This window comes from Mucilaginibacter psychrotolerans (assembly GCF_004519315.1).
In the GTDB taxonomy this organism is placed as follows: Bacteria; Bacteroidota; Bacteroidia; order Sphingobacteriales; family Sphingobacteriaceae; genus Mucilaginibacter; species Mucilaginibacter psychrotolerans.
Genome location: NZ_SOZE01000023.1, coordinates 57,015 through 97,939, shown reverse-complemented (window position 1 = coordinate 97,939; position 40,925 = coordinate 57,015). Strand labels below are relative to the sequence as shown.

At 45.6% G+C, this 40,925-nt stretch carries 46 protein-coding genes (1 of these 46 only partly in view); 22 read left to right on the top strand and 24 right to left on the bottom strand.

The features are described 5' to 3' along the window. Window positions 1-210: 210 nt before the first annotated feature. From E2R66_RS19925 to E2R66_RS19910, 4 genes are all read right to left on the bottom strand, one after another. Window positions 211-642, bottom strand: coding sequence for an SRPBCC family protein (locus tag E2R66_RS19925; protein ID WP_240049356.1), 432 nt, complete (start codon window positions 640-642; stop codon window positions 211-213). 94 nt (window positions 643-736) lie between these two features. After that, a complete protein-coding gene (locus E2R66_RS19920) occupies window positions 737-1,576 on the bottom strand; it encodes a sulfurtransferase (RefSeq protein ID WP_133233673.1) in 840 nt (279 codons plus the stop codon). A 163-nt stretch (window positions 1,577-1,739) separates the two neighbouring features. Continuing rightward, complete coding sequence (locus tag E2R66_RS19915; RefSeq protein WP_133233675.1) at window positions 1,740-2,213, bottom strand: ribonuclease H-like YkuK family protein; 474 nt, start codon at window positions 2,211-2,213, stop codon at window positions 1,740-1,742. 118 nt (window positions 2,214-2,331) lie between these two features. Beyond that, the gene (locus tag E2R66_RS19910; RefSeq protein ID WP_133233677.1) at window positions 2,332-2,691 is read right to left on the bottom strand and encodes a hypothetical protein; all 360 of its coding nucleotides are present in this window, start codon (window positions 2,689-2,691) and stop codon (window positions 2,332-2,334) included. Window positions 2,692-2,811: 120 nt separating this feature from the next. On the opposite strand from E2R66_RS19910, the gene E2R66_RS19905 reads away from it, so the two are divergent. From E2R66_RS19905 to E2R66_RS19895, 3 genes are all read left to right on the top strand, one after another. Next, window positions 2,812-5,553 carry a family 78 glycoside hydrolase catalytic domain gene (locus E2R66_RS19905; RefSeq protein ID WP_133233679.1) on the top strand — a complete coding sequence of 914 codons (2,742 nt, stop codon included), beginning with the start codon at window positions 2,812-2,814 and terminating at the stop codon, window positions 5,551-5,553. Window positions 5,554-5,956: 403 nt separating this feature from the next. Then, a complete protein-coding gene (locus tag E2R66_RS19900; RefSeq protein WP_133233681.1) occupies window positions 5,957-6,508 on the top strand; it encodes a cupin domain-containing protein in 552 nt (183 codons plus the stop codon). Between the two features lie 13 nt (window positions 6,509-6,521). Continuing rightward, on the top strand, window positions 6,522-7,358 hold the full coding sequence (locus E2R66_RS19895) for a helix-turn-helix domain-containing protein (RefSeq protein WP_133233683.1): 837 nt from the start codon (window positions 6,522-6,524) through the stop codon (window positions 7,356-7,358). 198 nt (window positions 7,359-7,556) lie between these two features. Here the strand turns inward: E2R66_RS19895 and E2R66_RS19890 are convergent, their stop codons facing one another. Then, window positions 7,557-8,249 (bottom strand): FISUMP domain-containing protein, encoded by a 693-nt coding sequence (locus E2R66_RS19890; RefSeq protein WP_133233685.1) that lies wholly within the window; start codon window positions 8,247-8,249, stop codon window positions 7,557-7,559. 344 nt (window positions 8,250-8,593) lie between these two features. On the opposite strand from E2R66_RS19890, the gene E2R66_RS19885 reads away from it, so the two are divergent. The 4 genes from E2R66_RS19885 to E2R66_RS19875 all read left to right on the top strand — a co-directional run bounded on the left by E2R66_RS19885 (window position 8,594) and on the right by E2R66_RS19875 (window position 10,110). Then, a complete protein-coding gene (locus E2R66_RS19885; protein WP_133233687.1) occupies window positions 8,594-8,929 on the top strand; it encodes a DUF4406 domain-containing protein in 336 nt (111 codons plus the stop codon). A gap of 145 nt (window positions 8,930-9,074) precedes the next feature. Next, window positions 9,075-9,227 carry a hypothetical protein gene (locus E2R66_RS28430; protein ID WP_158288457.1) on the top strand — a complete coding sequence of 51 codons (153 nt, stop codon included), beginning with the start codon at window positions 9,075-9,077 and terminating at the stop codon, window positions 9,225-9,227. A gap of 41 nt (window positions 9,228-9,268) precedes the next feature. Continuing rightward, entirely contained in the window at window positions 9,269-9,697 is a 429-nt protein-coding gene (locus tag E2R66_RS19880) for a hypothetical protein (protein WP_133233689.1), read from the top strand. A 2-nt stretch (window positions 9,698-9,699) separates the two neighbouring features. Continuing rightward, window positions 9,700-10,110: a hypothetical protein gene (locus E2R66_RS19875; RefSeq protein ID WP_133233691.1), complete on the top strand. Its 411-nt coding sequence runs from the start codon at window positions 9,700-9,702 to the stop codon at window positions 10,108-10,110. Between the two features lie 3 nt (window positions 10,111-10,113). Here E2R66_RS19875 and E2R66_RS19870 read toward each other — a convergent pair whose 3' ends face one another. After that, complete coding sequence (locus E2R66_RS19870) at window positions 10,114-10,896, bottom strand: hypothetical protein (RefSeq protein WP_133233693.1); 783 nt, start codon at window positions 10,894-10,896, stop codon at window positions 10,114-10,116. A gap of 39 nt (window positions 10,897-10,935) precedes the next feature. On the opposite strand from E2R66_RS19870, the gene E2R66_RS19865 reads away from it, so the two are divergent. Continuing rightward, the gene (locus E2R66_RS19865) at window positions 10,936-11,355 is read left to right on the top strand and encodes a hypothetical protein (protein ID WP_133233695.1); all 420 of its coding nucleotides are present in this window, start codon (window positions 10,936-10,938) and stop codon (window positions 11,353-11,355) included. A gap of 67 nt (window positions 11,356-11,422) precedes the next feature. Here E2R66_RS19865 and E2R66_RS19860 read toward each other — a convergent pair whose 3' ends face one another. The 5 genes from E2R66_RS19860 to E2R66_RS19840 all read right to left on the bottom strand — a co-directional run bounded on the left by E2R66_RS19860 (window position 11,423) and on the right by E2R66_RS19840 (window position 17,221). After that, entirely contained in the window at window positions 11,423-11,893 is a 471-nt protein-coding gene (locus tag E2R66_RS19860; RefSeq protein WP_133233697.1) for a hypothetical protein, read from the bottom strand. 299 nt (window positions 11,894-12,192) lie between these two features. Continuing rightward, window positions 12,193-12,663 carry a transposase gene (locus tag E2R66_RS19855; RefSeq protein ID WP_133233699.1) on the bottom strand — a complete coding sequence of 157 codons (471 nt, stop codon included), beginning with the start codon at window positions 12,661-12,663 and terminating at the stop codon, window positions 12,193-12,195. A 208-nt stretch (window positions 12,664-12,871) separates the two neighbouring features. Further along, the gene (locus E2R66_RS19850) at window positions 12,872-13,378 is read right to left on the bottom strand and encodes a hypothetical protein (RefSeq protein ID WP_133233701.1); all 507 of its coding nucleotides are present in this window, start codon (window positions 13,376-13,378) and stop codon (window positions 12,872-12,874) included. Between the two features lie 335 nt (window positions 13,379-13,713). After that, a complete protein-coding gene (locus E2R66_RS19845) occupies window positions 13,714-15,429 on the bottom strand; it encodes a S41 family peptidase (protein WP_133233703.1) in 1,716 nt (571 codons plus the stop codon). 979 nt (window positions 15,430-16,408) lie between these two features. Then, window positions 16,409-17,221 (bottom strand): lytic transglycosylase domain-containing protein, encoded by an 813-nt coding sequence (locus E2R66_RS19840; RefSeq protein WP_240049355.1) that lies wholly within the window; start codon window positions 17,219-17,221, stop codon window positions 16,409-16,411. A gap of 235 nt (window positions 17,222-17,456) precedes the next feature. On the opposite strand from E2R66_RS19840, the gene E2R66_RS19835 reads away from it, so the two are divergent. Both E2R66_RS19835 and E2R66_RS19830 read left to right on the top strand, forming a co-directional pair. Next, on the top strand, window positions 17,457-18,932 hold the full coding sequence (locus E2R66_RS19835; protein WP_133233705.1) for a pseudouridine synthase: 1,476 nt from the start codon (window positions 17,457-17,459) through the stop codon (window positions 18,930-18,932). Window positions 18,933-19,415: 483 nt separating this feature from the next. Continuing rightward, window positions 19,416-20,546: a lactonase family protein gene (locus E2R66_RS19830; RefSeq protein WP_204985962.1), complete on the top strand. Its 1,131-nt coding sequence runs from the start codon at window positions 19,416-19,418 to the stop codon at window positions 20,544-20,546. A gap of 106 nt (window positions 20,547-20,652) precedes the next feature. Here E2R66_RS19830 and E2R66_RS19825 read toward each other — a convergent pair whose 3' ends face one another. After that, window positions 20,653-21,159: a hypothetical protein gene (locus tag E2R66_RS19825; RefSeq protein ID WP_133233707.1), complete on the bottom strand. Its 507-nt coding sequence runs from the start codon at window positions 21,157-21,159 to the stop codon at window positions 20,653-20,655. Window positions 21,160-21,442: 283 nt separating this feature from the next. Here E2R66_RS19825 and E2R66_RS19820 point away from each other — a divergent pair, with 283 nt between their 5' ends. Then, window positions 21,443-21,664: a RidA family protein gene (locus E2R66_RS19820; protein WP_133233709.1), complete on the top strand. Its 222-nt coding sequence runs from the start codon at window positions 21,443-21,445 to the stop codon at window positions 21,662-21,664. Window positions 21,665-21,675: 11 nt separating this feature from the next. Next, window positions 21,676-22,197, top strand: coding sequence for a hypothetical protein (locus tag E2R66_RS19815; protein WP_133233711.1), 522 nt, complete (start codon window positions 21,676-21,678; stop codon window positions 22,195-22,197). Window positions 22,198-22,349: 152 nt separating this feature from the next. Here E2R66_RS19815 and bshA read toward each other — a convergent pair whose 3' ends face one another. From bshA to E2R66_RS19765, 10 genes are all read right to left on the bottom strand, one after another. Further along, window positions 22,350-23,492, bottom strand: a complete 1,143-nt coding sequence (gene bshA, locus E2R66_RS19810) for an N-acetyl-alpha-D-glucosaminyl L-malate synthase BshA (protein ID WP_133233713.1) — start codon at window positions 23,490-23,492, stop codon at window positions 22,350-22,352. A 325-nt stretch (window positions 23,493-23,817) separates the two neighbouring features. Beyond that, window positions 23,818-24,228 carry a hypothetical protein gene (locus E2R66_RS19805; RefSeq protein ID WP_133233715.1) on the bottom strand — a complete coding sequence of 137 codons (411 nt, stop codon included), beginning with the start codon at window positions 24,226-24,228 and terminating at the stop codon, window positions 23,818-23,820. Window positions 24,229-24,413: 185 nt separating this feature from the next. Then, the gene (locus tag E2R66_RS19800; RefSeq protein WP_133233717.1) at window positions 24,414-25,103 is read right to left on the bottom strand and encodes an SIMPL domain-containing protein; all 690 of its coding nucleotides are present in this window, start codon (window positions 25,101-25,103) and stop codon (window positions 24,414-24,416) included. 346 nt (window positions 25,104-25,449) lie between these two features. Further along, window positions 25,450-26,205, bottom strand: coding sequence for a DUF4846 domain-containing protein (locus E2R66_RS19795; RefSeq protein WP_133233719.1), 756 nt, complete (start codon window positions 26,203-26,205; stop codon window positions 25,450-25,452). Beyond that, window positions 26,202-26,939 (bottom strand): M23 family metallopeptidase, encoded by a 738-nt coding sequence (locus E2R66_RS19790; RefSeq protein ID WP_158288456.1) that lies wholly within the window; start codon window positions 26,937-26,939, stop codon window positions 26,202-26,204. Before E2R66_RS19790 ends, E2R66_RS19795 begins: the two co-directional genes overlap by 4 nt. 581 nt (window positions 26,940-27,520) lie before the next feature. Next, window positions 27,521-28,375: a UDP-2,3-diacylglucosamine diphosphatase gene (locus tag E2R66_RS19785; RefSeq protein ID WP_133233723.1), complete on the bottom strand. Its 855-nt coding sequence runs from the start codon at window positions 28,373-28,375 to the stop codon at window positions 27,521-27,523. A 357-nt stretch (window positions 28,376-28,732) separates the two neighbouring features. Then, window positions 28,733-29,254: a DinB family protein gene (locus E2R66_RS19780; protein ID WP_133233725.1), complete on the bottom strand. Its 522-nt coding sequence runs from the start codon at window positions 29,252-29,254 to the stop codon at window positions 28,733-28,735. A 3-nt stretch (window positions 29,255-29,257) separates the two neighbouring features. Then, entirely contained in the window at window positions 29,258-29,458 is a 201-nt protein-coding gene (locus E2R66_RS19775) for a type II toxin-antitoxin system HicA family toxin (RefSeq protein ID WP_133233727.1), read from the bottom strand. A 3-nt stretch (window positions 29,459-29,461) separates the two neighbouring features. Continuing rightward, window positions 29,462-29,689, bottom strand: a complete 228-nt coding sequence (locus tag E2R66_RS19770) for a type II toxin-antitoxin system HicB family antitoxin (protein ID WP_133233729.1) — start codon at window positions 29,687-29,689, stop codon at window positions 29,462-29,464. A 21-nt stretch (window positions 29,690-29,710) separates the two neighbouring features. Next, a complete protein-coding gene (locus E2R66_RS19765; protein WP_133233731.1) occupies window positions 29,711-30,406 on the bottom strand; it encodes a YjjG family noncanonical pyrimidine nucleotidase in 696 nt (231 codons plus the stop codon). 135 nt (window positions 30,407-30,541) lie between these two features. Here E2R66_RS19765 and E2R66_RS19760 point away from each other — a divergent pair, with 135 nt between their 5' ends. From E2R66_RS19760 to E2R66_RS19735, 6 genes are all read left to right on the top strand, one after another. Next, the gene (locus E2R66_RS19760) at window positions 30,542-32,059 is read left to right on the top strand and encodes a hypothetical protein (protein WP_133233733.1); all 1,518 of its coding nucleotides are present in this window, start codon (window positions 30,542-30,544) and stop codon (window positions 32,057-32,059) included. A 13-nt stretch (window positions 32,060-32,072) separates the two neighbouring features. Continuing rightward, window positions 32,073-32,441, top strand: coding sequence for a hypothetical protein (locus tag E2R66_RS19755; protein WP_133233735.1), 369 nt, complete (start codon window positions 32,073-32,075; stop codon window positions 32,439-32,441). A gap of 22 nt (window positions 32,442-32,463) precedes the next feature. Then, window positions 32,464-32,826 (top strand): hypothetical protein, encoded by a 363-nt coding sequence (locus tag E2R66_RS19750; protein ID WP_133233737.1) that lies wholly within the window; start codon window positions 32,464-32,466, stop codon window positions 32,824-32,826. 45 nt (window positions 32,827-32,871) lie between these two features. After that, the gene (locus E2R66_RS19745) at window positions 32,872-33,744 is read left to right on the top strand and encodes a DUF5829 family protein (protein WP_133233739.1); all 873 of its coding nucleotides are present in this window, start codon (window positions 32,872-32,874) and stop codon (window positions 33,742-33,744) included. Between the two features lie 30 nt (window positions 33,745-33,774). Continuing rightward, window positions 33,775-34,770, top strand: coding sequence for an acyltransferase family protein (locus E2R66_RS19740; protein WP_133233741.1), 996 nt, complete (start codon window positions 33,775-33,777; stop codon window positions 34,768-34,770). 196 nt (window positions 34,771-34,966) lie between these two features. Further along, the gene (locus E2R66_RS19735; protein ID WP_133233743.1) at window positions 34,967-35,860 is read left to right on the top strand and encodes a hypothetical protein; all 894 of its coding nucleotides are present in this window, start codon (window positions 34,967-34,969) and stop codon (window positions 35,858-35,860) included. 124 nt (window positions 35,861-35,984) lie between these two features. Here the strand turns inward: E2R66_RS19735 and E2R66_RS19730 are convergent, their stop codons facing one another. Continuing rightward, window positions 35,985-36,551: a hypothetical protein gene (locus tag E2R66_RS19730; RefSeq protein WP_133233745.1), complete on the bottom strand. Its 567-nt coding sequence runs from the start codon at window positions 36,549-36,551 to the stop codon at window positions 35,985-35,987. Window positions 36,552-36,633: 82 nt separating this feature from the next. Beyond that, complete coding sequence (gene upp / locus E2R66_RS19725; protein WP_133233747.1) at window positions 36,634-37,278, bottom strand: uracil phosphoribosyltransferase; 645 nt, start codon at window positions 37,276-37,278, stop codon at window positions 36,634-36,636. A 256-nt stretch (window positions 37,279-37,534) separates the two neighbouring features. On the opposite strand from upp, the gene uvrB reads away from it, so the two are divergent. The 4 genes from uvrB to E2R66_RS19705 form a co-directional block, all read left to right on the top strand. Then, entirely contained in the window at window positions 37,535-39,562 is a 2,028-nt protein-coding gene (gene uvrB, locus E2R66_RS19720; RefSeq protein ID WP_133233749.1) for an excinuclease ABC subunit UvrB, read from the top strand. 202 nt (window positions 39,563-39,764) lie between these two features. Beyond that, entirely contained in the window at window positions 39,765-40,025 is a 261-nt protein-coding gene (locus tag E2R66_RS19715) for a DUF4834 family protein (protein ID WP_133233751.1), read from the top strand. Between the two features lie 8 nt (window positions 40,026-40,033). Beyond that, window positions 40,034-40,330, top strand: a complete 297-nt coding sequence (locus tag E2R66_RS19710) for a hypothetical protein (protein ID WP_133233753.1) — start codon at window positions 40,034-40,036, stop codon at window positions 40,328-40,330. Between the two features lie 90 nt (window positions 40,331-40,420). Further along, on the top strand, window positions 40,421-40,925 hold the 5' portion of the coding sequence (locus tag E2R66_RS19705) for a YfhO family protein (RefSeq protein ID WP_133233755.1). 2,036 nt of this gene lie beyond the right edge of the window; only the first 505 of its 2,541 coding nucleotides appear in the window; it begins with the start codon at window positions 40,421-40,423; its stop codon lies off the right edge, out of view.

Genomic DNA, 40,925 nt, shown 5'->3' with positions numbered 1-40,925 from the left:
TGAGGTAATATCTCTTGACCAACATATTTTTAAAATTGTTTAGGGCTCCGTTTACTCTCACACTTTTTCACTTTTTCTTCAAGATTAACACTTCCTTTGTAATTGACAAACATAGGAGGGCGTCGCCGTTTTTTTGATTGCGTTGATTTATGACCAGCCAGTCAGGCCAACATAAACGATAACTGTTGATTTACCGGTAGACGGGAAAGCTTATCGACCCTTATACTCCCCAAACAATTCTACCACCGCTTTCTCGCGGAACTCGAACACCTCTTTTACCTTATTGGCCACAAACAAGCCGTTGGCTAATTGACCGAAGACGCCAAATGGGATGGCGTAGTGCAGCAAATCGGTCATTTCTACACCGCCGGGTATTTCCTTGAAATGGTGCTGATGATGCCATAAGGCGTAGGGCCCAAAGCGTTGCTCATCAACAAAATACTTCCCTTCCTCTACATGGGTTATCTCCGTCATCCAGTTGAGTTTGATACCCAGCAGTGGCGATACCTTGTATGTGATCACCATGCCGGGGTACATCTTTGCCTCGCCATTGTAGGTGCTGGTTACTACAAAGTCCATCTCGGGCGGGGTAATTTTGGCCAGATTATGCGGCGACGAAAAAAAATCCCAAGCCTCTGCCAAGGTGAGCGGTAAATTTTGCTTAATTATTAGTGCATATGTTTTCACGCCGCAAGTAACGGATAATATTTAAGTACAATTTCGTTGTAATGTAAATTTATTTGTCCAATCCTGTACCAATTGGTAAGCCGCGCCTGCTCCATTCGCTCCAGCTTCCTACGTAGAGTTTTGGACCGGTAATACCTGCGTATTCCATGCCCAGCAGCAAATGGCAGGCCGTAACGCCCGATCCGCAATGCACAATCACATCCTGTGGTTTTACTTTGCCTATGGTATCGGCATAAAGGGTAGCCAGCGCATGTTTGGTTAGGTAAGTGCCCTCGGGCGAGAGGCTGTTGCTGTAGAACAAGTTTACCGCACCGGGAATATGCCCTGCAACTAAATCCAGCGGCTCGGTGAGGCCCTGGTAGCGCGCGCTTTCGCGCACATCTATTACCACACGGCCCTCATCTGCGGCAGCTTTTTTCACCTCTTCAATATCAACGGTATTCGCATACGCCGCAGGGATAGGATACGGCTCCACAGCGGCGTTTTGGTACTCATCGTTAGCCAAAGTTAAGCCAGCGTCTATTGCGGCTTTCAAGCCGCCGTTTATCACCTGTACGTTGGCATGGCCTATCGAGCGCAGCATCCACCATAGGCGTGCGCCGCCCATAGCGCCGGCCTTATCGTCGTAAACGATGACATGGCTATCGGGCGTAACACCCCAGCGGGCGAGAGTGTCGGCAAAATCTTCGAGAGCAGGTAGCGGGTGGCGCCCGCCGAAGGCAGCATCGGCCGGTTTAGAGGCGAGGTCAGCATCCAGGCCGGCGAATACGGCATTGGGCAGGTGGCCTGCCAGGTAACGCTCGTGCGCATCGGCCCCTGCGCGTACATCAATGAGGATACTTGAGTTATCTAAAATATGAGGGTCGGTAATTTCAATAAGCGGAGACATGGTGGTAGAGGATATAGATTAAAGAATAGCGTTTAGTTTGTTTTGCCAATCCAAATATCAAACTCCGCACGCTGAATATCAAATAATGAAGGTTGAAATTCATTATTTGCAGCAAGAAAAGCTGTCCTAACCTCTAGTCTCCAGCCTCAAATCACTAAGCTAACTACTGCACCATCTTATTAGCACAGCACGAGCTGGCAAAAGCCTCGGGCTTTGCTTTGAAAACAAAACCCATGCTGAGGATGTAGCCCATAGCCTCGTGCAGGGCCTGGTTGCTCTTGAACATGGGGTTGGTGTTGATATCGGCGTGCACCTCCAGCTCCACATCGTACAGGTCCAACAGGTCGCAGAGTTTGTAGGCGATATCGATAGATTTCTGCACCTCGTTGAGCATACGTTCTTTGATGGTCATCTTTTGGGAGGTACGCTCCTGGTGGATGAACATGAAAGCGCCCCTCGCCTCGCGGATGAAAACGATAACGGTAGCAAAATCGGTAACTGAGCCTTTTACCTGCGAATCGGTGCCGATGCAAACCTTAAGCTTGTTGCCCAGTTGGGTTTCGCGCTCTATGGCACGCTCTACTTCTTCTAAAATGGGTGTTTGGATGATCTCCCCGCTGAATTTTTTCCAGGCCATAAAAATGCATTTAGATGATTTTTAATACGCGACCTTTTTACGGTCTATAAAAATAAGCGATTAACTATTGTTTAAACGTTATATCCACATGATTTATTTGTTAACATTTTATTGATTATTAACAGGTTGCATATTTCAGATGTGCGGATTTCAGATGTGCAAAAGGGGGCGGGTCATTGGGCATTGGGGAGGGGCGATAGGGGGTCGACACTCGCCAATTCTTATCCGGTTTTATTTTATGGACATTTGGGCGAGAACCGGGTGGATTTGGGCTGGATGTCGGTTCCCCACCTCTTGCTTTTTTTACCCCTACGGAGAGGCTTTTTACCGCAAAAAACCGGAGTAAAATCGGTGTTTTTCTGTGTTTTTTGTAAGGCTTTTTACTGCAATTGGCAAAAGCACCTAATTTGCCTGGAATGACCGTTGTTAGCGAAATACAGAGTTTACGGTCAGTAAATAAATTTTCAGTTTTTTCCAACTTTTGCGACCGTTTTTACCTGTGCCATTCCAACTTTTTCTAAGTATTTTCGTGGGCGGTGCTCGTTTACCTGTGCTTATAAAACCGGGGAAACGGCATAGCTATATAATCTCCAAACGGATGCAGAAGACCATTATATTGATGTTGCTTATTTGCGCGGCCATCGGTTCATCGGCGCAAACGGTGGTAAAAGAGGTAAGGTGCGATTACCGCCAACAACCCCTGGGTATCGATAATCCGCTGCCTAAACTACAGTGGGTACTGCAATCCGCCCGGCGTAATTGTTTGCAAAAGGCTTACCGGGTAATTGTTGCCGACGATACCGCCCTCATCGCCAAAAACACCGGTAACATTTGGGATAGCAAAAAAGTAAATTCCGCCCAATCTATTCAAGTTAGCTATGCGGGTAAAAAACTGGTAGCTGCAAAAACCTACTACTGGAAAGTAATGGTATGGGACAACTATGGCCATGCATCGCCCTGGAGCAAAACCGCCAAATGGCAAATGGGGCTGTTAACACCAGGCGACTGGCAAGGTGCGCAATGGATAGGCTACGACAAAATGCCCGATTCGCTGTACATGGTGCCGGCAACGGATAACCCCGGCGATAAACGATGGAACACGGGCAAGGATGTGCTGCCCCTGATGCGCAAAGAATTCCGCCTGCAAAAAGCCGTTAAAAAGGCAAGTATTTTTATAACCGGGTTCGGCCAGTTCGAACTCAACATCAATGGTAAAAAAGTGGGCGACCATTTCCTGGACCCGGGGTGGACACAATACAGCAAACATGCGCTGTATGTAACGTTCGATATTACCAATAACCTGCAAAAAGGCAACAATGTGCTTGGCGTGATGCTGGGCAATGGCTTTTATTTTATGCCCGGCGAACGCTACCGTAAGTTGAAAGGAGCCTATGGCTACCCCAAAATGATTTGCCGCACTTTGATACAGTACACCGACGGCACCGAGCAAAACATCGTAAGCGATAACAGCTGGAAAACCGCCCCCGGACCGGTTACTTTCTCCAGCATTTACGGCGGCGAAGATTATAATGCCAACTTAGCGCAATCCGGTTGGGATAAGCCGGGTTTTAATGATAGCAGGTTTAAAGATGCGGTAATTGTTGATGGCCCGCCCGCATTGGAATCGCAGCAGGAAGAGCCGCTGAAGATCTTCGATCAGTTTGGCGTGAAGAAGATAACGCAGCCCAAACCTGGCGTGTGGGTGTATGATATGGGGCAAAATGCGTCGGCCATACCCATGATAGCCCTTAAGGGCAAAAAAGGTGCGGTGGTAAAACTGACCCCTGCCGAGTTAATAGACGACAAAGGAATGGTTTTACAGGAGGCCGTAGGCTCGCCGGTTTATTTTAACTATACGCTTAAAGGCGGCGGGGAAGAGCACTGGCACCCGCAGTTTATGTATTACGGTTTTAGGTATATACAGGTAGAAGGTGCCGGCCCTGCCGATGAAGTTAAGGCCGGGCAACCCGTTATCACAGAAATTAAAAGCCTGCATACCCGCAACAGCGCCGCTACCATTGGGGAGTTCAGTTGTTCTAACGAGTTGTTTAATAAAACCTTTAAACTGATCGATTGGGCAATAAGAAGCAATACGGCGAGTGTTTTTACCGATTGCCCGCATCGCGAGAAACTCGGTTGGCTGGAAGAAGCGCATCTGGTGGGCAGCTCCATACGGTATAACTATGATATTGCCGGTTTGTGCCGCAAGATCATCAGGGATATGATCAACGCGCAAACGGCCGATGGGCTCATCCCGGATATTGCGCCGGAATACACGCAGTTTGGTGGCGGCTTCCGCGATTCGCCCGAATGGGGTAGTAATGGCATCATTTTGCCTTATTACGTTTACCAATGGTATGGCGATAAGCAGGTGCTGGCAGAGAGTTATAACATGATGCAGCGTTATGCGGCCTATCTCGAAAGAAAAGCCAATAAGCATATTCTGTATTTCGGCCTTGGCGATTGGTACGATATAGGGCCACAAGACCCCGGCACTTCGCAGCTGACTCCCGAAGGCGTTACCGGTACAGCCATTTATTATTATGACCTTACGCTTTTAACCAAAATAGCGCGCATACTGGGCAAAACCGAAGATGCGAAAGCATACGAGGCATTAGGCATTAAAGTGCGGGAAGCCTTTAACCAAACGTTTTACCATGCAGCTACCGGCCAGTACGGCAGCGGTAGCCAGGCTGCTAACGCCATGGCTGTTTATATGGGCCTGGTAGAGGATGCGAACAAAAGTAAAGTGATCGATATGCTGGTGAAGGATATCCGTGCGCACAACAACGGCATTACGGCGGGCGATATTGGTTACCGTTACCTGTTGCGGGTATTGGATGATGCGGGCCGATCCGATGTTATTTTTGATATGAACAGCCGGTCGGATGTGCCGGGTTATGGCTACCAGTTAGCGCAGGGTGCTACGGCACTTACCGAATCATGGGCGGGTAACCGAATCTCGTCTAACAATCATTTTATGCTGGGGCACCTGATGGAATGGTTCTACAGCGGCCTGGGGGGCATCAAGGCTGATACCGGTGCCAATGCATTTCAAAAGATCATCATCAGGCCCGAGGTGGTGGGCGATGTAACCCACACCAAAGCAAGCTTCCAATCGCCATACGGCAGGGTGAGTAACGAATGGCATAAGCAAGATGGGCGTTTTGTAATGACCGTAACTATCCCCGTAAATACCACTGCGGTAGTTTATTTGCCTGCAGGCAAACACAGCAAAATAACCGAAGGCGGTAAAGCCATTAAACCATTGGGATATGAAAACGGCAAAGCAATGCTGCAAATAGGTTCCGGAACGTATCGGTTTACCGTAAGCCCTTAATTGCGGTGTTCGGGGCTTGTGCCCCCTTTGCCAAATAGCCATTGCCAGCGCAGGTGCCAGGCCATGATTTTAAAACCATGCCACCCCATAAGGGCGAAAGCTTGGTAGCCACCCCAAACCGCGCGTGCCGTTGGTCAATGCTATTAAGTTAAGGGAAAGCTGTAGCGTTAATTTCACGCAAAGTCGCGAAGGCACAAAGAATTTTGAGCTTTTACTTTGCGGTCTTGGCGGCTTTGCGAGATAAAAAATCTTAACTTAATAGCATTGGCCGTAGGTACGCAACAAAATGGCGTTCAACACCTAAGGGCCACATCTATTTTCAATATGTCCGTTTTATACCAGTAAACATTGCCGGCCTATGGCAAACTTTGTTTTGATCAATCACCAACCAAAACACAAGTTTATGCAACGCAGGAAATTTTTAACCACAACAGCCCTTGCCACGTTACTGGTCGGCGGCGCAAAAAATCTTTTCGCAAAAACTGCCGCCAGGGCGGGCTTTGTTATCCGCAAGGGGAAGAGCCGCTTTAACGAGCACACCATCATCACCGGCAACTGCCCTGTGGATATCAAGGTATCTGCAAAAGATACCGGCGGCGCTTTAACCGTTAACGAGTACACCGGCCTAACCAAAGGCGGACCGCCGCTGCACATCCACCCCGCGCAGGACGAAGTTTTTTACGTAATGGAGGGCGAGCACCTTTTTCAGCTGGGCAATGAACAGTTTTACCTGCACCCCGGCGATACCATTTTTATACCCCGTAATACGCCGCACGCGCCCTGCCAGCTGAGCGACAGCGGGAAATATTTATTCTTTTTTACACCTTCTGGTAAAATGGAAGATTTTTTCCGAGCTTTAAGTCAGTTAAAACCAGGTTTTACGGCGGCAGAAGCCACCAAAATATTCGAGAGCCACGATATGAAAATTGTGGGGCCGCCGGTATCGCCAAAGTAAAAGCCCATAGCCTATGTCTGTTTACGATTACCGCCCACCCAGCCCTGCCCTGGCAGCCTATGTGAGGATGTACCAGATTGTTGGCTGCAGTTTCCCGGCAAGCATGGCCCAACTGCCGGTTAAAGCCTACTGGCCACGGGCAGAGAACTGCCTCTCGTTTACCCCGTACGACCCTGAATTGGTGGAGTATGGCTTTGATGGTAAACTGATCGCTGCACCCAAGGCAAGGCTAAACAGCCAGCACGTTATAGCCACCAACCGGCACGTGGGCCGCAACTTCTTTGTTTTCCAGGTGGTGTTTCAGCCCGGTGCTTTGTACAGGCTTACGGGCATCTCCGGGCACGAACTCACCAATACCTTCATTGATGCCGAAGCCATTTTTGCGAAAGAGATACGGCTGGTAAACGAGCGACTGTCCAATACCACACACTACACGCAAATGATTGGCATTGTAGAGGGCTTTTTACATTTCGTGGTGGCGCGGAGTAAACGGCGGGCGCTGCCTATTGATAGGGTGAGCAACTACCTGCTCAAAAACCCCAACGGCACATCTTTAGATTGGCTGGCCAGCCAGGCCTGCCTTAGCCAGCGGCAGTTTTACCGGCAATTTGTGCAGCGCGAGGGCATCAGCCCCAAACTGTATGGCCGCATTGCCCGCTTCGAAAACGCCATGAAGATGAAGAATGCCCAGCCCGGGCGCGATTGGTTTAGCATAGCAATAGCCCTGGGCTACTACGATTACCAGCACCTGGCCAAAGACTTTAAGTTTTTTACCTGCCTAAGCCCCACCGAATACGAAAAAGCGGCTGCTAATGGACCCGAAGCCACTTTCGGGATTAGGGAAACGTGAGGGGGGAGAAAGCTTCAGGTCGCTACTTGCGTATGTAGGGTATCCTTGTGCCATTGGAATGGTTCTGCCGCTGCCACCAGCCTCCCGGCTTGTGGCCCGTTTGCAATGTAGCCAGTGTGCAATTGGGAGTGTTGAAACGCGGTGCGGCTATGCTAAGTGGCCACATTGGTGACACTTGCTGGAGCGGGGGCATTCCTCCTAAAAATCGCGCACGAACCGTACCGACTTGGGCTGGTTGTTATTAAGGCCCTGGCCTAAAAAACAACTGAAGCAATGGGTGAAATCATCGCTGCTGGGGGTAACGTACAGGCGGGTTACGATAAACGAATAATAGCTGGCATGCACGTTGGCCTTGCCCGGCGGCAGCGGGGTGGAGGTTAAGAACAGCGCAAGGTTGCCGGGCGTTTCGTTATCCTTATAATCCGTATAATACCCGGCAGGGAAGGCGTTGAAGCCCGAACTGTTGGTGCCCTGCTTATCTTCGGCGCTGCGGACTTCCCAGCCTGTGGCCGACCGCAACGCAAGCGTTTGCTCGTAATCGCCCACGTAGTTGCCGTCGGTGTCCTTCTTGGTAGTGAAATTGCTCATCAGCTTATTGTAATCGGCTATGTTGGGGATGCGCCAGCCGGACGGCAGCTTGAGCTCTGCCAAATCGGCCAGGGTGTAGTACTTTTTATAGTTAGGGTCGGTAGGTATGTTGAATACGGCCTCCCGGCCGCCCGGGCCGTTGTAGTTTACGGATGTCCACTCCTGCCGGCCAATCTTAACGGTAGCGTATTCAGTTCCACTGATGGTAACCTTAGATGTTAAAGGCGTAACCGTGCCGCCCTTTTTGCAGGCCGCGAAGAATAACAAAACGAAAGGGAAGATTAGCAACAGCTTAGGTTTCATGGGCGTGATTTATGGATAGCGCAATTTAGGGGTTTTTGGCGGATTGGAAAGTGGGTGGGGGGGCTTGGGAATGTGATATGTTTTGCAATTGCTGAGGACGAATAGAGGTAATGTCTAAGGACCATAAACGGCAAAGCACCCCGAAAGGCGCTTTGCTGGATTTAAGAATCCGTTTTGAGTGTGTCGCTTTAACCAATTTTTAAAAAGGTTAGCCGCCCCTTCTCCCAACGTATCTCAAACTTGAAATACCTGAGAAACAGGTAGCAAACTACGGCTATCATAAAGAACTAACCCACATTTGAGCAGGCACATAAAGTTAAATAACTAATTATCAATAAACAATAATGGAACAACAAACAGACGAACCAATCGAATTCCCGTCAGGTCGCAGAGTGCCGAGCGTTTACCTGTCCGGGCAAGTAACGGGCGTAAGCGCCCCCGTAATTTATACAACGTTCAGGGCTAAGCAGCTCGAATTAGAGGCATTGGATTTTAAAGTTTTGAACCGATGCGAAGTAATTCCTAAAGGCATGCCCCCGGCGATGGCGCAGCGTGTCGGGCTTGGCATGCTACTAACGGCAGACTTTATTTGTATGATTCCGGGCTGGGATGATTGCGACCAGGCGAAAACCGAACGGGCTTTAGCCCTCAAATTAAACATGCCCTCAATTGACGAATAATTACCTTTTAGGCACAAAAAAGGCACGCCGTGCGGCGTGCCCTATTGTTATCTCATTTTTTTTTGCAAAACATAACGACATCGATAGCGCCCCGAACAACCTGTATAAAGGCGGCCAAAAACATAATTACTTCCATCTGTAAACAATGATGAAAAAAATAAAAAAAATACTGGAATCACACTTTGTGATTCAGCCCAGCTTGAGAGGTTGGGATTACGGCAAAGGAGCTGCCGCCGTGATGATTTTTTTATTAAACGATTATGTGATTGCTTGTAGTGAGACAAGCGTACAAATATAAGCAGCTTTAAATCAAACCATCAATTAAATAGATAAATATTTATGAAAAAAATAGTTCTAACATCCCCAAAATTCAGCGGCAGCATAACGTTCGGCTATAGTGATACCGGCCAGCTGCTTTTCTACCATAACCAAACCGACCTCGACCACGCTAAGAACGAGTGGTTGCTGCCGAACTTGCCAATAATTGAGATTCACCTCCTATCGCTTAAAGCGAAGTTGCAAGGCACTTTAACTGAGGTGCCGGAGGATACGAGCTTTGAGGCATTTTGGGAGGTTTACAATAGGAAAATAAACCGCAAGCGCTCCGAGCCACTTTACGAGAAACTCAGCGCGGGCGACAGGCTGTTAGCCATTACCCGCGCCAAACCTTACCAAAAATTCAGGGCGGGCAAAGGGCAAGAAATAGCCGACCCGGAGAAATATTTACGCGACAGGTTCTTTGATACGAACTGGTCAACAATGAAATAACGATGAATACAGCACAAATAACAAAAGTTCGAACCCTGCTAAGTAAAGCGGGGTTCGACGAAAAGGAAAAAAAAGTGTTCGTAAAGCAGTTAACAGGCGGGCGCACTGATAGCCTCAAGGCTATGAATTATCAGGAAACGCAGGAAATCATCCAGCAGCTTGAGGGTATGGTTGGGCAGGCGGCAACTCCCTTAAAAAAACCGGGCGACGATATGCGAAATAAAATATTGAGCCGGGCGCATGAGATGCACTGGGAGCTACTGAGCGGCAAGGTAGATATGGAGCGCGTTAATAATTGGTGCATCCGCTACTCTGGAAAAAACAAGCCCCTCAATCAGTTCACAGTTGACGAGCTGCCCACTTTAGTAACCCAATTTGAAAGGGCATATCAAAGCTTTTTAAATGGGATTTAAACACTACTGCAATAAGTAATTTTTTGCCAAATTTTTAAACCTAACTTGAGATGCGAGGAGCTCCACCATATTTCTTTGCTTTTCAGGTGTATAGGTTTCTTTCAAAATTTTAACTTCACCCAGAAGTTTTGCCCTTGTATCATGCAAAAACTGTTCTCCCCTTATTTCGCTTGCATATGCGGCCGCCTGGACAAAATCAGTATCGATTTGTTGAATTTTATTGTAATTATTAAGTAGTGCTGGAAAAAAATTGTTTAAACAGTGCCCAAACTTTAATGCTTCTCCTATCAAAGAATAACCGAGTTGGGTACATTCGTGGGCGTCGACCAATAAATCCATGAGGCTATTTGAAAGTTCTGCCTTCTGCTGTAGGACGTTTAATTTTGCTATTTCTGTTTCTATAGTCTCGAAGTTATTGATATTAAACATAGACGGGTGCAATGAGAAGAGCGCACCTGTCCAATTATTAAAATCCGTGTAGAAATTGATAATGGCTTGCTGTGCCTGAGTAAAGTTTTTCCCCTTCCGATCTTTATTCATGTCCAATTCAGAAAGCATTCTGGCATTATCTTTAACAAATTCACTTTTAACAGATTCAACTAATCTTGTAAGCTCTCGGATATCTTCTTTATCTGCTTGATTTTGCCCCTTTTTAATTTGATACCCCTGTTTCCAAAGCATATAAATTTGGATGCCCGATAGAATTAAAGGTATTACAAGCGTGAAAAGAAATGCCAACTGATAGGTTGTAATAGGTTCAGATTTAGGCAAATATTGTAGTAGCATTGGTTTAAGTGTTTCGTGCAATTTAATAACTTTACCGCTATGAAACCTTTTTTACTTTTTTTCGTGGCCATAACGGTGGCCGGTTGCGCCAGCAAAAACGATAGCGGTTGCTTATTCAGCGAGGCCCGCGTAAAGGCGAGCGAAATAACCACTGACAAGCCGATTAACGATGTAACTATAAAAGACTGTTTTAAGGCTACCGGCCCCGATGATATGGGCTTAGTGGAAATTGCGGGCGAGCAAACATCGGACAAATTTAAAGTCAGTTACTACGAACCCGGCGATTCTAATGCGATGGACATGCTCAACGTTAAAATAGGCGGCAAGCTAAGTGAGTGGCGTAGCAAAAAAGGGCACGACATTTATGTCAGAGGCACTACTAAAAGCGATAGTTTGGCGCTTCTGTTCGGCGACAGAACCGGCTCGAAAATAAAAGGTTCTGTGGTGTTTAAAAAATAGGGAAGCAACCTAGCTTCTTCAATCCGGTATATGCATGTGACACGAAGCAGACAAAGTAGCGCGCAGCTTAATTTGACTTTACAAAATCGTCATCCTGTAATTTTTTTAATGCCGATAGTATCCTCTTTACTATCGATTCATATTTCGGCCAATCATATTCTACTATTTTCGATTTATCCCGAAACTCCATCAAAGAAATTATGGCTGATTCATCATGCTTTATTGTATCAACGTAATGAGCAAAAATATTGCGCTCATTATTAAGCAATCTCAATTCTTCTATGAATGCACTGTTTGGCCATGTATTGTTTTTGCTTTTAACAAAATCCGGAGTTTTGCGATCCAATATTGTTTTTAAGGCAGTCCTTTTTGCCTCGAAAGTGAGCCTATTTAAGATAATATTCATAAAATCGTATTTCTTATCGGAATCGATAAAATACGAGGCTATATAAACATCTATGGTCGTTTCCAAAGCTGCAAACTGTGCTAATAAAAAACCTCGATAGTAATGTTTGTCTTTGTGTTTAGGCTCGTCCATTGTGACATTATTTTTGTTTAGTCCCACAATATCACTAATTATTTTTAATAAATTAAGATTGTCCCTCCACTCAACCTGGCGCTAGTATGCAGCGCGGGCCAGGCGGGCAAAGGCGTACTAATGCCTATTACGTGCAATGAGCAAGTTTTTTGCCTGTCCTTCGTGTTATCTCCATACCACTCACGGATACCTTCAAAACCAATAAGTGGTTATATTTTAGTCACCGCAGGGTCTCCTGACAAGGGACCCTGCGGTAACGGATGTTGTTAAATGACGGATGCTTTCATGGAATAGTGCCGCTATAACCAATAGTCGCGGTAATCTGTAATCAAAACATGTTCATGAATAATTCCGTCCACGTAGAAAGCCGCACTGCTGTGAGGATAATCTGTATATTCTTTGCACAGATTCCACTTCCCACTAACCGGGTTATGATGTATGTAATCCAATTTCTGATGTAAAAAAGGCAAAGTGAAGATTGGTTTCGCGTCAAAAGATGTTTCAAATGCCTTGTGCTTTTGCCCTTTTGATTTTTCCGGTTCGCTACAAGCCATCGAAAGTATATTTAACAACTTTTCTTCTTTACGCTGCTCAAGCCTGTCGACCAAAGCATAGGCCATAAACCGTTTGCCGTTTCCAATGATTTTATTTAAGTCGGCTTTATTATCCGGTAGGTATAATATGGCGTGGACGTGATTAGGCATTATCACGAACGCAAATGTTTTTATTTCGTACTTTTCATCAATAAGTTTTAGCCAGTTGTACACCAAATCGTAAGATTAGGTGGTTGCGAACAGCGACAACCAATTGTAGCAGGTGAAGGTTATGAACTAAGTGTTCTCGTCAGATGAATGTTTTGTGCGAATTGCCATGGTTGAATGTACGACTTTTAACTAAATTCGATGCCGCAGGGTCCCTTATCAGGAGACCCTGCGGTGACGTGAATGTCACTACTTGAATTGATCATATCTCAAAGATTTATTCTTTTTTATCAATATTGATTGCAAGGTGATTTCTATCAATTGTCTTTTCAAGGTTTAATTGATGTTCAGACTTATCTTCTAAAGCTACAGCATCTTTGGTCATAATAATGAATGCTTCTTCTTCTCTCAAGGCTCGCTCGGCTGCGAATTCTACGGCGGGAAATTTAAGCCTATCAAAAAAAGAGAAACTATTCATTTTAAGAAATTCATTTGCTGAAAGGTGTAACTCCTCTTTCGCTTTAAGTATAGCTAAGCTATCAACTGAGATGTCGTCAACGATACATTGAAGTTTCAATCGATTTTCGAAGCGAATACATTGATCGCGCGTATTTTTATCGACCACCGAAAATGATATTCCATGATTTAGAATGTAGGTATTTCCTTCACCCCTGCGCCAATTGGAGTAGGTAGTGTAGCTGCGTTCCAGTTCTGAATGATTTTCAAAAAAGTATGGATCAATTGAATAATGAATTATACACTCTTGTTTGTCTACGGTCTTCATAGTTTACTGAATGGAATAATTAAAGATCATATTATTCACGCACAATATCTAGGATGAAACAAAATTTTGCCTGTGGTTGGTGTTATCACCATACCACTCACGGATGCCCTTAAAACCAATAAGTTTATATTGCGTAATGCAACAGAGCGTTGTATTTTTTACCGCTACTTGCACTATGCGCATATTGCGCTGGTTACCCTAAGGACATGACTATTTACCGTCAGCGTGCTCCATTTTGAAATATACGTACGACATGATAACGCAAATATAAACCACCAATAACAGCATCCCGGAGGTGTTATGGTGATAACACCAACCACAGGTTGAAAAGCCGCTTAGGGCCGTTGATCTTTAATGAGCGACACAGCCTTTTCAAGCAATTCATCCCTGTGATCTCTTAAACCTTGCAAAGTTTGATAAACGGTATAATCAGGTACTAAGCCTATTCTTTGTGTTTCGCCGCCGTTTGGATAATAAACACCCAAAACAGTTATCTGCGTAAAAAAACGACCAGGCAATGAAATCAGCGTCGATACATTTCCGTCTGCACCGGCTGTCATGGAACCAACAATTAAAGATTTTGGAGCCAGGCGGAAAGACATGGCAATAAATTCTCCGGTACTTTGTGTTTCCTGATTTACTAAAGTAATAATAGGCCCCTTATAATAATCGTTGGTATCTTTACCGATTAGCATCGGCTTAGAAAAATTAAAGAAACCAGGATACCCCTTAACAGGATTGGTAAACTTCACTAGTGCGGTTTTTCGGGGCAAAATGAATTCGCTTAGCAAATCTCCGGCCGGCTCTTTCGGATACAAACGATTGTCGAAGATTATGCCTTTAGCAAATTTTAGAAATGGTTTTAAGGCCGGTATCTGCGCTCTTTTCAGCGTTCCGATATTTATGTATAAAATACTGTCCGCCCGTAAAAAAAAGGTCGAGTCCTTTTGATACGGGAAGTCATAAATTTTATAAGAAGCCAACGCATTATACCGCTTCCCTTTAAGTCTTAATTCCTTAGTCACGCCGTTTTTGTCCTCAATAGCTATGTTCGCACTTGTATCTTTGATTCTGGTGAGCAACTTGGCGGCGTCCCTCATGAGCGAAGCCTTATTTGAGGCTGATATAAAAGGGATTTTGCTTTTCAAAATTTCATCTACTGCTACCCCGTTTACCGATTTCAGTAAATCTCCGGTTTGGATTGTTTTGTCGGTTACTTTAGGGTCCGGATAATAAATAACAGCCTGGCCCCCGATTATCTTTACACGGATGGGCAATTCCCACTTACCATTTTTCTCGTCAATCTGGCTGCCAATAACCGTCGAATGGGAATCTTCTACGGAGGCAATCATACGCTGTATAGCAATAGTATAGTCGGTATCAGATTTACTGCTGCTTACATCTGTGATAAATTTGCTTAGCAATGATTCCCATTTGGGCGAAATAAGGTATTTATATGGATACCAATATTCTATAACATTCCAGAATTTATATACAGCCAGCATCTTTAACTCCTGTGAGATATTGCTGCTTTCCGTATAATTCGTTTCATGTTCAAAAAGCGGATAACTTACGCCATCATCGTTGAGGATTTTGACGTAGTGCGCTCCAACATTGGAAGGTGATTCACTTAATTTCGTCAATACAGCGACGAGCGCCGGCGACAGTCTGCTATTGCGTATCCACTTGAAGTTGGGTTTAAGTTTGATGTTTGGGATGAGTGAATCATTTGGGAGACCGGAAGACAGCGCACCGAGATCATTGATCCATTGTAACAGCAATTTGTTTCGTCCGGCTATAGTTAAACCGGAGGTGTATTGCGGAAGGAATTTTAGCAATTCAGCGTCCCAATCAAATTTACCATTCGTAATTGCGGGATGGTAATACTTTAAGAAGCCCCAAATCTTGCCTAATAGTACCAGGTCTTCGGTTTGGGTGCGTTCAGCAAAAATCGTCAGATCCTTCGGTTTTCCTGACCAAATAATAGAAGAACCAGCGGAACTATACTGATAAGAGAATAATATGAATAGAACGACTATTATTTTTTTCATAGGAGTCTATAAATTGTGATAAGTGGTTTGCTTGAACTTTATTCTCACGCCTGGCTGCGCATTGTAGCCGTAATTTCAAGCGTTAAAATAGAAAACGATGTGGGATGACAACAGGCGAAAGCCAATTTTAGAGGCAGAAAAAAAAGTGGCAATTTCAATCTTTTTGACAGCTTTTGCGATAATTCCGCTATCGGTTCTTTAATCATTTTGTAAGTGTAATAAGTTTAGATAGCTAAATATAATGGTTTTACACTGATGTCTGTCCATATAAAAATTATTTTATTTTTGCCAGTGGTTAGTGTTATCAGGCTGACCGAGAATTATTTTTAGAATAGTTACAGTTTGATCCAATTTTCGGATCTTTTTTTGCCTGTGGTTTGGTGTTATCACCATACCACTCACGGATGCTCTCAAAACCAATGAGTTGTTATATTGCATAATGCAACAGGGCATTGTGTTTTTTACCGCTACTTGCCCTAATTGCATATTACGCTTGTTACCCGATGTATATAACTATTTACCGGCAGCGTATCCATTTTGAAATACACGGACCGACATGATAACGCAAATATAAACCACCTATAACAGCATCCCGGAGGTGGTATGGTGATAACACCAACCACAGGCTGAAATTACATGCCCGCCTTGCATATCTAGCAAGGTTTTTTCACTTCGTTCAAGAGTCAGTTCTCGTTGCTGTGCTTCCCTCGTGACAACGGGTTATAGCGGTGAGGTGTGGTTTTCGAAAAATCAAGTGCATCCTTTAATCCCACGAATCAAGGTTCAGACAATAGCCGCGCCGAAACCCACCCCGCCTTTGCGCGCACCCCTACGCACGCCCCTCCCGAGAGGGGAATTGAAGAAAAAAAATCCCCGTAATCCCTCAAATCTGCTTAATCCCGGTTCAGACAAAAAAAGCCGCCCGCGTACTGCGAACGGCTCTGTCATGTGCTCCGTAATTTTTTAATGAATTACAATTTTAGTTGGCTGCTGCCAACAGGTAGTTGGGTACGGCATCTTGCTTTTGCAGGTAGCTGTAATAGTTTTTGTAACCGTACTTGCGGGGGTGATTGATCACCTCTTTCATGGCAATTAGCTTGTACACGTAGCTGCCGGTTTCGCGGTTAAGGCTCATGCGGAAGTAATTGTCTTCATTTTGCCTGTTAATGGCGCGGTTAAGCTTAATGCTGCCGTTGTTGTAGGCGGCTGCCGCAAGCGTCCAGCTGTTGAATTCGCCATACAGTTCTTTAATGTACTTGCAAGCCGCGATAGTTGATTTACGCACGTTAAGGCGCTCGTCTACTCCGCCGCGCACTTTCAGTCCGTAGGTGCGTGCGGTACCGGGCATAAACTGCCAGATGCCACGTGCGCCCTTGGGCGATGTGCCTTCGCATAAGCCGCTCTCTACCAGGGGCACAAACTTAAAGTCTTCGGGGATACCGTAGGCTTTCAGGATGGGCTCGATGATGGGGAAAAGCTTTTCTGCTTTCATGTGTAGCATGTTCGATTGAACAAACTTGAACCTGTTTTTAGTGATGGATTTCTGAAGTTTAAGATCTACCCGTTTGTCGTTAAGCGGTATGGCTTCATCGGCAAAGCTAAAGATGCTTTCAACAGCGTCGGGCCGGTAAAATACCAGGGCCGTTGCGGCATTAGCTACTTTGATTTTGGGGGTAGTTTTTGTTGTAAGTACAGGTTCTGTACCGAAGATGTTGAGGGCGGAAATGATAACCAGCACCAGCATTACGGAGCACGTAATTAAGTGATTTTTACGCATTTCAATTTTACTCATTTATATTAACATTTGGTATAATGTGGGGCAAAGGTATGTCATACAAATCACATTGTCAACTACTTAGTAGGGGGATAGTGTGCTGACCGCTTTTCAAAACCGTCCAAAATCGCGCTTTAAAGTGCTTTAAACCGCGATTTTGAACCGCTGAGGTTTTTTGATTTTTTTATTAAAATGCGGCCGAAATGTTGTACTTTTGACCCTCTCACGCTGCGAAAGCGCAAACTAAAAACATATGGTATTTAAGAAACCAACGGGCAGTCGCGACGACAAGGCCAACAACAATTCAGCCCGCCCAAGAAGTGGCGGGGGCGCATCAAAACGCACCTCATCTGCATCTGCGGGCAAGCCATATGGTAGCCGTGATGCCGAAAGCAAGAACCACTACAGTACCGATAAACGGTCTTCAACTTACGCAAAACCCAACAACGACCGCCCCGAAGGAGATAACGACAGGCCAAAACGCGGCACATCGTCGGGCTCATCATTCAGCGGTGGCGATAAAAAAGCATTCGCGCCAAAAGGCAGGCCATACAGCGGCCGCCCAACCGGCGATAGCGACGGCCCTAAACGCAGCTTCGGCGGCGATGACCGTAAAAGCTTTACCCCTAAAGACCGCCCTTACAGCGGCCGCCCAACCGGCGAAAGCGATGCCCCGCGCATGCCACGTGGCCTGGGCGCAGCATCGTTCAAAAAAACTACATCTAAAGATAAACCCTTTGGCAACCGCCCAACCGGTGCGGATAGCGACCGCCCTAAACGCAGCTTCGGTGCCGATGGCGATAAACCAAAGCGTGCCTTTGGCGATACCAGCGGCGAGCGGAAGCCCTACAACCGCGCACCAAAAACCGGTGCAGGTAATGGTACCGGTAAAAAAGATTTCGCGGGCACCACATCCGGCTACAAAAAATTCGAGGGAGATCGCCCCGCAGCGGATGGCCCAAACCGCACTATGCGCAGCCGCAAAAACGCGCCTGCTCCACGTGCAAAAGATGATGGCCTGATACGCCTTAACCGTTACATAGCCAATGCAGGTATCTGCAGCCGCCGCAAGGCCGATGAGCTGATCATGGCCGGCGTGGTATCGGTAAATGGCGAAGTAATCAGCGAGCTTGGCCACAAGGTAGATCCGGTGAAAGATGTTGTACGCTACAACGGCGAAGCGCTTAAACGCGAGCGCATGGTGTACGTACTGCTGAACAAACCCAAAGACTACATCACCACTACCGACGACCCGCAGGAGCGCCGCACCGTGATGCACCTGGTAGAGAAAGCCAGCAAAGAGCGTATTTACCCCGTTGGCCGCCTGGACCGTAACACTACGGGCCTGATACTAATGACCAACGACGGCGACCTGGCCGATAAGCTGAGCCACCCGCGCAACAGCATCACCAAGCTGTACAACGTAGAGCTAAGCAAGGCCCTCACCCAGGGCGACCTGAACAAGATTGGCTTTGGCCTGGAGCTGGAAGACGGCTTCATCAAGCCCGATAGCATATCGTATGTAACAGGCGGTACTAAAAAAGAAATAGGCATCCAAATACACAGCGGCAAAAACCGCATCGTACGCCGTATATTCGAAAGCCTGGGCTACGAAGTAGTAAAGCTCGATCGTTCGGTGTATGCCAACCTCACCAAAAAAGACCTTCCCCGTGGCCGCTGGAGATACCTCGACGAAAAGGAAGTAATACAGCTGAAGCATTTGATATAACAGCTGTCTGAATCAGAATTTTCAGAATTATAGAATTCACAGAATAATTAAAGGCTCCATATGGGGCCTTTTTTTGTTGGGGTTGTCTGAACCGCTGATTTCAATGATTTTAAGATTTCGCTGATGTTGTCTGAACCTTGATTCGTAGGATTGAAGGATAGCCTTGATGCCTTTTCTTACTCAGCAGCCAAGCTTCGGGCGAAAGGGCGCAGAACGTGGTGGGCTAGTCCTCAAGAGCGCGGAGACGACAGAAAAGCGGGCCAAGGGTAAAGGCCCTGTGGGGGGAAGCTTTTTTCTGTCTTGAACTTTTGCTTCTTTTTTTTCAAGAGAAAAGAAGTAGCCCCTGCGGCAATGAGCAGAACGACTTTCGTTCAGTTACGAAACTTACCTAAACATCCGGTACCTTTAAACTATTCCTCCCCTAAACTGTCTACTTTTTGCGCATTTTATTAACTTGCACACATAAACCAATATTTTCGATACATGAAAAACTTCCTCATGATAGCTGCGTTGCTAATACCTGCGGTAACCTTTGCGCAAAAGCCACTGCCCAAAACCTACGATTTGCTTGTAGGCGCCTACACCAACGGCAAAAGCAAAGGCATAACTGTGTTTCGCTTTTATGCGGAGACCGGTCGCCTGGCCTACCTGAGCCAGATAGACGACGTAAGCAACCCATCGTACCTCACCGTGTCGGCAGATAGCAAATTCGTGTACGCCGTAAACGAGAACGACAAGGGCGAGGTAAGCTCCTTCTCGTTCGACCCTAAGATGGGTGCGCTGAAATTCATCAATAAACAACTTACACTTGGCGGGGCGCCCTGCTACGTATCGGTAGATAAGGCCAACAAGAGCCTGTTTGTGGCCAACTACAGCGGTGGTAACATCGCAGTGCTTCCACTGAACGAAGATGGCTCTATAGCCCCCAGCGTGCAAACCATCGGCGATAGCGGCCCCTTCGGCCCCAATAAAGACAGGCAAGAGAAAGCACACGTACACACCGCAGTGCTTAGTCCCGATGAAAAATATGTGTTCTATACCGATCTGGGTACCGATAAGCTGCACATTACCCGTTACAAGCCGGGTAAGGATAGCCCACTTTCCGGTGTAAAACCGCCCTTTGTAAGCGTTACCCCGGGTGGCGGCCCGCGCCATTTAGATTTTTCGCTGGATAAGAAACACCTGTACCTGGTGCAGGAGATGGGCAGCGCCGTTACCATGTTTGATTATAACAGCGGCAAGCTTACCCCAAAACAAACCGTTACCCTGCTAAAAGATGGCTACACCGGCGCAACCGGCGCAGCAGATATACACGTATCGCCAAACGGCTTGTTCCTGTACGCCAGTAACCGCGGCGATGCCAATGATATTTCGGTATTCTCCATCAACCAGGAAACCGGCGAACTGACCTTTGTAGATCGTCGCGCCATAAACGGCAAAACCCCGCGCAACTTTGTTATCGACCCAACAGGTAATTTCCTGCTGGTAGCCAACCAAAACAGCGATGTGGTTTATGTTTACAAGCTGGATAAAAACACCGGTAAGATGCTCGGCATTGTTTACAAAGTAGAGGTAGGCAACCCGGTATGTTTGAAATTTGCACCGGCGCAGTAGGGTTTAGAGAATAGAGACCTGAGATAAGAGAAAGGCTATATAAAAAGAAATCCCCGGGGCGTTATGCCATCCAGGGATTTCTTTTTTGGAAGTGTTTAAATCAGATTTACGATTTTACAAAAGTATAGATGATATACCCGGTACCGCTTCCTACTGCTACGGGCGATAACAAGGTCATACCGGTATCGCTTACCGTGCCGATGTTGAGGCGATAACCTTCCTGTACGTTTTTGGCTTTATCGCCCTCGTATAATTTCTTAAACTGGAACTGCGTGCCGGTGCTGCCACCGTTATAAACCGACCAGAAGATGGTTTGCGAAGTGCCGTCGCTCATGGTATAGATACCGTTGCCGCTGTTGGTGAACTTCCAGGTGCTACCTACGAAAGCCGAAGGTGCCGCCTGGTCGAACACGTTTTGAACGGCGTTGGGTACCAGCCCATCGTAATCTACCTTGGTCAATGTCCAGGTGCCTACGAATTTACCGCGCGATACGCTTGTTGCAGATGTTTGGACAGTTGTAGTGCCGTTACTGGCATTCTGCGGGGTTGAACAGGCTGCGAACACAAAGCTTAAGGCTACAATAGCAAGGGATGTTTGAAATATCTTTTTCATTGTTTCTGTATATATAATATATAGCAACATAACATAAATCCTGCCAAAAGGTTACGGTAATAATTTATTATCGTATGGGTTAAGGCGAAGAGGGGTTGTTCGAAAAAAATAATACGTACGGTGCGTTAAATGCATCCGTTGCATAATGGCCAACACCCCCGAGGCAACTACACCGTTCATCGCACCTGCACGCTGAGAGGGGAGTTGAAATCTTCGAACAATTTCCTTGGGGCAAATCATTGTCTTTTAAGTATTTTTGCGCACCAATACCAATTCACACATCATGGCCGACCGTAAAAACTTCAATACCAATCTGGTGCCGCGCGGCACTAAAGTATTCCCGCAGGTAGTAATTGCAAATGGTTTTATTTTCCTTTCGGGTACGGCGGGGTTTTCCCCGGCAACCGGCAAGCTTATCAGCGATAGCTTCGAGGAGCAGGTGGTGCAGTTGATGCCCTTCCCTGGCGGGATTTTGTTCTCGGTAGAAGGTATTGCGATGATATAGCCCCGGTATTTATGAGAAGAACTATCCTTTTTATCTCCATGCTGCTTGGCATTGCCCAGCTAAGCTGTGCACAAAAAATAAAAAACTTTGGGCTGCTAAAAAAAGCCGACGAGGTTGTAGTATTCGGCTTTAAGCTGAAGAATGGGAAAATAGCGGCCTTATGCCGGCAAAAAGACAATACCTACCTCGTTTATCGTTTCGGCTCCGTTACAAAGGTAGAATTACAATATCCCGCAGCGCCCGCAAGTTCTTCCTGGCAACTGTTCAGGTATAGCGGCTATATACGGAACGGCGGGGCGCAGAACAGTGCGCTTGAATCGTACACGATTAGCTTTGTAAATAACGGCGTGAATTACAAGTTATACCAGTGGGGCGATTACAAACACCCATTTATAAACGTGGGGATAGAGGTTACTATCAATAAAAAACAAACCGACTTAACCGGCGATATTCGTACGGCAACAGGTACAATGGGGTATTTTTATTTTGAGGATGGCTTGCTATACAATTACTACTGGGACGACCAGGAATAGTTTACAGCGATGCGGAAGACATTTACAAACGGTTCTGCCGGTTTTAAACCTTTGGTTCCCTGGTGTCAGCTTTCAACCGACGGAAGCTGAAAGCCCGGCAATATAAATCTCGGGTTAGCTATCGCTAATCCCGGGATACTTTAATCAGACATTTATACCTGCTCTTGTTTGCTCTTTTCTATTACTTCCTGGTAGTAGTTTTCGTATTCGGGTAGTATTTTGCTTAGCTCGAAAGTTTTGGCGTGGGCCAGGGCGTTTTCTTTGAACTGGTTCAGGCGGTCGTCGTCTTCCAATATATAGATGGCGCGCTCGGCCATACCGGCCACATCGCCCACGTCTCTCAGGAAGCCTGTAACGCCCTCTACGTTTAGTTCGGGCAGGCCACCAGCGTTGCTGCTGATCACCGGCACCTTGCAGGCCATGGCCTCCAGTGCTGCGAGGCCGAAGCTTTCGGACACGGACGGCATCAGGAACAGGTCGGACACGGAAAGGATCTCTTCTATGGCATCCTGCTTGCCCAGGAAGCGCACGTGCTCGGCAATACCCAAATCACGGGCCAGGCGCTCACAAACCGAGCGTTCGCCGCCATCGCCCACCATTAATAGTTTAGCTGGGATGGTTTTCACCACCTCGGCAAATATTTTTATCACATCTTCGGTGCGTTTTACCGGGCGGAAGTTGGAGGTATGTACCAATACTTTTTCGCCGTTGGGCGCTATAGCTTTCTTGAAGTGGTCCTTCGGTTTCAGGCTGAAGCGGTTCAGGTCGATAAAGTTGGGGATAACCTTGATGTCTTTTTCTATCTTGAAATACTTGTAGGTATCGTCGCGAAGGTGGGCGGATACTGCCGTAACCCCGTCTGATTTGTTGATGGAGAACGTAACTACCGGCTTGTACGTGCGATCTTGCCCCACCAACGTAATATCCGTTCCGTGCAGCGTGGTGATAAAGGGGATATTGATGCCGTAAGTAAGCAGTATCTGCTGAGCCATAAACGCTGCCGAAGCATGGGGGATGGCGTAATGCACGTGCAGTACATCCAATTTTTCAAAGCGTACCACATCTACCAGGCGACTGGCCAGGGCAAGCTCGTAAGGCGGATAATCAAATAATGGATAGTTAGATACCGAAACCTCATGGTAAAAAAGGTTCTCGGAAAAGAAATCGAGCCGGGCGGGCTGATTATAGGTAACGAAATGAACCTGATGCCCCCTATCGGCGAGGGCCTTACCTAACTCTGTGGCTACAACCCCGCTACCACCAAAGGTGGGGTAACATACAATTCCAATCTTCATTTTTTGCTGATACGATTTAAGCAATTATAACCCGAACCACAGCAAATACCTGTATGCCACAGCGCCGTTATAAAGCATGCAAGTTTAACAGCAATTTGTGATAAATGTGTTAGCGTTTTGTAAAAGTTTGTATGGGAGTTTTTGAGTGGCAGTAGCAGTGGCAGTAGCAGTAGCAGTAGCAGTAGCAGGGCGAGGTGTGAAGTAGGCGCGAGGATTTTAATAGCGATGTGCTAGCCGCTTAGCCAATTGACATGCGGGGTGAGATATACATAGCTGTAGAGACTAAAGGGCTATACAACCATAGACTAATGAACCAATGACTTAATTAAGCTACTCCGGCTACCCAGCTTACCAGGCTTGCATCGAGTACGCTATTTACTGCGTTGAGGGCGGCTTTGCTTTTAGTTACTTTTTCCAGGTCTTCCTGATAAAAGAAATGATTTACACCCAATACTTTCAGCAGGCCATCTACACGGGTGTGTTCTTTGTTTTTGTAGCAGCAGATTTTGATGTTGCGGTAAAAGTTGTTGGATTGCAGGCGGCGCAATACTTTTTCCAATTCAGCGCCCAAATATTCGTAATCGAACAGAATCACATCCGGTTTTAGCTCGTGTATCGAAGGGAAAATAGCTGTTTGAGCAGCCACCTGCCGAACAGATTTATAACCAGCAGTTAGCTCAGCAGGAAACGCCTTCGGCGATACCAAAAGTACTTTTTTAGAACGAGAATTAATCATGCTCAAATGAATTGGGGTACGTAAAGGTAAAATGTACTTTTTATATTATCAAGCAGTTTTAAGTATAAGAATGATATTTATTTCGCTAATAATGATTGCATTTCTGTTAAAAAATGGCAAAAATGAGCGCAAAAAAAACGCCGGACTTAAATATTAAGTCCGGCGCATTAAAATTATCTGAAACGTTATTTTATTTCGAAAACGGCTTGTATAGTAAAGCTCAGTTTTATCTTCTTAAAATCGATATCGGATTCGGGTGCAACGTCAGCCGAGGCTGCTTTTGCCATGTACATTACACCACGTGGCGAAGGAAAGCTGCTGTTATCATTCTCTACGATATTGATAGCACCACCTAGCTTTTCGCCAATACCGGCAAGCAGGAAAGAAGCCTTATCGCGGGCGGCCAAAAGGGCTTTCAACTTCAGGTCGTTCTTCAGTGTGTTGATCTTCGAATAATCATAACTATCGATATTGGTGTACTGGATGCCTTTAGCATCAACCTTGCTCAGTATCTGGTCGAACTTGTTCAGATCGCGGAATTTGATACCGTAAGTTTTGCTCGCCAAAAAATCGGGGTTCTTCTTTTTCTCGGTGGTATAGTTCCAACTGGATAGGTTATTGACGGTGAAATCTTCCTTGGCTATGCCGGCTTCGGCAATGGCTTTTTCCAATTGGCTCTCCAGTTGGGCAATGGTTATCTTCTTTTTGCCATCCAGGTATTCTTTAAGGGAGATAGATACGTTAATGATATCCGGGGTAACCTCCTGCTCGGCAACGCCGGTAACTTCTATTTTGCGGCGCATATCTACGGTTTGGGCAAACGTTGCAGTAAAGGTTGATGCAACCAAAACGGCTGCTAGTATTAATTTTTTCATGAGTGCTTTTTTAAGTTGTTATGTGTATGTAGATAAGTTTACGCTATTAAGGTTTAATATGCAACAAGCATAATTTGTATTTACCCTAACCCAAACTGCAGCAGTGTGTTTTAATTATTTGCGGGGAGCTTATGCTACGTTGATAAAACTAAGTTTGGTTAAGATAGGCTTTGCGGACATTGTGCTTAAAATTTTACCACAAAGTCCACAAAGGGAAAAACACAAAGTTCACAAAAGCACATTTAAGTTCACTACAAGAGGTGCTTGTCGTCACCTTTTAACTACGACACGGATGGAAAAAAAGCGGGAGCGCACTGCTGGTAAGATGTGACATATACGCCGACTTTTAAAACCGTTTCAGGTATTTCAAGTCTACCAGGTCGCCGTAGGGTATGTTTGCCGTTTGCGCAAGAGAAAACCAGGGGCTATCATTTAGCAATACCTGTATGTTTTGGGCGGGCATAAAGCTTTGCGCCAACAGGAATATTTTTTTGTGCGATGCATCTTCGGCCATATCCACCACAATAAAACAATGCCCCGGCGAGCCGCCGCGGATAAAAACATCGCCCACCTGCATGCCGCCTGCGGTTGCAACAGGCTTCAACTCCTTTTGCAGGGATAGCGTGCCGGCGTAACTGAATACGAGCGTCATATACCGCATAAAGCTGGCATAGCTGTAATCTTTTTTGCTTTTGAGTACCCAACGGTTGTTGCTATAGCGATAGCCGTTGGCATAGTGCCCAAAATCGCATTTAAAACCATTGGTGAAATTAAAGCTGATGGCTTGGAAATTCTGTTTCTTAAACAGGTATTCGGCGCGTAAGCGCATTACGGCATCTGCGCATTGCTGCAGGTCCTGGCTGCCTATGCTCATGTCTACTACGGCAGCGGTGTAAGGGTCGGTAGCGGCAATGTTGCCTTTATAGGTTTTGGTGCGCGTACCGGCAGGCAAAAGCGGCAGGCTTTGCAGGTAGGCACCAAAGCTGCCGGGTGTGGTAGCCACGCGCTGATAGCCGGCAGGGGTTTTAAAGCGGCTGGTTATGTTGTCTGCCGGTGTAAAGCCCAGGCAGGCCAGTAGCACAATGGCGATAAGGTATTTCATTTGACGATGGCGGCTTTTAATTGGCTAAAACTATTAAAGGGCACGGGGAGATTATCCACCAGCCTAAAGGTAGAGAAATGCAAATGCGTTGGTGAACGTTTTTTGTAGGCGTTGAGTCCTGTGCGACCTACTTCAGCAATTTTCTGGCCCTCTGTAACATATTGGCCGGGCTGCACAAAAATTTGGCGGTTATGGGCGTAGTAGGAAAAGAAGCCCCGGTCCCCCATGGTGGTAGGAGGGTGATATATCCAGATGTACTTGCCACCACGCATATCGCCTGCTGCATCCCACTGGTTGGTACAGGCTATTACGATGCCCGACTGCACGGCAAGGACATTTACGGGCTGGCCGGTGCGGTCATCCAGACAATCCTGGTTTTTATCGTTGATGAAGATATCATGGGCCGGGTGCGCGCCATGTTTATTACCATCTATATAATTAAACCCTTTATCATTGTACCCATTGCCGTTGGTGCCGCCTGCCGCGCGGTAGTTATAGCCCTCAAGTGGGAATACCCATTGCGTGTTTGTAGCGGACCGGGGAGCGTTGTAATTACTGTTGACCTGTTTGATGAAATTGCCGATAGCCCGCTGCGCCTCCTGCTTTTTTACATGCCCTTTTAGCACTTCGTTGTTAAAGTTGTTGAAATCATGGTACGTGCTGGTATCTATTTGGGCGAAGGTTTGTAACGTAAAAAGCAATACTATAAGTAACGAGGAGAGCGTTTTCATCATGGCGATTAAAGTTATGTGGAATTGGAGGTAGATGCAAGCGAGGACGGCAATTATCGTCATTTTGAGATTCTTGTGCTTTAATAACAATATCGTCTGCTCATTGCCGCAGGGGCTATTACTTTTGATGCACCAAAAGTAACAAAAGTGCTTTCAGCAATTAGGCTTCTTTGCCGCACAAGGCCTTTCCGCTGCAAACCGGCCAGAACCACGGGCTGCAAAATCTTGCCCAGCTGGCGCGCCCCGCGTTCCCCTCCCTTCTGCAAGTATTGCTATGCCCTTCCTGCCCGCAAGCCCACTACGTTCTGCCCGCTTTCGTCCGAAGCTTGTCTGCTGAGTGAAAGCAAAATCTGCTCTTAAAAAGAATTCTTTCATCCTTTAATCGGGTAAATCAGGGTTTGGAAAATTTGCAATAGCGATTGAAGCGGATATCGGCAAAGCGCCTAAGGCCATGTGCGCGTATGAGCGGAAAGCGCGGGCCTGCTTGCCGACAGGCAACAGGCATTGCCATAACCAGAACACGGATTAGCGGAATTTTTTAAAAAATCTCTTATCGTATAAATCTGCTTAATCCCGGTTGTGTCCTATTCCGCTTCCTGCCTAAAACGTTCCAATAGCTTGTTTACGTCGAGCTTGGCATCCAGGTCTTCGGCATCAGTAAGGTCCTCTTCGTCGTTATCGGTGTGGAAGGCTTCGGGGGTGTAGGTGAATATTTTCCATTCTTTATTATGGTATTCCAATGAAGTGAGGCTTTCTACCCAATCGCCACTGTTGAGGTACAGCACGCTGCCCGTTCCTTCGGTAGATTGTACCTCGCGGATCTCGGCGTGGTGTATGTGGCCGCAAATTACATAACTGTATTCTTTCTGCACGGCCAGATCGGCGGCAGTTTGTTCAAAGGCGTTGATGAATTTTACAGCATCCTTGAATTTTGCTTTCACCTTTTGCGAGAAGCTCATTTTTTGGCGGCCCATTGCGGTGAGCAGCCAGTTGGTAAAGCTATTGATCAGGATAAGGGTATCGTACCCAACGGCACCTAGTTTGGCCAGCCATTTGGAGTGCTGCATGGTAACGTCGAACACATCGCCATGAAATATCCAGGCTTTTTTGCCGTCGATATTCAAAACTATTTTATTAAGAAGTTGGAAAGTGCCGAGGTCGAAATCGGTGAACTTACGCAGCATTTCGTCGTGATTGCCGGTTAGGTAGTAAACGGGGATGCCTTCGGTAACGAATTTGAGGATGCGGCGTACCACTTTCATGTGCGCTTCGGGCCAGTACGATTTGCTGAACTGCCAGATATCGATGATGTCGCCGTTGAGGATAAGCATCTTGGGTTTGATGCTTTTAAGGTACTTGAGTAATTCTTTGGCGTGGCAGCCGTAGGTGCCTAAATGCACATCAGAAATGATTACGATGTCTACTTCTCTTTTTGCCATTAATATTAGGGGGCTATTATGCAAGCCGGTAAATGATACCGGTAGAAAACAGAACAGGAGCTTTTGTGCAGGCTGTTATTCGTCGTCGTCGTCTTCATTAACACTCAGTTCGTAAGGGCTCAGGTAGAATGCGCCAAGCAGTACCAGCAATCCGAACACAAACAGATAGGTAAATTCAAAATTCATCTTTCCTTATTTTTACAAATGTCCTATTATCAAATGATTATAATGTTAAGACTTTGTTAAATGTAAAAGGTTTCATCTTAGGGAAGAATTATTTTTTCCACATAGGGGCCGGTTGTGTTAGTAAAATCCGGCGTATGGCCCGATGCCACTTTAGTGATTAAACCGCAGCCTTTACATCGACGCTTTTATGCGTTCCAGCTGTTTTAAATGATGCTGTAAATGCACGCGGATAAACCTGAACCATTGCGCGGCGTTGAGCATGCCCAGGCGGGGGTGTTCCCAACGGGCGCTTGCGGGTGCATCGGGTACCAGCGCGGCGGTGCTCTCTACCCGTTTGCGCACTTTGATGAGGAGGTTTTTGGCTTCTTCTATCTCTATTTTCCTGGGGGCCATTTTGGCTGCTACCGATTCGGGCATCTTTACCTTGCTAAACGGGAACCTGCCAGTGAGCATGACGTAATAGCCCCATAGGTTCATGCCTTTTTTGGTAGGCGGGCAATTGTTATGTGTGCAGCGTTCTAAAGCTATCGACGAGCTAAGGCTGGCCTTTAGGATATGATCGTACACTTCTGATAAGCTCCAGCCGCCGATAGAGGGTGTAGCGGCAAATGCCTCGCCGGTAAAGGAGTCCAGTTGTTCGCGGTAGCTATCTAATGCAGCCTCGATGGCGCGGCGCTCTTTGGCTATGTTCATAAATCAATCTTTTAAATCGATGCCGGCCTGTTTGAGGATGCCATGCAATGTGCGTTTTTTTAAATCCTTTGAATGCATTGGCACAACTGTCCTTTTACCAGTGGTTCGGTTAACAAAGATTTGATGACTGCCGCTTATTCGGTTTAATTCGAACCCGTTCGCCATTAGGATTGCAATGATTTCTTTCGGAGTATACGACTTCATGAATTATGAAGCAAGCGTCAAGGAATATTCGAGATTGTTACTGTCGTCAGGAACGGGTTCTCCATCGGCCTCCAGGCTTTCAATGTATAAACCAATAGCTTCTTTGGCCATTGCGATGGCTTCGTCGACCGTTTCGCCTTGTGTAAAACATCCCGGTAAAGCGGGTACCGAAACACTAAATCCCCCTTCGTCTTCAGGAGTTAATAATATGCGATACGTGCGTTGTTTCATATTCAAATTTACGATATAAAATTACAACATTAAAGTTAACTCTTTTAGATGAGTTATCTGTAGGGGTACGTCGGCGGGTTTTTCTAAACCCATCGGGTTAAAATAAATAGCATCCATGCCGAAACCCAGGGCGCCGCGTATGTCGGCTTCTATGCTGTCGCCTATCATCAGGCTTTCTTCTTTGGTGGTACCGGCCAAATCTATGGCGTGTTGGAAGATAAGCGGGTCGGGTTTGTTAACGCCAACTACCTCGGAGATGATAATGTTTTGGAAGTATTTCACCAAATCTGTCCCGTTTACTTTAAGATTGGTGGAATCTTTAAACCCGTTGGATATTAAATGCAGGGTATATTTAGATTGCAGATACGCCAGCGTTTCATGTGCGTGGGGGAACAGGTTGGTTTTGGTAGGGCACAGGTTTACGTAGGCATCTTCAAAATCTGCTGGCATCAGATCGGGGTGTAGGCCAAGTTCGGTAAAGGTGCTTTTGAAACGGGCATCGCGCAATTCATCCTTGGTTATCTCGCCCAGATGGTATTGTGCCCAAAGGCGGTGGTTGTGGCGGGTGTAAGTTTCTATGAACAGATCAGCAGAGTGCAGGCCGATATCCTTTAAATTATAGGTGCCGTAAAGCTCGTGCAGGGTTTCTTCGGCATTTTTGTCGAAATCCCAAATGGTGTGGTCGAGGTCGAAGAAAATGTGGGTGTATTTTTTCATTAATGCAGGAACTATAATGCCTGGATTCAGACTTTGTTGAAATTTTGGTGAAAACAGCTATAGAGCGGGCGTTATTGTTCCCGCTTATTAAATATCATTGACTAAAGGGTGTAAATTAGTAGCCTTAGCAAAGTTATGAGAAAAATAATAGCGCTTGTTTATTTATTACTGCTGGTGAGGGCTACCTACGCTCAAAGCCCGGCTCCAAAACCTATCGGGATCGCCGATACAGTTACCGCAAGTGTGCCTCCGTATAATTTTGGATGGTATAGGATAGATCCGGTAAAGAAAACTATTGCCAATTACACCATGACGGGGGGCACCACGCCCGAAGGCGTAATGTGGGATGGATATACGTATGTGCAAGATAAAACCATAAACTATAAAAAAACTACGCTTATCTTATTTGGTGACCTGAATTTATTTAAAGAGAACTTCCCAATCAAAGAGGATTTTAAAAATTTAAGAGCGTTATACAGCCGGTATGGTTATGCAATCCTGAAATCTAAAAGGACAATCTATTTTTACAACATAGGCAGGAACGAAGTCAAAAGTGTAGACATCTCTGGCTTCACGGCCATAACGGATAGTGTTTACACAGATAAAACTGCAGCATTGTTTGCAATTTATAATGAAAAATTAGAGCAGATTACGGATGGTGCGGTTTTAGATGCCGCATCGTTAAAGCATTTGGCAAGAGACTATTATACCGATAAAAACGGACTGTACCTGCTCAATAAACACTATCGTCCAAGCCTGGAAAAAGAAACCTTCGAAGCCTTGAAAGTTGAGGATAGCGAGGGCATGGCCGGAGCTTCATTGGTGTCGGCCAATTATTTTATTTATAACAGTCATGTTTATGGTATAAGCGACCAAGTGAATAGGCTTACCCTTAATGCCGATAAACTGATAGAAATTAAGTGGAACGACGAAACTTATTCACTTACAGATGGTGAACACTCATATGAGAAGGATGGCGGTAACGATTACTCTGAAAGCAACAGGCCGTCGCTAGAGTGGTTTAAAACAACTATTGAATACTTTAAAGAAAAACATATTACTATAGAAACCGTGCTCCCTTTTCGTTTGCATTTATTTGAACGGGGGACTGATTCTTTATATATGCCCCTAAGTAATGGGAATTTTAAGTATGACTATTCAAAGGACAAGAGCGGCTTCCTGATAAAAACCTCTGATGGTTATTACCGGCCTTACGACCCACGGAAAATTCCACAAAAAATAGAGCAACTAACCATTTTTAACCGGCTTACCAAAAAGGATGAGCCGTTTGATATAGCCAAATTTAAGAACCCTGCCGAAACTGTTATTATTTATGATAATCAGCTTTATATAAATGGCTACCACTTTAATAAGGCAATTGATATAGGCAATTTGCGGCCTATAGGAAAAACAGGCTTTTTAACGGACGGTAAAGTGCTTATTTGCCCATTTGGGGAGGCAAGTTCATATGGTGTATATGACGGTGAAGTGGTACATGATTTTAAAAGTATAATACGGGGCGTGGATATTTCTAAACTATCCATCATTAGTAACAGCCGCCTAACCGACGGTACTTACCTATATCTGGGCGCTACAGTTATCCCCATCAAAACATTGAGTATGAAATTGAAAATATTCCCCGATAATCAATAAATTCGCAATCACCATGCATCGCATCGATAAACCTCAACTAACCCTACCCACACCATGGGAGGGTATTGAAGCCTTTTTTCGGGATTTGCTGGCTAATGGATGGGCATTGATGCCAATGGTGGATTTGATAATGCATATCACCGGCACAAAACTGCACGAGCGCCTGTTTGCTTATACTTCATTAGATACGCTGGCCACTAGCATTTACAACCCTATTGAATTTGGACGGGAAACCTTGCGGATAAAATTCAACCGCCATTTGCAGCAATGGCATTTTAGCTATTCCCCAAAACAGTTTGAGCCAGCAGAGTTTGACAGAACCTACGCTGCGGATAAAGGCATCGAAAAATTCGACAACTTTATTCGCATGATGAAATGGTAGCGGTTAATTGCTATCTTGTGCAGTGAAGCCCCTGCAAAACATCTCGTCAAACTTCAGCACAAAACGCCTGGTGCGCATTATAATTATGCTGATGGCCATTTCGGGCGGGGCGTATTATGTGTTCGATTATACTTTTTTCTATTTGTTCTCTCACGGCGATGTTAACTCCTTCTTTTGCACGGTAAGCGCCTTTGTGTTTGCGGCAACGGCTTATCCGTATTATATGATCCCAGCACTTGTAGAATTACCTTACCCATGGGATTTCTTTGCCGGGATAGTTACAGGCAGTATTATCAATGGCTTGCTGATAGAATTTATCATAGTTAAATACCAGAGCTATACATTAAAACACGCCCGGCTGCAAAAGCTGCGGGATGTAGCATAATATCCATTTATATCTTTAATTTGCGTAGCCTTTTCCGGTTAATATATGAGAAAGTTCCTGTTTATACTTGCCGCCATCCTGTTACCCATTTTATCACAGGCCCAAACTGCCAAACCGCAGATTGATTTGAACACCGTTTTTGTTTGTATCGATTCCGTCACCTACCAAAAGCTTTTCGAGAATAAATACTTAAAAGACACCCTCTTTTTTTGCCGTGCCCAGGCTACCACTACGGGCACCGGCCAATATGCCGGTAAATATTTTATGGGACTGGCGGCCACGATGGAGTTTTTTAAGCCAAAAGCTTCGCAAACCCTTGGTGATAAATATGCCGATCTGGGCATAGAGTTTAAAACCCGCAGCACAACCGGGCTTGACTGGTACGCAAAGTACGCCGCTAAAAAAAAGCTGGCTACTGCTATAGAGACCATTACCTTGGATGATGAGGGCAAAAAAATTAATTGGTATAAACAACTGAATATAAAGAATGATCAAATCACCAGCCGTTTTGTGGTATCTATATTGGAGTATCAAAAGGAAATCCTGAGCATGATGGGGTTCTCGCCAAAAGAAATTGCCAGCCCCATGACTTACCGGCAATATAACGAGAAACTATCCGGCGGGCGTAAATATCCAAGGCAGTTCAATACCTTCAACGAGGTAAGTATTACAATAAACAGCGCCGAACTTGCCTACTTAAAAAAGGCAATGAAGATGATACAGTTCAGCCAAAAAGGCAATTCCTTTTATAGCGACGGTGTGGTTATTAACTATAAGGTTGACGAACAAGCAACGTTCCGGCTAAACGCTGTGGGTATAAGTCTGCTTAACAAAATGCCCGATAGAGATATCGCTATAAGCGAAAAACTGAACGTGGTGGTAAGGGGTGACAAGGCGAGGCTGGTGTTTAATGACTAAAGCGCTCGAATTAATTATATTTGCCTATCCATGCAGGCAACAACCAACAACCGTAATTACTTAATCGACCTGTTAAGATTCCTTTCTGCTTCGTGGGTGGCTTTGTTCCATTTTAATGCCGGGATACCTCCTGCCGATAATTGGTATCGTGCTTTTTGCGGGCTTGGCTATTTGGGCGTGCCGGTTTTTTTTATCATTAGTGGGTATTGCATCTGCATTGCGCAGCAGCATGCCAAAACTCCACGCAGCTTTATCATCAGGCGATTCTTCCGCATTTTTCCGCCGTATTGGTTCAGTATATTATTGGTGTGCGCCTGCGCGCTGGCTATAAAGTTAATTACCGGCACCAACTCTGCAGCAAGCCTGCCCAATAGTTTCGGCAGGGTAATGGCGGCTGTTTTGTTATACACCGCGCCGCTATCGTCTGAGCACACCATCAATTGGGTTTATTGGACATTGCCTTACGAATTGTTTTTTTACTTCCTCGTATTCCTCGCTATGGCCATTAGCAAACAGGTAAGTGCATTTTTGCTGTTGGTATTGGCTTTGGCCGCCATATGGGTGCCTTACCAGGCCACCGGCTTCCTGTTCTTTTTTAACGAACTGCCTGCTTTTTTGCTGGGTTATGCGCTGTACCTGGTGTTGCACAAGGAGGGCAATATCTACGCAGCCCTGGGCTTGTTACTATCGGCGGCGGCGGGCGTATATTTAAAACATGTCGAATTTGCGTATCACATTACCTACTTTGCAACCATTGCCTTAATTGCCGTGAACGCGCGTTTCCCGCTAAAAAATAACTTCTTTAGTCGCCTGGGCGATTATTCGTACTCGGTTTACTTAATACACGTGCCGCTGGGCATATACTTATTGGGATTTGTGAAACGTTACCAGGCCGTGCAAAACACTACGGTGCTGAACATCCTGGCGGATTTTACGCTGTTGACCGTAGTAGTCGTTTGTGCTAAAGTAATGTTTATGAGGGTAGAGGCTCCTTCAATCAAGTTAGGGAGGAAGTATTCGGCTTAATGCTATTTGATGCCCCTGCTTGTTTAAATGATTTTTATTGCCCAATTTTATTATAAAACCTTTTCACATGAAGCCATTTTTTGTTAGCCTCTTCATATTATCCCTTTGCGTATGGTTTTCTTGCAAAGAGCGCCCAAAAGATAGATCCACAATTATACCTGTTACCACAAAAACAGCTGTCCGCCATTCAGATACAATGAAGAAAGTTGTAATTACTGAACCGGATTTGAGGGCACTTGTAGATGAGGCTAATGAATACCTTACAGAAAATGACGCTATTTTGCCTTTTGACAATTATGACCCAAAGGATTTTAAGCTGACTGAAAGTGAAGTGGATTCCTTACTGAAAAATAATGATAATGAGGATAAAGGCAAAATTGTAGGCTCGCTATTAAATACTTATGTGCAAGCGCATGCCGATAGCTTATTGGATAAAATATTGAACCATAAAGCCATTATTAAATATGACCTTAGCGATATTTTATCCATGGCAGTAGTTATATCATCTGATGACAAACTTTTCTGCCTTAGTTACCCGGCCAATACAGGAGGCACTTACCAAAGCAACAAATCTTTTATACATTACAGGCCCGGCAACGGCTCGGTAATCAATTTTAATGTCGACGGAGGTGGAATATCAGAAGGTAAGAATTTTAACCCGGATGGTTTTGAATCCATTGGTATGATTCCAACGCCAAACGGGACGAAATATTTACTATATGGGAATGTTGTGGGATGCACAACTTGCATAGGGGAATACATACAATTGGTACATTTTGAAAACGGTGAGGTCTTTTTCGACTTTTCTTACTCTATTAGCAGCAAATCGGGCGGTGGGTTAATTACCTACGATAAACAACATGAACTTATTACAGTGGAACATGACCCGGAAGGTGACAATGATAACCATACGGATTGTGACTGTAACACCGACGACGTGCGGGCTGCTTTAACGAGTAACAATTCTGAAATCGCAGATGTTATTGACATCAGCGGCGAGTTAAAAACCGCGAAAAGCTTAAAATGCATCTTCTACTTCAATGGAGATACATTCGTGCTTAACCGAAAGAAAAGCCGCATGCCCGAATAAATAAGGAAACTACGTTAGAGGTGCAGTACGCCACTTTTCGGTACAAAATATATTGGGTAGATACTGTTTATAACCCTCAAACCTTTAACGAAATTACGTGTATTGATAGCTTGCCAAAGAATAGCTACGGCAATTTTTTATACTGCTCCTTAAAACTGAATAAAGGCACGGCAACAGATTTGTGGCTGCCATCAGGGTAAACCATAAGGAACATCACATGGTCGTACTGCAGCATGTTGGCCAGTATATCAACGTCCTGATTCCGCTCGTCGCTGTGGGCATAGGCTTTTACCATCCTGGCGGTGCAATCCTCGTTATTGCAGGCCTCAAAATTCAATCGCGTCGTGCTTGCTTTAACTATCGCCATGCCGCCACCTGCGGAATTTTGAGCAAACGCTATAAAGATGCCATTCTTTTGGTTGAGGCTATTCGGCACGATGACCGATATGAAGGCCGGTCGGTCTGCCGCTGTGTCTTTAGCGACGGTCAGCGTGAGGAACTCGGTTTTGCCGTTCCCGTCATAAGGCACGTCCAAAAACATCATCGAGCCTTTCTCTTCCGTTTCGATATCCCAGGTGAAGGTTTTTACAGCGGCATCAACAACTTTTTGTAGGCGTTTAGGGGTGCTTTGGCTGTAGCACTGGTTAGTAAACAGTGTTATCAGTAAAAATGCGGTAGTTATAATTTTCATTGTTTGTGTTGATTTTAGGCATTGAAGGGCGATTTAGTTAATCAAACAATCCGAAATCTCAAATCCCAATTCCGAAATCCCTTCACACCTTCTCCCCAAACGCCAAATCCCCTGCATCGCCCAATCCGGGTACGATATAGCTTTTGCTGGTCATTTCTTCATCTACGGCGCAAGTCCAAATTTTGGCTTTAGGCAGGTTGGCGCGTACGTGAACAATACCCTCGGCGCTGGCAATTACTGCGGCAATATGCAGTTCGGCAATGTCGTACTGGGCAATCAATTCCTTACAAACGTTTACCACGCTTTGGCCGGTGGCCAGCATGGTATCAATCATGATGAGCACTTTGCCATCAAGATTGGGGTTGCTGATATGGTCAACCTGTATAGTAAAGCTGCCCGTTTTTTTGGTTTTGCGGCAGGCGGTAATAAAAGCCGAATCGGAAGTTTCGAAAAAATCCATAAAGCCCTGGTGAAAGGGCAGCCCGGCACGCAGGATGGTAGACAAAACCGGTTGTTGCACGGGTACGTTCACGTTGCAAATGCCCAGCGGCGTTTGCACTTCCTTGCTTTCGTATTTCAGCGTTTTGCTTATTTCATAAGCCAATATGGCACCCAGTTTTTGCTGGCTGCGGCGGAATTGGGCGCGGTCCTGTTGGGTGGTAACATCGCGCATATCCGCCAAAAATACGTTGGCGATGCTGTCGGTTTTGTTGAGGATGAAAGGCATGTTTTAGATATGAGATGTTAGATATGAGATTTGAGACGATAGGCTTTCATCTTAAATCTTTTAAAGGTTGCTAAATTGATGCACAATCGCAATCAATCTTTAAATAAATTCGTTTAGTAAAAAGCTGCTGCCATAGGGTTGTCACTTATCGGACTTAGATTTGCTGTAATATTGAAGATGCTACTCTATTGTAAACTATTGCAGTAGCTAATCTCAAATCTCATATCTAACATCTCAAATCTATACCTTTGTATAAATGGATTTTAAAATAACTTCTCAATACGTACCCACCGGCGACCAGCCAACCGCCATTAAGCAATTGGTGGAAGGCGTAAACAACGGCGACCCGTTCCAAACCCTGTTGGGGGTTACCGGCTCGGGCAAAACGTTTACCATTGCTAACGTAATTGAGCAAACCCAAAAGCCAACGCTGATACTTAGCCACAACAAAACCCTTGCGGCGCAGCTATATGGCGAATTCAAGCAGTTTTTCCCGGATAATGCGGTGAACTACTTTGTATCCTATTACGATTATTACCAACCTGAGGCCTTTATCCCCTCATCCAACACCTATATAGAAAAGGATCTCCAGATTAACGAGGAGATAGAGAAACTGCGCCTGCGCACCACCTCGGCACTGATGAGCGGCAGGAGGGATGTTATTGTGGTATCGTCTATCTCCTGTATTTATGGTATGGGTAACCCCGAGGATTTTGCGGCTTCGGTATTCAAATTCGCCGTAGGCACGCGCATTAGTCGCAATGCTTTTTTGCACAGGCTGGTAGAGATACTATATGCCCGAACAACAGCCGATTTTAAGCGAGGAACATTCAGGGTTAAAGGCGATACGGTAGATATCTTCCCGCCGTATATGGACCACGCCTATCGCGTTTCCTTCTTTGGCGACGATATCGAAGAACTCAGTGCGTTCGACATCACCACCGGCAAAACCATCGAAAAAATGACGCATATGGTGGTTTACCCTGCCAACTTGTACGTGGCCCCGCGCGAGCGTTTCCAGCAATCCATCTGGGCCATACAGGAAGAACTGGAAGCCCGCAAAAAGCAGTTTATTGATGATGGCCGCTTTATAGAAGCCAAACGGCTGGAAGAACGGGTGAATTACGATCTGGAGATGATACGCGAACTAGGCTATTGCAGTGGTATAGAAAATTACTCGCGCTTTTTTGACGGTCGCGCGCCGGGCATGCGCCCCTTCTGTTTGCTGGATTATTTCCCGGAAGATTACCTGATGGTGATTGACGAAAGCCATGTAACCGTTCCGCAGATCCGTGCCATGTACGGCGGGGACAGGAGTAGGAAGATCTCGTTGGTTGATTATGGTTTCCGTTTGCCTGCGGCGATGGATAACCGCCCGCTTAACTTCCAGGAGTTTGAGCGTTTGGCACCACAAACCATTTATGTAAGCGCCACACCGGCAGATTTCGAACTGGAAAAATCGGGCGGTGTAGTGGTAGAGCAGGTAATACGCCCGACAGGCTTGCTGGACCCGCTGATCGATATCCGCCCCGTAATAAACCAGGTAGATGATTTGCTGGACGAGGTTGATAAAACCATCAAAATGGGCGACCGCATACTGGTAACCACACTTACCAAACGCATGGCCGAAGAACTGGCTAAGTATATGGACAGGCTGGGTATCAAATGCCGCTACATCCACTCGGAAGTAAAAACCCTGGAACGCGTAGAGATATTGCGCGGCCTGCGCCTTGGAGAGTTTGATGTGCTGATCGGTATTAACCTGCTACGCGAAGGCCTGGATTTGCCCGAGGTATCTTTGGTAGCTATTTTAGATGCAGATAAGGAAGGTTTTTTAAGGTCGGAGCGTTCGCTGATTCAAACCATTGGCCGTGCCGCGCGTAACGACCGTGGCCGGGTGATTATGTATGCCGATAAGATAACGGATTCGATGGCAATCACGATGTCTGAAACAAGCCGCCGCCGCGAGCTGCAGATGAAATACAACGAGGCGCATGGCATCGTGCCGAGGACCGTAGGCAAAACCAAAGAAGAAATCATGGAGCAAACCTCGGTGGTAGACTTTAAAGGTGGCGTGCAGCAGGCTTATGTAGAAAATGACATGATCACCCTGGCCGCCGACCCGATAGTACAATACATGACCAAACCCGACCTGAAGAAATCTATAGAAAACACCCGCAAGGACATGGTCGCAGCCGCCAAGAATATGGACTTCCTGCTTGCCGCCAAATTGCGTGATGAGATGTTTGCTTTGGAAAAGATGATGGAGGAGAAATTCTCATAGATGTGCGGATTTCAAATGTGCGGATTTCAGATTTCAAATGTGCAGATTTAGAAATAAGGTCATGCGAATAAGTAGATTGCAGATGTGTATACCATCATTAACTAATCTGCACATCTGAAATCTGCACACCTGCACATCTACAAACTATCCAAACAATTTTTACGTTATACTACTTATATTTGTAAGCCAAAAAACAAGATAGATGTTCCGTTACCTCATTATAATCATTTGCATCCTGTATATTGTTCAATACATTTTCAAAATGTTATTGCCTGCCATATTCAGGGGTTTAATTAATAACGTGCAGCAGAATGCGCAACAAAATGCCCGGCAGCAGTATTACCAGCAACAACCACCTAAGCAGCCGGAAGGTCGCGTTAAGGTTGATTATATACCCGAAGGTAACAAACAAAAACTGCCCGATACCGAGGGAGAATTTGTAGATTACGAAGAAATCAAATAATACTTTCTATGCTGCCCGAAAACCTGTACAAGCGTAGGCGAGCCCATGATAACACCCCGCCGCAATTGCTGCTCATCGTAACCAATTGCGTGGTGTTGGCCGTACTTGTATCGCTGTTTGCCAACTGCGACAGGATAAGCAACTTCTTTTGGGGAGCCTTGGGCGTATTAGCTCTTTACAACGCCTACACCATCCGCCGCAACCGCGAGTTATATAACCGCTTAAACACAATTGTTTACGTTGTAAGCATTATTGGTATGGTAGTAATGTTTTATTTCATCAATAAGCAGCCTCATAACTGTTAATTAACATCCTTTACCTAAACTTATCATTCCTATTGTCATTCAAATTCCTATTTTTGGAAATTGTTATAAATGTCCCTTTAAATAATTTAGATGAACAACTGGTTTAAACGTAACGGCATGCACCTGGCCGTTATCGGAATTTTTTTAGCTATATGCTTTTTTTACCTTACGCCTGCATTTCAGGGTAAAACATTGGGGCAGAGCGACGTAATAGGCGCACAAAGTACCCAAAAAGAAATAAACGATTACCGCGCCAGGGATACCACCATCCTGTGGACCAACCAAATCTTCGGCGGTATGCCCACGTTTCAGATATGGGCGCCATATCCTAGTAATATTACTACGCATGTAGTAGACGTTATAAAATCAACTTTCCCTAACCCGGTTGATACCTTGCTACTGCTTTTATTAGGCACTTATTTTTTATTCATCGTATTGAAAATAAACCCCTGGTTGGCAGCCGCCGGGTCTGTGGCATTTGCTTTCTCCAGTTATAACATCATACTGCTGGTAGCGGGGCATTCCAATCAGGCATTTGCCATAGCTTTCTTTGCGCCCATATTGGCCAGTATTATTATGACGCTTAGGGGCAATT

Coding starts and splice junctions, on each gene's coding strand:
- E2R66_RS19905 (WP_133233679.1), top strand. CDS start 2,812: ATGCAGAAGACCATTATATTGATGTTGCTTATTTGCGCGGCCATCGGT.
- E2R66_RS19835 (WP_133233705.1), top strand. CDS start 17,457: ATGGTATTTAAGAAACCAACGGGCAGTCGCGACGACAAGGCCAACAAC.
- E2R66_RS19740 (WP_133233741.1), top strand. CDS start 33,775: ATGCAGGCAACAACCAACAACCGTAATTACTTAATCGACCTGTTAAGA.
- E2R66_RS19715 (WP_133233751.1), top strand. CDS start 39,765: ATGTTCCGTTACCTCATTATAATCATTTGCATCCTGTATATTGTTCAA.
- E2R66_RS19710 (WP_133233753.1), top strand. CDS start 40,034: ATGCTGCCCGAAAACCTGTACAAGCGTAGGCGAGCCCATGATAACACC.
- E2R66_RS19800 (WP_133233717.1), bottom strand. CDS start 25,103: ATGAAAAAATTAATACTAGCAGCCGTTTTGGTTGCATCAACCTTTACT.
- E2R66_RS19775 (WP_133233727.1), bottom strand. CDS start 29,458: ATGAAGTCGTATACTCCGAAAGAAATCATTGCAATCCTAATGGCGAAC.
- E2R66_RS19820 (WP_133233709.1), top strand. CDS start 21,443: ATGGCCGACCGTAAAAACTTCAATACCAATCTGGTGCCGCGCGGCACT.
- E2R66_RS19825 (WP_133233707.1), bottom strand. CDS start 21,159: ATGAAAAAGATATTTCAAACATCCCTTGCTATTGTAGCCTTAAGCTTT.
- E2R66_RS19755 (WP_133233735.1), top strand. CDS start 32,073: ATGCATCGCATCGATAAACCTCAACTAACCCTACCCACACCATGGGAG.
- uvrB (WP_133233749.1), top strand. CDS start 37,535: ATGGATTTTAAAATAACTTCTCAATACGTACCCACCGGCGACCAGCCA.
- upp (WP_133233747.1), bottom strand. CDS start 37,278: ATGCCTTTCATCCTCAACAAAACCGACAGCATCGCCAACGTATTTTTG.
- E2R66_RS19815 (WP_133233711.1), top strand. CDS start 21,676: ATGAGAAGAACTATCCTTTTTATCTCCATGCTGCTTGGCATTGCCCAG.
- E2R66_RS19885 (WP_133233687.1), top strand. CDS start 8,594: ATGGAACAACAAACAGACGAACCAATCGAATTCCCGTCAGGTCGCAGA.
- E2R66_RS19890 (WP_133233685.1), bottom strand. CDS start 8,249: ATGAAACCTAAGCTGTTGCTAATCTTCCCTTTCGTTTTGTTATTCTTC.
- E2R66_RS19920 (WP_133233673.1), bottom strand. CDS start 1,576: ATGTCTCCGCTTATTGAAATTACCGACCCTCATATTTTAGATAACTCA.
- E2R66_RS19790 (WP_158288456.1), bottom strand. CDS start 26,939: ATGATGAAAACGCTCTCCTCGTTACTTATAGTATTGCTTTTTACGTTA.
- E2R66_RS19805 (WP_133233715.1), bottom strand. CDS start 24,228: ATGATTAATTCTCGTTCTAAAAAAGTACTTTTGGTATCGCCGAAGGCG.
- E2R66_RS19850 (WP_133233701.1), bottom strand. CDS start 13,378: ATGAAGACCGTAGACAAACAAGAGTGTATAATTCATTATTCAATTGAT.
- E2R66_RS19840 (WP_240049355.1), bottom strand. CDS start 17,221: ATGAGTAAAATTGAAATGCGTAAAAATCACTTAATTACGTGCTCCGTA.
- E2R66_RS19880 (WP_133233689.1), top strand. CDS start 9,269: ATGAAAAAAATAGTTCTAACATCCCCAAAATTCAGCGGCAGCATAACG.
- E2R66_RS19915 (WP_133233675.1), bottom strand. CDS start 2,213: ATGGCCTGGAAAAAATTCAGCGGGGAGATCATCCAAACACCCATTTTA.
- E2R66_RS19875 (WP_133233691.1), top strand. CDS start 9,700: ATGAATACAGCACAAATAACAAAAGTTCGAACCCTGCTAAGTAAAGCG.
- E2R66_RS19735 (WP_133233743.1), top strand. CDS start 34,967: ATGAAGAAAGTTGTAATTACTGAACCGGATTTGAGGGCACTTGTAGAT.
- E2R66_RS19845 (WP_133233703.1), bottom strand. CDS start 15,429: ATGAAAAAAATAATAGTCGTTCTATTCATATTATTCTCTTATCAGTAT.
- E2R66_RS19895 (WP_133233683.1), top strand. CDS start 6,522: ATGTCTGTTTACGATTACCGCCCACCCAGCCCTGCCCTGGCAGCCTAT.
- E2R66_RS19865 (WP_133233695.1), top strand. CDS start 10,936: ATGAAACCTTTTTTACTTTTTTTCGTGGCCATAACGGTGGCCGGTTGC.
- bshA (WP_133233713.1), bottom strand. CDS start 23,492: ATGAAGATTGGAATTGTATGTTACCCCACCTTTGGTGGTAGCGGGGTT.
- E2R66_RS19730 (WP_133233745.1), bottom strand. CDS start 36,551: ATGAAAATTATAACTACCGCATTTTTACTGATAACACTGTTTACTAAC.
- E2R66_RS19830 (WP_204985962.1), top strand. CDS start 19,416: ATGAAAAACTTCCTCATGATAGCTGCGTTGCTAATACCTGCGGTAACC.
- E2R66_RS19765 (WP_133233731.1), bottom strand. CDS start 30,406: ATGAAAAAATACACCCACATTTTCTTCGACCTCGACCACACCATTTGG.
- E2R66_RS19870 (WP_133233693.1), bottom strand. CDS start 10,896: ATGCTACTACAATATTTGCCTAAATCTGAACCTATTACAACCTATCAG.
- E2R66_RS19785 (WP_133233723.1), bottom strand. CDS start 28,375: ATGGCAAAAAGAGAAGTAGACATCGTAATCATTTCTGATGTGCATTTA.
- E2R66_RS28430 (WP_158288457.1), top strand. CDS start 9,075: ATGATGAAAAAAATAAAAAAAATACTGGAATCACACTTTGTGATTCAG.
- E2R66_RS19745 (WP_133233739.1), top strand. CDS start 32,872: ATGAGAAAGTTCCTGTTTATACTTGCCGCCATCCTGTTACCCATTTTA.
- E2R66_RS19780 (WP_133233725.1), bottom strand. CDS start 29,254: ATGAACATAGCCAAAGAGCGCCGCGCCATCGAGGCTGCATTAGATAGC.
- E2R66_RS19900 (WP_133233681.1), top strand. CDS start 5,957: ATGCAACGCAGGAAATTTTTAACCACAACAGCCCTTGCCACGTTACTG.
- E2R66_RS19795 (WP_133233719.1), bottom strand. CDS start 26,205: ATGAAATACCTTATCGCCATTGTGCTACTGGCCTGCCTGGGCTTTACA.
- E2R66_RS19770 (WP_133233729.1), bottom strand. CDS start 29,689: ATGAAACAACGCACGTATCGCATATTATTAACTCCTGAAGACGAAGGG.
- E2R66_RS19860 (WP_133233697.1), bottom strand. CDS start 11,893: ATGGACGAGCCTAAACACAAAGACAAACATTACTATCGAGGTTTTTTA.
- E2R66_RS19760 (WP_133233733.1), top strand. CDS start 30,542: ATGAGAAAAATAATAGCGCTTGTTTATTTATTACTGCTGGTGAGGGCT.